At 29.2% G+C, this 49,667-nt stretch carries 48 protein-coding genes; 15 read left to right on the top strand and 33 right to left on the bottom strand.

Annotation, left to right across the window (positions count from 1 at the left end; translation table 11 throughout):
* Positions 1–326 precede the first annotated feature (326 nt).
* Together HMPREF1552_RS05895 and HMPREF1552_RS05900 are read right to left on the bottom strand one after the other, a co-directional pair.
* Complete coding sequence (locus tag HMPREF1552_RS05895) at positions 327–1,541, bottom strand: M20 family metallopeptidase (protein ID WP_021744201.1); 1,215 nt, start codon at positions 1,539–1,541, stop codon at positions 327–329.
* A 174-nt stretch (positions 1,542–1,715) separates the two neighbouring features.
* The gene (locus HMPREF1552_RS05900) at positions 1,716–2,471 is read right to left on the bottom strand and encodes a hypothetical protein (RefSeq protein ID WP_039901293.1); all 756 of its coding nucleotides are present in this window, start codon (positions 2,469–2,471) and stop codon (positions 1,716–1,718) included.
* Between the two features lie 269 nt (positions 2,472–2,740).
* Between HMPREF1552_RS05900 and HMPREF1552_RS05905 the strand changes: the two genes are divergently transcribed.
* The 12 genes from HMPREF1552_RS05905 (at position 2,741) to HMPREF1552_RS05950 (ending at position 15,646) form a co-directional block, all read left to right on the top strand.
* Positions 2,741–3,436 (top strand): alpha/beta hydrolase-fold protein, encoded by a 696-nt coding sequence (locus HMPREF1552_RS05905; RefSeq protein ID WP_021744203.1) that lies wholly within the window; start codon positions 2,741–2,743, stop codon positions 3,434–3,436.
* A gap of 385 nt (positions 3,437–3,821) precedes the next feature.
* Positions 3,822–4,583, top strand: coding sequence for a tannase/feruloyl esterase family alpha/beta hydrolase (locus HMPREF1552_RS12895; RefSeq protein WP_255349263.1), 762 nt, complete (start codon positions 3,822–3,824; stop codon positions 4,581–4,583).
* Positions 4,584–4,656: 73 nt separating this feature from the next.
* A complete protein-coding gene (locus HMPREF1552_RS12900) occupies positions 4,657–5,472 on the top strand; it encodes a tannase/feruloyl esterase family alpha/beta hydrolase (RefSeq protein ID WP_021744205.1) in 816 nt (271 codons plus the stop codon).
* Positions 5,473–5,863: 391 nt separating this feature from the next.
* The gene (locus HMPREF1552_RS12555) at positions 5,864–6,004 is read left to right on the top strand and encodes a hypothetical protein (protein WP_021744206.1); all 141 of its coding nucleotides are present in this window, start codon (positions 5,864–5,866) and stop codon (positions 6,002–6,004) included.
* 409 nt (positions 6,005–6,413) lie between these two features.
* On the top strand, positions 6,414–7,067 hold the full coding sequence (locus HMPREF1552_RS05915) for an L-fuculose-phosphate aldolase (protein WP_021744207.1): 654 nt from the start codon (positions 6,414–6,416) through the stop codon (positions 7,065–7,067).
* 9 nt (positions 7,068–7,076) lie between these two features.
* Positions 7,077–8,534: a rhamnulokinase family protein gene (locus HMPREF1552_RS05920; protein WP_039901294.1), complete on the top strand. Its 1,458-nt coding sequence runs from the start codon at positions 7,077–7,079 to the stop codon at positions 8,532–8,534.
* Positions 8,535–10,043 carry a sugar ABC transporter ATP-binding protein gene (locus HMPREF1552_RS05925; protein ID WP_021744209.1) on the top strand — a complete coding sequence of 503 codons (1,509 nt, stop codon included), beginning with the start codon at positions 8,535–8,537 and terminating at the stop codon, positions 10,041–10,043.
* Positions 10,030–10,959 (top strand): ABC transporter permease, encoded by a 930-nt coding sequence (locus HMPREF1552_RS05930; RefSeq protein ID WP_021744210.1) that lies wholly within the window; start codon positions 10,030–10,032, stop codon positions 10,957–10,959. The genes HMPREF1552_RS05925 and HMPREF1552_RS05930 overlap by 14 nt, the downstream gene beginning before the upstream one ends.
* Positions 10,960–10,979: 20 nt before the next feature.
* Positions 10,980–11,966 carry an ABC transporter substrate-binding protein gene (locus HMPREF1552_RS05935; protein ID WP_021744211.1) on the top strand — a complete coding sequence of 329 codons (987 nt, stop codon included), beginning with the start codon at positions 10,980–10,982 and terminating at the stop codon, positions 11,964–11,966.
* A 28-nt stretch (positions 11,967–11,994) separates the two neighbouring features.
* The gene (locus tag HMPREF1552_RS05940; RefSeq protein WP_021744212.1) at positions 11,995–13,779 is read left to right on the top strand and encodes an L-fucose isomerase; all 1,785 of its coding nucleotides are present in this window, start codon (positions 11,995–11,997) and stop codon (positions 13,777–13,779) included.
* A 27-nt stretch (positions 13,780–13,806) separates the two neighbouring features.
* Complete coding sequence (locus tag HMPREF1552_RS05945) at positions 13,807–14,232, top strand: RbsD/FucU family protein (protein WP_021744213.1); 426 nt, start codon at positions 13,807–13,809, stop codon at positions 14,230–14,232.
* Between the two features lie 400 nt (positions 14,233–14,632).
* Positions 14,633–15,646, top strand: a complete 1,014-nt coding sequence (locus HMPREF1552_RS05950) for a LacI family DNA-binding transcriptional regulator (RefSeq protein WP_021744214.1) — start codon at positions 14,633–14,635, stop codon at positions 15,644–15,646.
* Positions 15,647–16,015: 369 nt separating this feature from the next.
* Here HMPREF1552_RS05950 and HMPREF1552_RS05955 read toward each other — a convergent pair whose 3' ends face one another.
* From HMPREF1552_RS05955 to HMPREF1552_RS06050, 20 genes are all read right to left on the bottom strand, one after another.
* Positions 16,016–17,848: a DKNYY domain-containing protein gene (locus HMPREF1552_RS05955; protein WP_021744215.1), complete on the bottom strand. Its 1,833-nt coding sequence runs from the start codon at positions 17,846–17,848 to the stop codon at positions 16,016–16,018.
* Between the two features lie 61 nt (positions 17,849–17,909).
* Positions 17,910–21,500, bottom strand: a complete 3,591-nt coding sequence (locus HMPREF1552_RS05960; RefSeq protein ID WP_021744216.1) for a DKNYY domain-containing protein — start codon at positions 21,498–21,500, stop codon at positions 17,910–17,912.
* A gap of 60 nt (positions 21,501–21,560) precedes the next feature.
* Positions 21,561–22,634, bottom strand: coding sequence for a DKNYY domain-containing protein (locus HMPREF1552_RS05965; RefSeq protein WP_039901295.1), 1,074 nt, complete (start codon positions 22,632–22,634; stop codon positions 21,561–21,563).
* Positions 22,635–22,646: 12 nt separating this feature from the next.
* Entirely contained in the window at positions 22,647–23,315 is a 669-nt protein-coding gene (locus HMPREF1552_RS05970) for a hypothetical protein (protein WP_021744218.1), read from the bottom strand.
* Between the two features lie 547 nt (positions 23,316–23,862).
* A complete protein-coding gene (locus HMPREF1552_RS05975) occupies positions 23,863–24,261 on the bottom strand; it encodes a very short patch repair endonuclease (protein WP_021744220.1) in 399 nt (132 codons plus the stop codon).
* Positions 24,262–24,267: 6 nt separating this feature from the next.
* Complete coding sequence (gene purB / locus HMPREF1552_RS05980) at positions 24,268–25,710, bottom strand: adenylosuccinate lyase (protein WP_021744221.1); 1,443 nt, start codon at positions 25,708–25,710, stop codon at positions 24,268–24,270.
* Between the two features lie 28 nt (positions 25,711–25,738).
* Positions 25,739–25,933 carry a hypothetical protein gene (locus HMPREF1552_RS05985; RefSeq protein ID WP_021744222.1) on the bottom strand — a complete coding sequence of 65 codons (195 nt, stop codon included), beginning with the start codon at positions 25,931–25,933 and terminating at the stop codon, positions 25,739–25,741.
* 49 nt (positions 25,934–25,982) lie between these two features.
* Positions 25,983–26,459, bottom strand: coding sequence for a hypothetical protein (locus tag HMPREF1552_RS05990; protein ID WP_021744223.1), 477 nt, complete (start codon positions 26,457–26,459; stop codon positions 25,983–25,985).
* Positions 26,460–26,535: 76 nt separating this feature from the next.
* Positions 26,536–26,973, bottom strand: coding sequence for a rhodanese-like domain-containing protein (locus HMPREF1552_RS05995; protein WP_039901297.1), 438 nt, complete (start codon positions 26,971–26,973; stop codon positions 26,536–26,538).
* Between the two features lie 175 nt (positions 26,974–27,148).
* A complete protein-coding gene (locus HMPREF1552_RS06000) occupies positions 27,149–28,447 on the bottom strand; it encodes an adenylosuccinate synthase (protein ID WP_021744225.1) in 1,299 nt (432 codons plus the stop codon).
* A 235-nt stretch (positions 28,448–28,682) separates the two neighbouring features.
* Complete coding sequence (locus tag HMPREF1552_RS06005; protein WP_039901298.1) at positions 28,683–29,354, bottom strand: HAD family phosphatase; 672 nt, start codon at positions 29,352–29,354, stop codon at positions 28,683–28,685.
* Between the two features lie 19 nt (positions 29,355–29,373).
* Positions 29,374–29,808, bottom strand: a complete 435-nt coding sequence (locus tag HMPREF1552_RS06010; RefSeq protein WP_021744227.1) for a HutP family protein — start codon at positions 29,806–29,808, stop codon at positions 29,374–29,376.
* A gap of 36 nt (positions 29,809–29,844) precedes the next feature.
* Positions 29,845–30,282, bottom strand: a complete 438-nt coding sequence (aroQ, locus tag HMPREF1552_RS06015; protein WP_039901309.1) for a type II 3-dehydroquinate dehydratase — start codon at positions 30,280–30,282, stop codon at positions 29,845–29,847.
* Positions 30,283–30,304: 22 nt separating this feature from the next.
* Entirely contained in the window at positions 30,305–30,802 is a 498-nt protein-coding gene (locus tag HMPREF1552_RS06020; protein WP_021744229.1) for a shikimate kinase, read from the bottom strand.
* 48 nt (positions 30,803–30,850) lie between these two features.
* Entirely contained in the window at positions 30,851–31,039 is a 189-nt protein-coding gene (locus HMPREF1552_RS06025) for a DUF4250 domain-containing protein (protein ID WP_021744230.1), read from the bottom strand.
* A 15-nt stretch (positions 31,040–31,054) separates the two neighbouring features.
* On the bottom strand, positions 31,055–31,852 hold the full coding sequence (locus tag HMPREF1552_RS06030) for a hypothetical protein (RefSeq protein WP_039901299.1): 798 nt from the start codon (positions 31,850–31,852) through the stop codon (positions 31,055–31,057).
* Positions 31,853–31,992: 140 nt separating this feature from the next.
* Positions 31,993–32,811, bottom strand: a complete 819-nt coding sequence (locus HMPREF1552_RS06035; RefSeq protein WP_021744232.1) for a hypothetical protein — start codon at positions 32,809–32,811, stop codon at positions 31,993–31,995.
* 29 nt (positions 32,812–32,840) lie between these two features.
* The gene (locus tag HMPREF1552_RS06040; RefSeq protein WP_039901300.1) at positions 32,841–33,656 is read right to left on the bottom strand and encodes a shikimate dehydrogenase; all 816 of its coding nucleotides are present in this window, start codon (positions 33,654–33,656) and stop codon (positions 32,841–32,843) included.
* Positions 33,657–33,681: 25 nt separating this feature from the next.
* A complete protein-coding gene (locus HMPREF1552_RS06045; RefSeq protein WP_021744234.1) occupies positions 33,682–34,398 on the bottom strand; it encodes a pseudouridine synthase in 717 nt (238 codons plus the stop codon).
* 58 nt (positions 34,399–34,456) lie between these two features.
* Complete coding sequence (locus HMPREF1552_RS06050; RefSeq protein WP_021744235.1) at positions 34,457–35,632, bottom strand: chorismate mutase; 1,176 nt, start codon at positions 35,630–35,632, stop codon at positions 34,457–34,459.
* Between the two features lie 388 nt (positions 35,633–36,020).
* Between HMPREF1552_RS06050 and HMPREF1552_RS06055 the strand changes: the two genes are divergently transcribed.
* From HMPREF1552_RS06055 to HMPREF1552_RS06065, 3 genes are all read left to right on the top strand, one after another.
* Positions 36,021–37,067: a phosphomevalonate kinase gene (locus tag HMPREF1552_RS06055; protein WP_039901301.1), complete on the top strand. Its 1,047-nt coding sequence runs from the start codon at positions 36,021–36,023 to the stop codon at positions 37,065–37,067.
* Positions 37,068–37,396: 329 nt separating this feature from the next.
* The gene (gene fni / locus HMPREF1552_RS06060) at positions 37,397–38,404 is read left to right on the top strand and encodes a type 2 isopentenyl-diphosphate Delta-isomerase (RefSeq protein ID WP_039901302.1); all 1,008 of its coding nucleotides are present in this window, start codon (positions 37,397–37,399) and stop codon (positions 38,402–38,404) included.
* Between the two features lie 75 nt (positions 38,405–38,479).
* The gene (locus tag HMPREF1552_RS06065; protein ID WP_021744238.1) at positions 38,480–39,142 is read left to right on the top strand and encodes an HAD family phosphatase; all 663 of its coding nucleotides are present in this window, start codon (positions 38,480–38,482) and stop codon (positions 39,140–39,142) included.
* A 131-nt stretch (positions 39,143–39,273) separates the two neighbouring features.
* Here HMPREF1552_RS06065 and frr read toward each other — a convergent pair whose 3' ends face one another.
* From frr to pepT, 11 genes are all read right to left on the bottom strand, one after another.
* Entirely contained in the window at positions 39,274–39,831 is a 558-nt protein-coding gene (gene frr, locus HMPREF1552_RS06070) for a ribosome recycling factor (RefSeq protein ID WP_021744239.1), read from the bottom strand.
* Between the two features lie 67 nt (positions 39,832–39,898).
* A complete protein-coding gene (gene pyrH, locus HMPREF1552_RS06075; RefSeq protein WP_021744240.1) occupies positions 39,899–40,624 on the bottom strand; it encodes a UMP kinase in 726 nt (241 codons plus the stop codon).
* A gap of 72 nt (positions 40,625–40,696) precedes the next feature.
* On the bottom strand, positions 40,697–41,581 hold the full coding sequence (gene tsf, locus HMPREF1552_RS06080) for a translation elongation factor Ts (RefSeq protein WP_021744241.1): 885 nt from the start codon (positions 41,579–41,581) through the stop codon (positions 40,697–40,699).
* Between the two features lie 68 nt (positions 41,582–41,649).
* On the bottom strand, positions 41,650–42,345 hold the full coding sequence (locus HMPREF1552_RS06085) for a lipopolysaccharide assembly protein LapB (RefSeq protein WP_021744242.1): 696 nt from the start codon (positions 42,343–42,345) through the stop codon (positions 41,650–41,652).
* A gap of 146 nt (positions 42,346–42,491) precedes the next feature.
* Positions 42,492–43,277, bottom strand: coding sequence for a 30S ribosomal protein S2 (gene rpsB, locus HMPREF1552_RS06090; RefSeq protein WP_021744243.1), 786 nt, complete (start codon positions 43,275–43,277; stop codon positions 42,492–42,494).
* A gap of 214 nt (positions 43,278–43,491) precedes the next feature.
* Positions 43,492–44,079 carry a hypothetical protein gene (locus HMPREF1552_RS06095; protein WP_039901303.1) on the bottom strand — a complete coding sequence of 196 codons (588 nt, stop codon included), beginning with the start codon at positions 44,077–44,079 and terminating at the stop codon, positions 43,492–43,494.
* A 52-nt stretch (positions 44,080–44,131) separates the two neighbouring features.
* Positions 44,132–45,607 carry an IMP dehydrogenase gene (guaB, locus tag HMPREF1552_RS06100; protein WP_021744246.1) on the bottom strand — a complete coding sequence of 492 codons (1,476 nt, stop codon included), beginning with the start codon at positions 45,605–45,607 and terminating at the stop codon, positions 44,132–44,134.
* A 179-nt stretch (positions 45,608–45,786) separates the two neighbouring features.
* Entirely contained in the window at positions 45,787–46,545 is a 759-nt protein-coding gene (locus HMPREF1552_RS06105; RefSeq protein WP_021744247.1) for an SDR family NAD(P)-dependent oxidoreductase, read from the bottom strand.
* Positions 46,546–46,653: 108 nt separating this feature from the next.
* Positions 46,654–46,785 (bottom strand): hypothetical protein, encoded by a 132-nt coding sequence (locus HMPREF1552_RS12905; protein WP_021744248.1) that lies wholly within the window; start codon positions 46,783–46,785, stop codon positions 46,654–46,656.
* A 14-nt stretch (positions 46,786–46,799) separates the two neighbouring features.
* Positions 46,800–47,522, bottom strand: a complete 723-nt coding sequence (locus HMPREF1552_RS06110; protein ID WP_021744249.1) for a tetratricopeptide repeat protein — start codon at positions 47,520–47,522, stop codon at positions 46,800–46,802.
* Positions 47,523–47,525: 3 nt separating this feature from the next.
* Positions 47,526–48,767 (bottom strand): peptidase T, encoded by a 1,242-nt coding sequence (gene pepT, locus HMPREF1552_RS06115; protein WP_021744250.1) that lies wholly within the window; start codon positions 48,765–48,767, stop codon positions 47,526–47,528.
* Positions 48,768–49,667 lie beyond the last annotated feature (900 nt).

Raw genomic sequence — 49,667 nt, forward strand, 5'->3', positions numbered from 1 at the left:
AAACAGTTTTGCCAGTACAGAAAAATGCTCCGACGGATTAATTTATAATAAACGTTATTTAAAAAAATAAGAATTATATCTTAAATTACTTGAAAACATCAGGTTTATATAATTTATTAGAAAAGTTTGTAATAAATTCGTTATTTAAATGGGGATTAGTGCATAGCACTTTCGCCAATATCTAAAATTATAATTTGAAGAAATTAAAATAACTATCATTGCGAAAAAGAGCATGACGTTTGATACCCTTACGTTAAAAAGTTTAAAAATATAAAATATAAATAGGGAAAATAAACATTAATAAGTAAATCTTTAATAAAAACTTTTTATTTCAAATATTCTAAAATATTTTTTAATTGTAATCCTATTCCTATTTTTAAACTTTCCTCATCAATATTAAATTTTGGATGGTGCAAATCGTAAATTAAGCCTTTTTCTTCCACTCTTGTTCCTAGTCTAAAAAAACATCCAGGGATTTCATTTAAGAAATAACTAACATCTTCAACATCCATTCTAGGCTGTTTTATTAATTTCAGAGCATTTTTGCCGTATAAGTCGACAATATTATTTTCTACTCTTTTTGTCATTTCTTCGTTGTTAATTACAGGAGCATAGCCACGCTTAATATCCACATTTACTGTTCCGCCTAGTGATTCTACAAATTTAGGCAGGTCTTTTTCAAGTGTTTCGATTATAAATGTTCTTGTTTCTTCGGACATTGTTCTTGCAGTTCCTTTCATTTCCACTTTATCGCATACCACGTTATCAGCAAAGCCCCCATTGAATGCTCCGATTGTAATTACGGATTCTTCTCTTGGATCAATTCTTCTGCTAACTATTGACTGCAAGAATTCCATAACTTTTGCTCCGATTAAGATTGCATCAACTCCTTTGTGAGGCAATGCAGCGTGTGCAGAAAATCCGTTTATTGTAAGATGTATTCTTGCTGATGAAGCATGTGCCTTTCCATACTTTATCCCAATTTTTCCAAGTTCTATTTCTGGAGCCATGTGTAATGCAAAAAAGACATCTATTTTTCGATTTTCATCATTTTCAAATTTTAATGCTCCATTTTTTATCATTCTATCAGCACCGCCAGTTGTTTCTTCTGCTGGCTGAAAGAAAAATCTCACAGTTCCATGCCATTTATCCTTGTTATCTGCCAAAATCTTTGCTACTCCAAGCTGAATAGTTGTATGTGCATCGTGTCCACAAGCATGCATTTTCCCAATATTTTTTGACTTGTATTCAACTTCATTTTCTTCGAAAATTGGCAATGCATCAATGTCTGCACGAGTCGCAACTGTCTTGTTTTTCATATTTTCATTATCATTGTAGATAGTTGCAACCACTCCAGTATTTATAATTTCAAAAAATTCAATCCCATTTTCTGTCAAAAATTTCTTTATTAATTTGCTCGTTTCAATTTCTTCATCCCCAAGTTCAGGATTTTCGTGAATAGTTCGTCTAATCTTTACCATTTCATCATAAATTTTATCAACATTTTTATTTATAAACTCATTAATTTTAAACAATTCCATTTTTCCCTCATCCCTTTCTAAATCTCTGTTTTTTTATAATTTTATTATATCAAAAAATATTGCCTTTGTAAATTTTTGAAAAATAAATGATAATATTTTAAATTGTAATATAATTATATAAATCGCAATACTGATTACGGCATCAAATTTATAGTGTAAATTTTTATTATAGATTTACCATTCATTTACAGAATACAAAAGAGCAAGCCTGATTTGTGTTAAAAGCTCTTCCGAAAGGTTATCATATTCAATTTCAAGCCCTTTTTTATGTGCATAATAAGTAGGGCTGTCATTCCAGGATCCCATTCCACCAAAAACATCAGAAATATCTGAGGCATAAAAAAGGTGTTTGTTAATTTTGGGTAATTCAGAAAAATATAGTCCATAAAAAGTTTTTTGTATATTTTCAACCTTTTCTCCATTTAAAATATCAATAGCTTTTCTAAAGATATTTCCAAAATTTTGAAAATCAATTTTATCAGCTAAAATAGCTATTCTATTCAATACATCTTTAAAATTTTCGGTATTATCATAAAATTTAGGTTTTGATTTTAGAGGAAGTTTCCATTCATGTTCTGTGTAAATAATATACCATTCATTATTGTAATCTTCCCATTTTGGAGTAAAATAAGTAACTAATTTATTGTCAAAAAAGCAAACTATACTAGCTTGACTTATATTAGTAAAATTAAGAGAATCACTATCTTTTATAGGTAGAGGAATTAAGAACTTAATATTTTGTAATCCTCTATCAATACAATAATCAAACCATTCTTCAATACTTTTAGCCTTATATTTTTTATTATTAAAAAATATGAAAGTAGCTTTTTTTTCGTAATATACAGGTTTATATTTAATTCTGCTTCTTTTTTTTAAAGCACTTTTAGTAGCCAGCACAATATTACATATTTGCGCTATTTCACCATTCATAAAATTAACCTCCATCTTATATTATCTGTTATTTTATTTTTTATTGTATAACAAATCTAAAGTCATAAAATAAACAAAATTTTTACTGTATAATTTATTTTACTACAATTTCAAAAAAAATTAAATATATGTACTTAAAGAAAAAAACTATAATAATATCATAGAGAAATTTAAATAAAATTTCTTAAATATATGCTATAATTAAGTATATTAATCAAAATTTATTTGAAATAGATTTAATATTCAAAAAATATTAAAAAGGAGCTGTTATGAAAAAATTAAATTTAAGAATAGAAGAAAAAGAGTGTATTTTGTATATAAAAGAAAATAAAAACCCAGACTACATTTTGATACAGCCTGTAGACGAAAATGATATCAAAGTTCTAGAAAATGAGGTTAAATATATTTCTGAAAATACAAATAAAAATTTTAGTCTTATTGCCTTTAAAATAAACGACTGGAACAGCGAACTGACTCCGTGGGAAATGCCACTTCTTCGTGGAAAAGGTAACTTTGGTAATGAAGCAGATAAAACATTAGAGTTTGTAAAGGATAAACTGATTCCGAGTTTGGCAGAATTTATAAATATTCAAGATAAGAATGTGAAATATATTTTAGGTGGATATTCTCTTGCTGGGTTATTTTCACTGTGGAGTGGTTATGAAACTAATACTTTTTATGGAGTAGCAGGTGTTTCTCCTTCTGTGTGGTATGAGGGCTGGATAGATTTTGTAAGAAATGCTGAACTAAAGGCAAATAATGTATATTTGAGTCTTGGAAAACTGGAAGAAACTTCTAAACATAAAATATTAGCTAAAATTGGTGATAATATAAGGGAATATTCTGAAATATTGAAAAATTCTGGAATTGAAAAAAGTATTTTGGAATGGAATGAGGGAAATCATTTTAATAATTCAGATATACGAACTGGAAAAGGATTTGTTTGGATTTTAGAAAATTGTTAATTTTATTAATTTAAATCCCCTAAGGGTAGAGGCAGAGGTGAAATTCGAGATTCTTTGACTATCTAGTTAATCTGTAAACAATGTACAAAAGAACTAGAAGTCTAATAAGTTCATCGCTATTTACTGCTCTAAACCTCCTTATAATAGAATATGAGTTTACTGAACTCTTTGTTATTATAACAAAAAAAGCTAGAAAATTCTAGCTTAATTTGTCAGTAATTTTATTCTATTATAAGTTCCCCTTAGGGTTTTTAACAACTTAATTATATCATATTTTAAAAAAAAGTCAATTAGTCAAAAAAACATTTTTTTATATTTATAACTCTATATTTTTATGGTATACTGGTAATGGTAAAGTAATAGTTTATTTTTAGGAGGAAATGTAATGAAAAAGTTGAAATTAATAATGATTTTATCGCTTTTAATGGTAGCAGGAATTACAGCTTTTGCAGAAAAAGCGACTAATAAAAAAGTTGAAAAAAAATCGGTTGTATTTATTGGAGCAACAAAGGAAAAATGTATGAGTTTAAAAAACAGTAAAATTTATCAGACTGAGATTACAAGTACAGAGTGGAAAGAGGAAGGGCCTTTGGAAGAAGATGCTAATGCTAGATTTAGTGGTTCCAGTACAGCTAAGGCTTCGGCTCCCGCACATTGTGTAGTTAGAGGGGAAATTGAAAAGAGAAAAGGGGCAGATGGGAAAGATTACTCGATTGGTTTTGAATTAAGACTGCCTTCGAAATGGAATAATAAATTTCTGTTTCAAGGCGGAGGCGGATTGAATGGAACTGTTTCACCAGCAGTTGGAAAAGCTCGTCCATCAGGGTCAACAGCAACACCTGCTCTAACTCGTGGATATGTAGTTGTAAGTACTGATAGCGGACATTCAGGCTCAAGAGATACAAGCTTTGCAAAAGATCAGCAGGCAGTTTTAAATTATGCATTTCAATCTACTGGGAAAGTTACAAATGTTGCAAAGCAATTAATAGAAATAATGTATAGTAGTCAACCAAAACATAGTTATTTTATGGGATGTTCAAATGGTGGTCGTGAAGCAATGCAGGCTGCAATGTACTATCCAAATGAATTTGATGGTATTATAGCTGGGAACCCTGGATTTCAGATTATCAAAAGCAGCGATTGGTGAAGTATGGGATAATAATCAATTTTTAAAATATGCACCTATTGATACAAATGGTAATAAAATAGTTGCAGAGGCTTTGACAGAGGAAGATTTGAAGGCTGTTGCAGAAGGTGTAGTTGAAAGATGTGATGCTAAAGATGGATTGAAGGATGGAATTATAAACAGCTGGGAAAAATGTGACTTTAAACCTGAAATGGTTGAGAAAAAAATTGGTAAGAAAAAAGTTGATTTGCTGAATGCAATATTTAAAGGTGCAAAAAACAGTAAAGGAGAAAATGTCTATGCTTCCTGGCCTTATGATGCGGGAATAAGTACAAGAGGTTGGCGTATGTGGAAACATGGTACTTCAAAAACAGGAACACCAAATTCAATGAATTTCATGATGGGTGTGTCAAGTTTGAGTGATTACTATATGAAACCTGCAAAACCTGGAATGAAATCAACAGACTTTGATTTTGACAAAGATGTTGCCAAGACAAATGAAATTGGTGGATTAAATGATGCTGATAAAACGGATTTGTCAACATTTAAAGCTCGTGGTGGGAAAATGATTATTTATGAAGGTGTATCAGACCCAGTATTTTCAGCCCATGACATTAGAGATTGGTACAAAAAATTAGTGGGAAATATGGGAAATGTTGATAATTTTGCAAGATTATTCATGGTTCCTGGAATGAATCACTGTGGTGGAGGTCCTGCAATGGAAAACTTTGACGCGTTAACAGCCCTTGAAAAATGGACAGAAAATGGTGTTGCTCCAGATTACATCGTCGGAAAAGCTGGGAAAGAATATCCAGATCCAAATAAAGAACAGCCACTTTGTCCATATCCAAAGGTAGCAACTTATGTTGGTGGGGACAAGAATAAGGCAAGTAGTTTTAAATGTGAATAAACAATAAAAGTGTAACAAAAAAATGATGTTTTGAATTAATTTTCTCTACATCATTTTTATTTAATATTTCTGATATACTACTCATATGAAAGGTTTCTCCTTAATGTGGTTTTGGTAGGCTTACATTATATCAGAAACCTTTCTTTTTTTGTATATTCTTGTCACATATGTATTATCTCACAACACAAAAAATATTTTCTTAAAAGTATTCAAAACTTCAAAATATAGATTTTTTGTTATATTAGTATATAGTAAATTCATCAAAAATATGCGAAATTTAGATAGTTTCAAGCGTTTATTCATGATTTCTAGAATAAATTGTTGCGATAGATATCCTATGATGGAAAATTTTGATGTGCTAACAACTATTGAAAAATGAACTGAAGAAAATATGGCACCAGATTGTCTAGTTGGAAAAGCTGGAAAAAAATATCCAGATTCAAATAAGGAACAGCTATTTTGTCCATATCCAAAAGTAGCAACTTATGTTGGTGGAGACAAGAACAAGGCAGAAAATTTCAAGTATAAATAATAAATATAAAAATGATGTTGAAAAAATTAAATCAAAACATCATTTTTTATTAAAAAAAAGTGAGAAAGGGTATTGACTTTTTTAAAAAATAGGTTATATTAGTAGTAAGATATATATAGGAACGTTCTCATATAATTAATTAATTAGATTATATTGATAATAAGCTACGAAAGACACTATTTAATGAGAACACTCCTATTAAATAGAAGGAGGAAATTATGATTTTAAAAAAGAAAGATAACAGCTAATCAGGAACGCTTCTATAAATAGATGACAAAATTTTGATTCTTGAAAAAGAAGTAAAATAGGTAACTAAGAACGCTCCTATGAATAAAAAGAGAAATTGTAATTTGTGGAAAAAATCAAAAAATTAAACTGGGAGCGATTCCACAAATAAAAGGAGGAAATTATGATTCTTGAAAAAGAAAGAAAACAAGTAATTGAATATTCTCTTAAATTGTTGTCAGAAGGACTTACAAACGGGACAGCTGGTAATGTAAGTATTTTTAACAGAGAGAAAGGGTTGGTTGCAATAAGCCCAACTGGAGTAAACTACTCAGAATTAACTCCAGAAATGATTTCAATAGTTGATTTGGACAAAAAACTTATTGAAGGATTAAAACCCTCAAGTGAATTAGAAATGCACATGATTTTATACAGAAATCGTGAAGATGTAAATGCTGTTATACATACCCACCCAGTGTACACTACAGTATTAGCATGCTTGAGACAAGATTTACCAGCAATTGATTATATGATTGCTGTAACAGGAGCAACAAAAGTAAAATGTGCTGAATATGCTTCGTATGGAACAAAGGAACTAGCTGAAAATGCCTATAAGGCAATGGGAAACAGTCTTGCAGTAATACTCGCAAACCATGGATTGACAACAGCTGGAAAGGATATAGCAAATGCTTTCAATATAACAGTTCAGGTAGAGTATATCTCTAATTTGTATATAAAGGCGAGAAATATAGGAGAACCTATTATATTACCTGATAACGAAATGAACAGCATGCTTGAGAGATTTAAAACATACGGACAAATAAAATCTATAAAGTAGGTGATTGCATTGGGAAAAAAAGCAGTTCTGGCATTTGATTACGGAGCTTCGTCAGGAAGATTGGTTTTGGGTATTTTAAATGAGGATACTAAGAAAATAGAATTGAAGGAAATGCACAGATTTAAAAATTGCTCTGTTAAATTAAATCAATATGAATATTGGGATTTCCCTTATTTATACAATGAATTAAAAGAAGGATTAAAAAAAGTATTTTCGAAGGAAAGTATTGTTACTAGTGAAAATATTGAGGTTCTAGGATTAGGTGTAGATACTTGGGGAGTAGATTACGGATGGATTGATGAAAGAGGAGAATTATTATCGCTTCCTATATGCTATAGAGACACAAGGACAGAACAGGTTTTTGAAGAAGTTCATAATAAAGTTTCTCTTGAAGAAATATTTAATGAAACAGGAGTTCAGTTTTATTCTTTTAATTCAGTTTATCAAATATTTTATGATATACATAAAAGAAAAGTTCTTGAAAAAGGAGCAAAACAGCTTCAATTTATGCCAAATTTATTTGCATATTTTCTTACAGGAAAAAAATCGTGGGAATATACAATCAGTTCCACTAGCGGAATGGTAAATATTGATAATAAGAAATGGAGCAAAAAAATATTTGAAAAGTTAGATATTCCTGAAAGCATTGTTGGAGATATAGAACATGGAGGTCAAGTTCTTGCACCATTGAAGGAAACTATTCAGAAAGAACTAGGAATAAAACCTTTGAATGTAATCTTGACTGCATCTCATGATTCAGCAGCCGCAATAGCAGGAGCACCATTAGTAGAAAATTCTTTATATGTAATAAACGGAACATGGTCAATAATTGGTTTTGAATCAGATGTTCCCGTTGTAAATGAAGAAGCTTTTAAAAATAATATTGTAAATGAAGGCGGAATAGAAAAAAAAGCAAGAGTGCTGAAAATGATACCAGGTTTGTGGATACTGCAACAGCTGAAAAAAATATTTAATGAAAAAAATCTTGATATAGATTATTCAGATTTTGGAAATATGGCTAAGAAATCAAACTTGATTTCATTTGTTGATTTAGAAAATGAAAGATTTTTACACGCTGAAAAGATGGACGTTGAAATAAAAGCATATTGCAAAGAAACTGGGCAAGAAGTTCCAGAAACAAATGAAGATTTACTAAGAGTGGCATACAACAGTTTAAAGAAACAGTACAATAAGGGTATAGAGGAATTAGAAAAACTGGTTGGAAACAAATTTACTTCAATTATAGCAATTGGAGGAGGAATACAGGATAAATTCCTATGTCAGGAAATTTCAGATGAAACAGGTAGAGTAATTAAAGCAGGGCCAATAGAAGCATCAGCGTTTGGAAATATAATAACACAGTTTATTGCTCTTGGACTTGTTAAAAATTTAGAAGAAGGAAGAGAAATTGTAAAAAATTCTGTAGAAATAATAGAATATAAATCTAAAAGAAAGGAGGAAAAATAAATGGCTGAAAAAATACTGGAAATGAAAAATATAGTTAAAACTTTTCCAGGAGTAAAAGCTCTGGATCATGCTTACATTGATTTGTATGCTGGAGAAGTAAATGCTTTTCTAGGAGAAAACGGTGCTGGGAAGTCAACATTAATGAAGGTTCTTACTGGAGTATATCAAAAGGATGAAGGTGAGATAATTTACAATGGAAAAAGTGTAAATTTTAAAAATCCTAAAGAAGCGCAGGAAAATGGAATAAGTATAATTTATCAGGAATTTAACCTGCTTCCTCATCTTTCAGTTGCAGACAATATATTTATTACAAGAGAATTCCAAGGGATGAAAGGGATTGTAAATGAGACTAAACAAAATGAAGAAGCTCAAAAAATTCTGAATCAGCTAGGATTAAAAATATCACCTGAGGAAAAGGTAATGAATTTAAGTGTAGCAGAACAGCAAATGGTGGAAATAGCAAAAGCACTTTCAACACATGCAAAAATATTGATTATGGATGAACCAACTGCAGCTCTTACAGACAGGGAAATTGAAAAACTTTTTGAAGTCATTGAAAATCTTAAAAAGGATGGTGTAGGTATAATTTATATTTCACATAGGATGGAAGAACTTAAAATAATTGCAGATAGAGCAACAGTAATGAGGGATGGTAAATATATAGACACTGTGAATTATAAGGATACAACGAATGATGATTTAATAAAACTGATGGTAGGTAGAGATATAACTGAACAATATCCTGCAAGAAATGTTGAAATTGGTGAAGCTTTGCTAGAAGTTGAAGATTTGTCATATAAAAAACATGTAAAGGCAATAAATTTCTCAGTTAAAAAAGGAGAAATTTTAGGTGTTGCAGGATTAATGGGATCTGGAAGAACAGAAATGGCAAAAGTTATTTTTGGAGCCTATGAAAAATCAGGTGGAAAAGTCTTCATGGAGGGGAAAGAGGTACATATAAAAAATCCTAAGGAAGCAATAAAGTTAGGTATCGCATATTTGACAGAGGACAGAAAAAAAGATGGACTTTTTCTTAATTTATCAATAGAAGACAATATTATGATTGCAAATTTAAATTTAGTATCAGATAAATCAGTCTTAAACAAAGATAAATCTGAAAATATAACAAAGAAATACATAGAAAAAATGAAAATAAAAACTCCATCAAAAGAACAATTCACAAAAAATCTGAGTGGAGGAAATCAGCAAAAGGTTATATTGGCAAGATGGCTTTGTCAAAATAAGAAAATAGTGATATTTGATGAGCCTACTAGAGGAATAGATGTAGGAGCGAAAAGAGAAGTTTATAATCTTATGAATGAACTAGTTGAAACAGGAGCAGGGATTATAATGATTTCATCTGAATTACCTGAAATACTTGGAATGAGTGATAGAGTAATGATTATGCATGAAGGGAAAATAGGTAATATAATAGATATAAAAGATGCAACAGAAGAAAGAATACTATATTTTGCGACAGGAGGAATAAATAAATATGAAAAAGAATAAAATAATGCAACAATTGGTTACATTTGCCAGTTTAATAATAATGATAATATTTTTCTCAATAACATCCAGTCAGTTTTTTTCAATAACAAATTTCATGACAATCGCTTTACAGACTGCTATCATTGGAATTATAGCTATAGGAATGACATTTGTAATAATAACAGGAGGTATTGATTTATCAGTAGGTTCCATTGTAGCTTTTTCAGGAGTTATAATGGGAATGGCAATGAAAGCTGGAATTCCTACAATTCTAGCAATAATTTTAGGACTAGTAAGTGGTATAGCATGTGGAATAATAAATGGACTATTAGTATCTAAAGCTAATCTGCCTCCATTTATAACTACTTTAGGTTTAATGATGATTACTAGAGGACTTGTCTTAGCAATAACAAACGGAATCCCAGTTTCAGGATTAAACGATGGTTTTGATAAATTATCAGGTGGAACAGTATTAGGTATTCCAAATCCAGTAATTTATCTAATTATAATAACAGCAGTATTCTCATTTGTACTGAAAAAAACAGTCATTGGAAAATATACTTATGCAGTTGGAAGTAACGAAGCTGCTTCAAAACTTTCAGGAGTAAATGTAGATAAAATAAAATTATTTGTATATGGATTAAGTGGTTTTCTATGTGCTATTTCAGGAATTCTTCTTGCATCAAGATTGATTTCAGCACAACCTACTGAAGGAACAGGGTACGAAATGGATGCCGTTGCCGCAGTAGTAATCGGTGGTGCGAGTCTTATGGGAGGTTCAGGATCAATTTTAGGAACAATACTAGGAGCCTTTATAATGAGTACATTGAAAAATGGGCTTAATATGCTTAATGTATCAGGATTCTGGCAACAATTTGCCATAGGAGTAGTAGTACTTGTGGCAGTATATATAGATAGTTTAAAAAATAAAAAATAAATTTAAAGGAGAGATTTCTTATGAAAAGGTTATTATTATTTTTAGTAGTATTTGCAGCGATTCTTAGCTGTGGAAAAAGTGAAGACAAAAAAGATGCTGGAGCAGGACAAGCAGCAAATTCTGGAGGCAAAATTAAAATTGAATTGGTAAGTAAAGGTTATCAGCATGAATTTTGGAGATCAGTAGAAGCAGGAGCTAAAAAAGCTGGAGAAGAATTAGGAGTAGAAGTAAACTTTATTGGACCTGAAAAAGAAACTGAAATTGGTAAACAAGTAGGTATGGTTGAAAACGCAATTAACAAAAAAGTATCTGCGTTAGGAATCGCGGCTCTTGACCCAGATGCATTGGCAGTAGTAGCAAAAAAAGCTATGGATGCAAAAATACCAGTTGTAACATTTGATTCAAATGTAAAAGGTGATATTACATCAAGTTTTATTGCGACAGATAATAAAGTTGCAGGAGCAATGGCTGGAGAACAACTAGCAAAACTTATAAATGGAAAAGGTAAAGTAGCAGTAGTATCTCATAATCCTGGAACAACAACAGCTATAGAAAGAGAAGCTGGATTTAGGGAAGCATTGGCAAAATATCCAGATATTAAAATATTAAATACACAATTTAGTGATGGAGATAAATCAAAAGCATTGGCAATAACTCTTGATATTATCAATGCAAATCCAGATATTGCAGGAATTTATGGAACAAACGAACCTTCTATTTTTGGTGTTGCTAAAGGAGTAGAAGAAAAAGGGTTAACTGGTAAAGTAGCTCTAGTAGGAATAGACTCATCTGAAGATTTAGCTAAATTCCTTGAAAAAGGAGTTATCTCAGGACTAGTTATACAAGATCCTTACAATATGGGATATCAAACAGTACAACAATTGTATAAACTTTCAAAAGGTGAAAAAGTTGAAAAAAGAATAGACACAGGAGCAATTCTTGTAACTAAAGAAAACATAAACAATCCAGATATTACTAAAAAGATGTTTCCTTTTGGAAGAAAATAAATAAACAAAAATTTAAGGAGTGAGACTAATGAACAGATTAAGAGGAGAACTTCCTAAAGTAGGAATTCGACCTGTTATTGATGGAAGAAGAAATGGGGTTAGAGAATCTTTAGAAGAAAAAACAATGGGGATGGCAAAAAAACTTGCAGAGCTAATTTCTTCCACATTAAGACATCCTAGTGGAGAACCTGTAGAATGCGTAATTTCTGATACAACAATTGGAGGATTTTCTGAAGCAGCAAAATGTAATCAGAAATTTAAAGATCAGAATGTCGGATTATCAATAACTGTGACACCTTGTTGGTGCTATGGAAGTGAAACAATTGATATGACACCTGATATTCCAAAAGCAATTTGGGGATTTAATGGAACAGAAAGACCAGGAGCAGTTTATCTTGCAGCAGCATTGGCAGGACATGCACAACTAGGATTTCCTGCATTCGGAATTTATGGACACGATGTACAGGATTTATCTGATGATTCCATTCCTGACGATGTAAAAGAAAAATTGCTGAAATTCACAAAAGCTGGATTGGCTGTTGCAACAATGAAGGACAAATCTTACTTATCTGTAGGTGGAGTTTCCATGGGTATAGCAGGATCTATGGTGAATAGCGAATTCCTTCTAGATTATTTGGGAATTCGTCCTGAATTCAAAGATATGAGTGAAATTACTAGAAGAATACAAAATGAGATTTACGATAAGGAAGAATATGAAAAAGCTTTGAAATGGGTCAAAGAACATTGTAAAGAAGGACTAGATATAAACAAAGTTTCTAGAACAGAGGAAGTTAAAAATAAAGAATGGGAGACAGTTGTGAAAATGACTCTTATAATAAGAGACATGATGATTGGAAATCCTAAATTGGCTGAAATGGGATTTGTTGAAGAATCTGAAGGAAATAATGCAATAGTATCAGGTTTCCAAGGACAAAGACAATGGACAGATTTTATGCCTAATGGTGATTTTTCTGAAGCTATATTAAATTCATCTTTTGACTGGAATGGAATAAGACAAGCTTTTACAGTTGCAACTGAAAATGATGCTTTAAATGGAATATCTATGCTGTTTGGACACCTTTTAACTGGAACTGCGCAAATATTTGCAGATGTTAGAACTTATTGGAGTCCAGAAGCTGTAGAAAGAGTTACAGGTAAAAAATTGACAGGAAAAGCTGAAAATGGAATAATTCACTTAATTAACTCAGGGTCAGCTACGTTAGATGCAACTGGAGATCAAATAAGAGATGGTAAACGAGTTATGAAACCATACTGGGAAGTTACAGAAGAAGAAGTTAACAATGCCTTAAAATCTACAAGCTGGCCTGCAGCAGATTATGATTATTTCAGAGGTGGAGGATTCTCTTCTTGCTTCCTTACAAAAGGAGAAATGCCTGTTACAATGTGCAGAATAAATCTTGTTAAAGGGCAAGGGCCTGTACTTCAAATTGCTGAAGGATATGCAATTGACATAGACAAAGATATTCATGAATCACTTGATAGCAGAACAAATCCAACTTGGCCAACAACTTGGTTTGCACCTATACTTACTGGTAAAGGAGCATTTAAAGATGTTTATTCTGTAATGAATAACTGGGGAGCAAATCATGGAGCAATATCTTATGGACATATAGGTGATGAACTGATAACACTAGCATCTATGCTTAGAATTCCAGTATGTATGCACAATGTAAATCCTGACAGAATATTCCGTCCTAAAGTTTGGGCAAGTTTTGGAGACATGAATGAAGAAGGTGCTGATTACAGAGCATGTGAAAATTTTGGACCAATTTATAAAAAAATAGGTAAATAAAAAATATGTAAATGAAGGAGTAAAAAAATGCTTAAAAACATACCTAAAAATTTAAGTCCAGAATTACTGAAAATATTATGTGAAATGGGACACGGAGATGAAATTGTGATAGGAGATGGAAACTTTCCTGCAGCAAGTCATGCACAAAAACTTATTAGATCAGATGCAAGCGGTGTAGCAGAACTTCTAGAATCAATACTAGAAATATTCCCCCTTGATACGTATGTAGAAAGTGCAGTTTCATTAATGAAAACAGGAAGTGAGTATGTAGGAGAACCTGAAGTATGGAGTGTTTATAGAAAAACTTTAGAAAAACATGAAGAATTTAAAGACTTTGAATTTGTAGAAAGATTTGAATTTTATGAAAGAGCAAAAAAGGCATACGCCATAATTGCCACATCTGAAGAAGCTATTTATGCAAATGTTATTTTAAAGAAAGGAATTATAAAATAACGTATAAATAACAAATATCAAAATAAGGGAACACGATTTTATAGATTTTTTAAGCTTTAAATTTTAATCTTTAAATTGTGTTCTTTTTATCAATTATAAATATTAAAATATTATTTGATAAAAAAACTGTATAGTTATATAAATAAAGAAAAAGATAGCATAAATAATAAATTCATGGTATTATATTTTTGAACAGGAACACTAAGAAAGGATCTACATATCATAAATTAATCTATTGCATCAAATTTAGAAAATAATTTTATCATTTTCAAAAAATAAAAGATATAAAAATAGAAAGTTCTAAACTAATATTGAATATTTACTATGGTTAAATATAATGTAATATTTGCTAATGAATTGATATAAAAAAATAATATTTATGATTTAAGGAAGTAATATAATGAAAATAGAAGAAATAGCTAAATTATCAGGATTTTCAAAATCAACAGTATCTCGTGTAATTTCAAATAATGGTTATGTTAGTAAAGAAACAAAAGAAAAAATATTGAAAATTATTGAAGAGGTAAATTATATACCAAATGGAATCGCTCGTTCCTTGTCTAGCAATAAGTCAAATACAGTAGCTGTAATTATACCAGATATTCAAAATTCATATTTTGGAGATATAATAAAAGGAATTTCTAACATAATGGATAAAAATAATTTACATATGCTTGTTTACAGTACTGATGAGAATATAAAAAAAGAAAAAAAAGTATTTCAAAATGTAATTGAGCAAAGACCAAGTGGTATTATCCTTTCGGTATCTCTTCAGCATCATAAAAAAAAGGATATAAAAGTATTACTTGATTCTGGTATTCCTTTTGTTTTATTTGACAGACAAATTTTTGATGAAACATTTACAGGAGTATTTTTTGATGATATAAAAGGTGGTTATTTAGCAACAGAAGCACTAATTAATTCAGGACATGAAAATATTGCGATAATTACAGGTCCTTTTTCTACAACAAATGGATTAAACAGATTGGAAGGATACAAAAAAGCAATGTTGGAAAAAAACCAAAAAGTATCTGAAGAAAATATATATGAAGGGAATTTTCACTTTGATAGCGGATATGAAAACACAAAAAAAATTCTTGAAAAAAATAAGAAAATAACTGCAATCTTTATATGTAATAATGAAATGACTTTAGGAGCATTACAAGCAATAAGAGAAAAAAATCTAAAAATACCGGATGACATAGCAATAGTATCCTATGACAATCATAAATATTTTGAAATATTAGGAATAAATATAAGTGCAATAAATAGAGATATAGAGGAAACAGGAGTAGAAATAGCAAAACTTTTACTTGAAGAAATGAAAAATAATAACAGAAGTAAGAAAATAGTTATTGTATCTCCTACCTTAATTCTCAGAAATTCGGAAAAAGTAGTAAAAATTAAAGATTAAGAATAATAGCGATAATATGAATATTCTTACTACAAAATTAAAATAAAACTAATATAATGGCTGTACTATATTTCAGAATAAAAATAGGAGAAGTTAAGAGAAAATTATTTTCAATAAAAATAACAATAAATATAAAAAACATAATGAGAATAAGAAAAGGTTAAAATTTACTTCGCAATATTATCATTTATCGGAATATTAGTAACAAAACTGTCAACTACAATGAAAAACAGAAATTCAGGAAAATTCAGGACTGGATGTATAAATAACACAACCTATAAACTGTAAATACATCCAGAACTTTTTTAGCAAATTTTTTTAATATTTTATATTTGAATTATTACATTTTTATAAACATAGCTATTTTATTTAGTCTAATTCTTTTATTTTATACACTTTCTTCTTATCCTTTATTTTATATCCGTTATCATTTTCATTATAATGTTTATCAAGAGTTTTTACATCTGCTTCCTTAAAAATTTTACCTTTGTAATAGGTATTATTCTTATCTTTTGCATAATCATCATCAAGAATTTGAAAAGTATCAATATCAACATTTTTACTTTCTAATGGAACAAATTTTGTATTATTATTTTCATCTTCAGTAAAATAGTACAAATCTTCATTTTGTTTTACTAAAGAATAGTCTATTACTTCAAAGTTTTTAGGTTTGAATATTTCTACCTTTTTATTTTTATAATAAATATTATTTTTATCCTTAAAGAAATCATTTTTTAAATATTCAAAGCTATTTACATCCACTCCATTTACTTTACGAGTTTCATAATATACTCCCATTTTATCTTTTCCAATAGAATACCCTTCAGGTTCAAAAGTTTTTATATCAGCACCTTCTATTTTTTTGAAATGATAATAAACGTTATTTTTATCTTTTGAATATTCAGAATAATTTTCGATAGGTTGTAAAGTTTTTAAATCAATTTCTGGAGAAATTTCAACTTTTTCAACAACAACTTCATTTTCTTTTTGATAAAAGGAATATACTCCATTTTTATCTTTTACATGTGTATAATTTGCGAATGGCTCAAAAGATTTTGAATCAATTCCTTTCATTAGCATTCCTTCGTAGTAAACTCCATTCTTATCTTTGTAAAAATCTCCGTTTAAATCTTCAAATGTCACAGGGTCTAAGCCCTTTATCATCTTCCCTTTGTCATAAACAGCATTTTTATCTCTTCCTAATGCATAGCCTTCTATTGCTTCAAAAGTTTTTGCATCTGCCCCTTTAACTTTTTTTACATCGCCATCATAATTATCATAATAATAAACATTATTTTTATCTCGATAATATTCTTTCGATACTTCTTCAAAGCTATTTATATCGGCATTCTGAATTTTTTTCACTTCTTCTCTTCCAAGATAATAAACCCCTTTGTCATCTTTGATAATAAGTTTATTTGAGCCAACAACTTTAAAAGTTTTAGGATTTACACCTGTTATTTTTTTATTTAAAAAGTATAAGTTATTTTTATCTTTCCCGTATATAGAATCTATTTTAAAACTGCCGCTATCTGCACTCTCTAATTTTTTTATTTCAATATCGATATTATAGTTATCATTTCCCGCATCCTCTGCATTTTCGACATCAATATCTGAAATTTTCTGTTCACTTTCTTTATAATTAATAAAATAAACGTTATTTTTATCTTTTAAGTAGAAAAGCATCGTCATGTTTTCTCCGTCCACGACTTCTAGAGTATTCATATCTATTCTAGCAGGTTTTATTGATTTTATCGTAATTTCTCCATTTTCATATTTATCAAAAGTATAAATACCATTTTTATTAATTAGTATAGTTGGTACGTAAAACTGAACAATAACTTTACTTTTTTCTGGACTAAATCCTTTAATTTTTATAATTTCATTATTTGTAATATAAAAAACATTATCTTTATCTTTTACAATAAAAGGATTTTCAATCTGAAAAGAATTCACATCTACATTTTCCAGCTTTTTATTCTTATAGTAAACATTATCCTTGTCTTTCGCAAAATTATCATTCTCTTCAAAAATTTTAAAAGTCCTAAAATCAATATTTTTCACAACTTCTTTTTTCTCAGAATCTTCCACTGTGTCAATAAAATAAATTTTATTTTTCTCTTTAAAATACCCTGCATTTACAACACTCCCCACCAAAATAAACAAAAGCAGAATTTTTAACAAATGTCCTTTAATGTTCACAACAACTCTCCTTTTTTATTCTCAAGTTTTTGATTTATTAACAATTCAAATAAAATAATTTTTATTGTTTAATCTCCATTTCCTCCTCAAAGTCAACTGGATTTTTCCCTTCCATTTTCTTCCCTTCGAAATAAACGTTATTCTTATCTTTTCCGTATTTTCCAGTCATTGTTACCCTAAAACTGTCTTTATCTGCTCCATTTATTTTTACAAATTTATTTCCATCCATAAAATAAACGCCATTCTTATCTTTGAAATAATAGGAACTGTCCATTGGCGAATAAATTCTTTCAAGAGTTTCTAAATCAATGCCTTTACTATCCAATCGAGTTACTTCTATTGTTTTTTTGTTATCTTCAGTTTCAGTAAATTTATAAACACCATTTTTATCAGATAGTATTATTTCATACCATAATCCGCCATCAAAATAACTAAAATTATCAGAGCTGATTCCTTTTAATTTTTTTCCTTTATAGTAAACGTTATCTTTGTATTTTATCCACGTTCCCTCCAGTTCTATAATTGACCATTCCTCATCTCTATTTTCAATATCTTTAAAATCCATTCCAACTATCTTTTTACCGTTAAAATAGACATAATTTTTATCTTTGTAAAAACCAGCATATTCTACTTTTTCAAATGAACTAGCCTCTGCCCCTTCTATTTTTTCAAATTTATCCACGTCAAAATAATAAACATTTTTGCTATCTTTAAAATATCCCAAATCTAAGTTTTTTAGATTTTTGAAATCAATTTTTATATTGATTGGAACTATTTTAAATTTGTATTTTCCCTCGTCTTCTTCAATTTTATAAATACCATTTTTATCCCTTATAAGATTAGCCCGCATTTTTTCAAAAGTTTTTGCATCTATTTCTTCTAATTTCTTATTATTTAGATAAATATAATCTTTATCTTTTGAGAAATTACCATAACCAGTATAACTTGAATCTAAAATTTCAAAAGTTTTTAAATCAGTATTTTCTATTTTATAAAGATTATTATCTGATTCATAATAAACATTATTTTTATCTTTATAATAATAGTCATCAATATGTTCAAAAGTTTTTAAATCTAATCCTTTTATATTTATTTTTCGAGTCTTTATTTCTATATTTTCATTTTCTTTTTCAATATCTTCTAAGAAATACAGTCCATTTTTATCTTTTACAATATTGGAACTAATTTTTTCGAAAGTTTTTGCATCGATTCCATTCAATTTTTTATTTTTATAATAAATATTATTTTTATCTTTTGCAAAATTATAATCCAAGTCTTTGAATGTTTTCAAGTCAACATTTTCTATTTTATGTAAATTTCCAGAATCCTCGTAGTAAATACTATTTTTATCTTTAAAATAATAATCGCTATCATCAATTTTTTTAAAACTTCTTAAATCCAATCCTTTTAAGTTCAACTTTCTAGTTTTTATTTCTGAATTTTCATTTTCTTCTGAAATATTTTCCAAAAAATATACTCCATTTTTATCTTTTATCATTTCATAGTTCAATGCTTCAAATGTCTTTGGATCAATTCCATCCACTTTGTACCCAAAGATATAAAGATTTTTATCATCTCTTGCAAAATTACCATTAATAATTTCAAATGTCTTTGGATCTGCATAATTCAATTTTTCAAGTTTCATTTTGTCATCTCTATCGTTCAAAAAATATATGTTATTCTTATCTTTGTAATATTTGTTGTAAAAATCCCCCAAAAATTCAAAACTCGGAATATCAACTCCTTTTGTATCTAAAACTTCCACTTTATAAGTAATTCCATCACTTTCTCTATCCAAATAGTAAACATTCTTATAATCTTTCACAAAATTAAACTCATTATCTAATATTTCAAACCCTTTGGAACTCACACCTTCCAATTTTTGATTTTCAATAAAAACACTATTTTTATCTATTGAAATAATTCCAAGCTCGAATGTAGATGGATCTGCTCCTTTCAATATTTTTAAAGTTTTCTTCTCACTATTTTCATCTGTGTCCACATAATAAATAGCATTTTTATCTCTATAATAAAATCCTTCATAAATATTTTCAAAAGTCACAACATCAATATTAAGATTTTTAATCGGCTTTATTTTAACTTTATCGTTATTATTTATAGAAATTTCATAAACATTCTTCTTATCTTTCAAATAAATATCATTAAAGATTTTAAGCCCATCTAGTCCTACAAAATCCAATTTTTCTCCCAAGTAATAAACATTTTTACTATCCACTCCATAATTTCCGTTTACAGCTTTAAATGTGTTTTTATCAACATTTTTCACAATCTTTACTTTTCCATCTTCATCATTCACAAAGTAAACATTTTTTCCATCTCTCAAATAATTACTAAAAGTAGAATTTCCATCATCCAAGTATTCCAAATTATTTACATCGATTTTCAAATTAATTTTCTCAAGTTTTCCATCAGAAAAATGATAAATATTATTTTTGTCCTTTATAAAATCACGCAATTTAATCATTTTTTCAGCATTTTTAACATCAATATCGCTTTTAATTTTTTTCAAGTCATTATCTGAATGATAATAAAAACTATTTTTATCTTTATACAAATCAGACATCTCAAAATATTTAAATGTATCAAAATCAATATCCAAGGTATCTATTTTCTTTATTTCAAATCTTTCATTATTATCTGAATCCTTTTCATTTACAGTCATCAAATAATGGTCATTGCCACTTTGAAGAATATAGTCGTTATCTCCTAATTCTTCAACAATTTTAGCATTATTTGAAGGAATCCCATCTATTTTTTCCCCAAAATAATAAACTCCATTTTTATCCTTCCCAATTTCATTATTCAAAATATCAAAACTATTCCTATCAATATTTTTCAACACTTCCAAGCCAGAATTATAATTAGAGTCAGAATAATCATTTTTTAAAGCAAAAACATTATTTTTATCCCTAAAATAGTAGCTCTCTCCCATTCTCTCAAAAGTTTTTGCATCTGCATTTTCAATGTCTTTATGCCTATCAATATAAAAAACTCTATTCTTATCTTTCGCTATCCCATAGTCAAAATATTTAAAACTTGCAATATCTACATTTTCCAGCTTTTCTCCTTCGTTGTAAACATTATTTTTATCTCTAGCAATAGAATATCCTAAAATTTCAAAAGAATTCCTATCCGCTCCTGTTATTTTTTTCAGATTATCTTTATCCATATAAACATTGCTTTTATCTACATAATAATCTGTGTAGGAATCTTTATCGTTCTCTAAAACTTTAAAACTTTTCACATCAAGTCCGTCAATCGAAACTTTTCTCGTTTTTATTTCACTACTTGAAAAATAAGGAAACGAATCAGTTTCAAATTTATACAAATTTTTGTCATCTTTCACATATTTTGTATCCAAAATCTCAAATTCTTTAGGCGAAACATCTTTTATCTTTTTTCCAAGAAAATAAGCATTCTTGCTATCTTTCCCAAAAAATCCAATTGTTTCCATTTTATCTTCTCCTACATTCTCAAAAGTCTTCGCATCCGCACCTTTCACTTTCAACTTAATTTCAAGATATGGCATTTCATAATAAACTTCCCCATTTTCCTTTAAATATTCCGCATTTGCAATGCTTCCTGCTAGGATAAATAAAATTAATATTTTTAATAAATTTTTTCTTTTCATGCACTTACTCCTTATTTTATAAGTTTTAATTTTTATTAAATAAAATACTTTTTCAACTTTTTATTCTCTTTCTATTTTTATAAGATTCATATTGTCATCAATTTTATAAAACTCATTATTATATTTTATTTCATTGTCTACAATTTTAAAGTAATTTGGATTAACATTATTTAACTTTTTCCCTTGATAATAAACATTGTTTTTATCCTTTGCATATAAGTATTCGATAATTTGAAACGTTTTGTAATCAGCATTTTCTATCTTTTTTATCTCTACATTTTCTTCATCCACATAATAGACATTCTTTTCATCTTTTATATATTCATCACTTTTTTCACCATTTTTTTCCTTCAAAAATTTAAGTGTTTTTATATCAGCCTCATTTTTAAATTTAATAAGCGTTTTTCCTTTTTTTATATCATCAGTTTCATCATAATAATAAAAATTATTTTTATCTTTATAAACTCTCATGGAAAAACTTTCAAAAGTATCCTTGTCAATTGGAAAATCCATTTTTTTCGCATATATTTTTTCATTCAAATCATTTTCATAAACAAGATAAAAATCATTCCCGCTTTTAATTATGTTATCAGGAACACTGCTTAACAAAGTCAAAAAATTAAAATTATTCGGACTTACACCTTTCACTTTTTGTCCATAAAAATACAGATTATTCTTATCTTTTGCATAAAAATAGTCCAAATAAACAAACGTCTCCAAATCAACTTTTTCATCAATTTTTTTCATATCAAAATAAGCATTGTTCTTATCTTTAAAATAATAATCTCCAACTGATTTAAGTGTTTTTGTATCTACATCTTTCAATTCCTTTTTTTCATCAGCATCAAAAACAATTTTCTCATCCTTCACAAAATGGCTTCCAAATATTTTAGCATTTTTAGGATCTATTTTTTCAATCTTTTCCCCTTGATAATAAATATTATTCTTATCTTTTGCAAAATCATTTTCCAATATTTCAAATGATTTTTTATCTATATTTTTTAATATTCTTGTCTTTTCTTCACTCCAGTCCCGATAATAAATTTCACCATTTCTTTTTATATATTCTGCATTCACAATATTTCCTGTCAAAATTAACAACCCAAATATTTTTAACAATTTTTTTAAATTCAAAATTATCACTCCCTAAATTTCTTTCGTTTTTAAATAAAATGGCATCAGTAATTTAAAGCCTTTTAAAAATTCCTTTGTCAAATCTTCAAGATTTTCAAATTTTTCAATTTCTTCCACATCAAATTTAACAAGCACTTTTCTGATATTTTTCTCTTTCATATCTTCAAGTAATTTTTCCCTATTTTTTTCACTTCCTTCAATTCTATCCAGCATACAGTTTTCCTTACTTTTTGAAAACTGCACAAAATAATAAAGTGGCTTCTTAATTGGCAAGTCTAAAACCTTATTCTGTCTTTCAAGAGTATTTTCCCCAATTTTACGTTCAACAAAACTCACTTCCATCGAAATTCCCACTTTTTTAGTTTTCTCATTTTTAAAGACTCTAAGTGCAATTCCAGATTCATTTTCAGTATCTCCATCCTGCTTCAAAAACACCCAAAGATAAGGTCTTGCAACCTGTCCTTGATTCATCCAGCTGCTAACTTTCTGCAAATGAAATCCCTCCACATTTTCCTCCACAGATTTGGCTATTTCAGTAAAAATCTTTCGTGCATTCTGTCCATTTTTTCTAAAAAGCTCCATATCTTCCTTTAAATCTCCTGCTTTTTCAGGTTTAATATATTTTCTCCCAGCATAATCTGTATATTCAACTAATGGCTTGTAATTAAATTTTTTAGTCATAATTTATCATCTCTTTTCATTTAATTTTTATAAAATTATAGCATATTTTATTAAAATAAAAAACTATACACTTTCTCCATTGTAAATAGAAAAAATATATAGCTTCAATTTCACTTTGTAATTTTACTTGTAAAGTATTCAATTTTTTAATTCCTTTTTCTCTTTAATTCCCATTAAACCTTCTTCCTTTCTAATTCTGAATACTTATCTTTCCCAATGATCTTTTCATGTTTCTAATACTTTAAAATTTATTTTTTATTCAAATATTTTCACACAACTTTTTATAGTCATTATTTATCCAGTTTCTATAATTTATCCAAATTGCATTATAAAGCGGTTCTCCTGTTAATTTTTGAATATATAATTTTCCTTCTGGAAAATAATTTTTCGTAAAAAGATGAATATTAAGGCTCACTGACATTTTTTATCAGTAGTTTCACCTCCAACAAATAAAGGTAATAAGTAATATCCAGTTTCAATCTCATAAATATACTAATATTCTCCTATTTCCTTCAATACCATTTTTATTCCTTTTTCTGTCAAAAATTCAGAAAATACTTCTGCAATCCTCATTTTTTCTCATCCTGTTAACTTCACATTCCCAAATTGTAATAACACTAACATCCATCTCAAAAAGCTTCTCACGAACCTCAATATCCCTCTCTACATTTCTCCTAAACTTCTTTTCCCAATATTCAGCATGCGTCTTAGGAAAAGTTGCAATTTTACAATTTTCATGCCTATGCCAAAAACATCCATTTACAAATATTGCAGTATTATATTTCAAAATATAAATATCAGGCGTTCCTGGAAGCTCCGAATAATTAACCCTGTATCTATATCCCATTTTATAAAGCAATTTACGGATATATATTTCAGGTTTAGTATTTTTAGATTTTATTCTTGCCATGTTCTGGCTTCTTGTGAGAGGTTTTTTCTTTTTCATTTTTTATTAAACCCTCAATTCCTCCCTATCCTCAAGAATCTCATCCTTGTATCTATCCAAAATCGGATTAATCTCATTCTTCACAAAATCCTCAGTCTGCTGTCCAGCAAATCCAGTATAATTAGCTGAAACCAAGATTCCTTCCATATCTTCTGCTTTAAGTCCTAATCTACCGTCTTTTATAATTCTGTCAATTAGTCTGTTAGGATTTCCGTTCAATTTAATTTCCTTTGTTTCTTCCATCGAAAGTTCTCTAATAATTTCGTGAACTTCTTGTCTATCCATTCCTTTTTTTACTGATTCCATAATGATGTTTTCGGTTGCCATAAATGGTAATTCCTTTTGAATATTTGCTTCAATCACTTTTGGATAAACGACAACTCCGTCCATAATGTTAAGCCAAATAATCAAAATTGCGTCCACCGCTAAAAATGCTTGTGGAATCGAAAGTCTTTTACTTGCCGAATCGTCCAATGTTCTTTCAAACCATTGTGTTGCAAAAACTAATGCTCCTGTTTGTGAACTTGAAATCACGTATTTGGCAAGTGATGAAATTCTTTCACTTCTCATCGGATTTCTCTTGTAAGCCATCGCACTTGAACCAATCTGATTTTTTTCAAATGGCTCTTCTAGTTCCTTCAAATGCTGCAGTAATCTAAAATCGTTCGTAAATTTATGAGAAGATTGAGCAATATTCGACAATAAATTTAAAATTTGTGCATCTACTTTTCTATCGTAAGTTTGCCCCGAAACACCTTGTTTTTTACCAAATCCAGCTTTCTCAGTAACCAGTTCATCCAACTGTTTTACTTTTTCAAAATCTCCTTCAAACAACTCTTTAAAACTAGCCTGTGTACCAGTAGTCCCTTTAACTCCTCTAAATCTCAAGTTTTCAAGTCTGAATTCCAGCTCTTCAAAATCAAGAAGCAAAGAATGAAGCCACAATGTCGCTCTTTTACCAACCGTTGTAAGCTGTGCCGCCTGAAAATGCGTAAATCCTAGAGTAGGCAAGTCTTTATATTCCAATGCAAAATCTCTCATTTTTTCAATCAAAGTAAGCATTCTTCTTTTAATAACTAAAAGTCCTTCCTTAATTTGAATCAAATCAGTATTATCCCCAACATACGCACTTGTCGCTCCCAAGTGAATGATTTTTCTTGCATTTTTCGCCTGTTCTCCATAAGTATGAACGTGAGCCATCACATCGTGTCTCAATTTTTTCTCAAATTCTGCCGCAACTTCAAAATCCACATCATCCTTAAATTTTTTAAGTTCTTCAATCTGCTCATCCGTAATAAAATCAAGCCCAAGTTCCTTCTCAGCCTCAGCCAAATTTATCCACAACTTTCTCCAGGTTCTAAATTTAAACTCAGGTGAAAAAATATGCAACATTTCCTTACTTGAATATCTCTCCGCCAACGGATTTGAATATATACTCATATTTTCCATTTTCCCATTTCCTCCTACTTGATTTGATTTATTTTTCCTGTAATTTATACTCTGAATCTAAATTCCAGTTAAATCCAGTACCTAATATATCCCAATCATAATTTTTATTTTTTATTTTTGAGTTTTTACGATAACAATTTTCACAACATGTTATTATTTGAGCTTCGGAAGAATATGATAAAATACTCAAAATCCCAAATAATATAATTACTATTTTATTCATAATTCTCCTTCATATACACAAAATCTTAATTTACAAAACTTTCTAGTAACTAATTATCCCAAATGTAAATTGCCCCATCCTTAAAATAAATCTTTTTTACTTCATCTTTATTTACATTAAAACTAAAATCAAAGGGCTTAAATTTGATTCCTTCATTATTTTCTAAAAATCCTATTATAGAAATTTCTTCATCACTATTAATAAAATTTTCCATCATTGCAGTGGAAATTGTTTTATTTATAATAATTTTTGGATTTTTTCCATTTACTTGAAAGTCTTTTTCTGTATAAACTTTTTTATTATTTCCAGTTGCCTTAAAATTTTCATATTCCAATTCTATTTTATTTTTATCAGTTTTTGAAACTCTAGTTCCAACTAATTTCAATGTAATCGTATTAAAAGATAAATTTTGAGCAGTACTTTCATTCACAGTTTTATCAATTTTAGACTTTTTACCATTTTGTGCTGGAGCTGAAAATGAAATTGCTCCTACAGCCAACATCAACACTACTAATATTTTTTTCATTACTCATTCCTTTCTTTTTTCAAATAATCTTTTTATATTTTATCGTTCATCAATAACGCTCTCTTTCCTGCTTGCATTATTTCACAACTTCCCCATTCCAATCTTTTATTCCACCAAAATCAATCACGTTTGTATAACCTTTTTCAATCAATTTTAATGCTGCTTCCCTGCTTCGTCTTCCACTTCTGCAATAAACTAGAATTAAAGCATCTTTATTTTTCAATTTTGTTTCTGCTTCATTTTCAATAGTTTCCAATGGAACAGAAATCGCATTTGGAATATGCCCTTCGTTATATTCTTCCAAAGTTCTAACATCTACAACTATAACTTTTTGAGTTTCCATCATCTTTTTAGCTTCATCTGAAGTTATCTTTTTATATTCTGCTTTTTTCCCAGCTTTCGCTTCTTTTGACATTGTTAAATCCTTTTTTTCGTTTCCTGTTTTACTACAAGAAAATCCAAACACAGAAAATGCTCCTATCATTGTCATCAACATTATTTTTCTTATTTTCATTTTATCTCTCCATTTCATTATTCAAATTTTTTATTTTGTAATTTTTCTCAAATTCAATATCTTGCTTTTCTTTTATAAAATTCTTATTTCTATCCAAAAGTCTTTTTCTAAATTCTAAAATCTTATCTTTTTAATTTACTTCATTTCTTAAATAATTTCCTCCAACTTTCAAAAATTACTTCACAAACTCTCCCAAATCATATCTATAAATATTCTGACTTCTTTCAGGCCCTACTGAAATCATGGAGATTTTACATTTCAATTTTTTCTCAATGTATTCAATATATTTTTTACAATTTTCTGGCAAGTCTTCATAATTTTTTATTTGCGTAATATCTTCTTTCCAGCCATCTAATTCATCGTAAATTATTTTCAAGTCTTTGGATTTTCTCAAGTTTCCAGGATAAGAATGATATACTTTTCCGTCAATTTCATAACCTACAGCCACTTTTATTTTTTCAAATCCTGTCAATACATCTAGTTTTGTCAACACAATATCTGTCAATCCGTCAATCAGAACTGCATATTTTGCTATTACCAAGTCGAGCCATCCACATCTTCTTGGACGTCCTGTTGTTGCTCCAAATTCGTGTCCCACTTTTCGTAAAGTTTCCCCGTCTTCATTTTCTAACTCTGTTGGGAAAGGCCCTTCTCCCACTCTTGTTGTGTAGGCTTTCATAACTCCTAGCACTCTTGAGATTTTTGTTGGAGCGACTCCTGTTCCGACTGTTACTCCGCCAGATGTTGGCGATGATGAAGTTACATAAGGGTAAGTTCCGTAGTCAATGTCAAGCATTAACGCTTGAGCTCCTTCAAAAAGTACTGTTTTTCCATCTTCAATGCCTTCATTGATTTCTACAACCGCATCAATTATTCTAAATTTTATTTTTTCAGCAAGTTTCATAAATTTTTCGTAAAGTTCTTCCAAATCAAAAGTTCCTTTACCGTATCTAGTCAGCATATCGTTTTTTTCATTCACGTTCCAAGTAAGTTTATCCCTAAATCTTTCAGGATCTAGTAAATCACCAATTCTAATTCCATTTCTTGCGATTTTATCAATGTAGCAAGGACCTATTCCTCTTTGAGTCGTACCAATTTTATTTTCACCCATAGCTTCTTCCTTAGCCTTATCAATTTCGATATGGTAAGGCATTATTATGTGTGCTCTTTCATCGATAAATAAATTATCCAGCTTTTTTCCTCTTTTTTCAAGTTCATCAATTTCCGTCAATAATACTTCAATATCAACAACAACTCCAGCTCCAATTATACATTTTCCAGCCGAGTTAATAATTCCAGACGGCAATAAATGCAAAATAAATTTTTCATCATTTACAACGACAGTATGTCCAGCATTGTTACCACCTTGAAACCTAACTACATAATCCGCTTTTGGAGAGAGTACGTCAATAATTTTACCTTTTCCTTCATCTCCCCACTGCGTTCCCACAATTACAAAAGTATTATTTTCCATATTTCATTCCTCCTAAATTTTTAGAATTTTCTTACTTTTTTAAAAACTGAACCATAAAAACTAAAAAATTTACCTTACTAAAATTTTATCTTTTTACTATTCATTTTACTATATTTACTATTTTTTTTCAATTGATTTAAATCTTTTAATAAAATAATTTTCACAAAAAAATAGGAGTTATCTTATTTGTCACAAATAACTCCTATTAATCAATTTCTATTTTATTTTTAGTAATTTACTTCCCCTCAAAGTAATCAAGCACTTCCATTAAGCTATCAAACTTTTTATAAACCAATTTTTCAATTTCCTCTGTTGGTTTCAACTTATCTGGCACCATAATTGGAAATGTCCCAGCTGCATGAGCCGCTCTTATTCCATTGAACGAATCTTCAAATACAACTGTTTTTTCAGGAGATACCCCAGCTTTTTTTGCACTTATTAGAAATACTTCCGGATCAGGTTTCCCGTGAACAACATCTTCTGCTGTCACTAAATGGGAAAAATATTTTTTTATACCTTTTCCTTCTGTTAATGCCTCTGCCAGATGTAAATCCGATGAAGTAGCTAAAATCATCTGTTTATTATTTTTCTTTAAAAATTCAAGCAATTCTAATGCTCCTAATTTTAGGGGAACTTCGCCTTTTAGTCCTTTTTCCAGTATGTAATTTTTAACTTTTCCCATCATTTCATCATACGGAAATTCCTCACCCAATGCTTCCTTAAACAATATTCTTGCTTTGTCATTTGTAACACCTGTAGTTTTTTCCACAATGTCATTTGTTATTATGTATCCTTTTTCTTTAGCAACTTCACGTCCATATTCCACATAAATAGTTTCTGTATCAAACAATAATCCATCCATATCAAATAAAAATAGTTCTATTTCATCAAAAAATTTCTTTCCCATAATAAGCCTTTCCTTAATTTTATTTTTCGTTTTCAAGTATTGAAACTGAACGATGTGCAACAGAAGTTATCACTTCATTAAATTGTAATATTCCAACACTTAAAAATATTGCTACAGCCAGATGTTCCCCTTCTCTTGCCAGTCCAATTTTTCCACCGACACTAAGACCGTTTATAATTGCTTCAATTTGGCTCATTGCTTCCCGCATTGCACCGATTACCGCACCATCGTGAGCATGCACGTCTTGAATTAGATTATTTCTTTTGGCTGCCATTAAGGCGCTTTCTATAAATTTAAAACGTGATTGCGGCATTGCACCACCAACATTTACTGCGGCCGTCTTTATACCAGCTTTTTTGTAATCCTGCATCAATTTTTTTTCCTCATCACGTGAAGAAATTGACATTTTCAATGCTGTTCTGCATATTTCGACACTTTTATTATTTTCTTCCATTTTTGGAATCTCCTTAAAGATATAATTTTTATTTACTTAATTTTCGTACTTTATCAGTAATTCCACAGCTTCTACATATCCTTCCTTACCTTTACCATAAATCTGGGCAATGCAGGCAGGAGCTGTAACAGAAATTTTTCTAAATTCCTCTCTTTCGTGAATATTGCTCAAATGAACCTCCACAGCAGGAATAGATACAGATTTTATCGCATCCATAATTGCATAGCTGTAATGAGTATACGCTCCAGGATTTATTACAATCCCATCAACTTTATTAAAATATGCTGACTGCAAAAAATCTATAATTTTTCCTTCAGAATTTGACTGCAATATCTCGATTTTTACATCTTCATTTTCAAATTTTTCTTTTATGTATTTACAAATGCTGTTATAATCATCATTCCCATAAATACCTTTTTCCCTGATTCCGAGAAAATTTAGATTAGGCCCGTTTATAATTAATATTTTTTTCATTATTATTTTCCCATCCATCTTTTTATAAAATTTTCCCCTTTAATACAGTAATTATCCTGTCGACAATTACATCTATATTATCATCATTTTTAATAATAATATCAGCATACCGCCTATACAGCTTTATTCTTTCATCATACAGTTTCTGAATATTATCAGTATTCTGTAAAAGAGGTCTATTCCTATGGTTTTCTCTCGAAATGTCGTCAATTGTTCTATTAAGAAATACAACAATTCCGTTTTCTTTCAAAATATCAATGTTTTCTTTCTTTTTAACAGCCCCACCGCCTGTCGAAATAATAATTCCCTCTTTTTCCGATAATTCCTTCAAATATTTTGTTTCAAGCTCTCTAAAATACTCTTCCCCTTCATTTGAAAAAATGTCTGAAATAATCCTATTTTCCTTTTCTTCTAAATATCTATCCACATCCAGAAGCGGATAATCAATTTTTTTTGACAGCCAGTACCCGATTGTACTTTTTCCACAGGCAGGCATCCCAATCAATACTATATTTTTCATATATTATCTACCTTTTTTCATAGAATTTTTAATTTTTACTTTCTAAAATTATATTTTTTTAAATTGATTTTCCCCTTCCACATATTCATATCCAGCATCTGAAAATCTATCTAAAAGTTCCTTTTTATCAACACCATAATAATTTACAAGATCATCTAAATCTAAAAATTCATCACGCAACTTCATATTTACAAGACTATAAAGCAGCATTGTATCTTTAGTTTCAAAATTTATCATTCTTTGCTCCCTTTTTTACAAAATTATTTTCACTTTTGACTCATCATTTTCATCAATATTTTCAATTATGACATTTTTACTTGCGTCAGCAAATAAAGTATAATACTCATTTCCTCGTTTTTCTAGAAAATCTCCAATTCTAACATTTTCAGCCCCAAGATTTCCTACCACTTCATAAATTTCGTTATAGATTGTTTCTAAAAATCCAATATCAAAAATAGTAAATAATTCAGGCTCGTTGTCAATTCTTGAAAATGTCTTTTGCGGAACAATGAAATACAATGTTGATTCATATCCCATATTTATTCCAAAAATAGAGTATCCACGGTGTTCAAGATCATAATTTATAATTGAATATAAAATATCCACAAGCGATTCATCATACTCAAGCTCTTTAGAACGGATATTTTCCCAATTTACATTAAGACTGTCAGGATCTATACCTTTTTTTTGAAGCAATTCCCTAAATCCGTCAGTGTAACCTTTTGCCATAAATTCATAAAGATAGCAATCTGAATATTTTATCATATATTGATAATAAAAATCTGAAAAAGTTTCTATTCTTTCGTGTCCTTCTTTCTCATTCAAAAACTCTTCACCCAAATATTTTTTTATAGTCTCTTCAGCTTTAAATAAATATTCTCTTCTTGCTCCTATATATTTTATAAATTTATCTCCATCCATTACTTCCGAAGCAAAATCATCAAGTTCATTATAAATTGTAAGATCAAGATGTTTTATACTGTTGGTAGTATTTTTTTCTTCTTTTTTATTTTCTAGTTCTTCATTACTTTTTATATTTTTTTCACTCATTTTGACTCCTCTCATCTTTTAAATTTTAATTTTTAGCTTTATAATAACTTAAATGTCTTATTAATATAATACAACTAAACATACTTAGATTTTAAATAAAATATTTGTAATTTTTAAGTTATTTTTTGAAATCTGTTTTACTATTTATTTTCAGATTTTTTACTAATCGATTGAATTATAAATTTAATATTTGAAATATTTTCAAATTTTGCTAATTTTTTTAATTTTTCTTTATTCTCATAAGATAATGCAGACATATCTATATAATCATCAAACCATTTGTCGTAGTTTCCATAAGATTTTCTAAGCTTTTTCAAACTCGACTTTGCTGCTGCTGCAGCTTTTTTCTTTTCCTTTCCTTCATTCCCTCTTACGTCCAGCAATCTTTCCAGCTTGTCATACTCCTCATTTACAAGCGTTTTCATTTGAGCCGACGACATTTTCTTGTAATCCTCTTTTGAAATTTTATCGCCCACACTATATAAATAGTCATAGATGGCATTAATATTTGCATCTACAGTTTTAGCATCTTTTTCAGCTTCAAGATAAGTATTCATATTTAAGTTAAATGTTTCCAACACAAGGTAAGTATTAGTATAAGAATATGATTGGAACTCTCCTGCTTCTGCAAGAAAACTCCCAAATGCATTTTTTAGAAATTTTGGATATTCCACTACATAATCACTATAATATGCATACATTGTTCTAAAATTAGATTTTCTATTTCCAGAAAGCCTTGCAAATTCCCTATCAAAATATGAACGATTTTCACTATACAAGCTTGACATTGTTTCTGAATAGGCGGCATTGGCAATAGTTCCAGATCCTGCTGATGAATTAAAGTGTTTGTCAAAGATTGTTTTTTGCTTTTCATTGCCTGCATCAATAATCTCCTTATTTGTTCGTGCAAAACCAATACTTGAAAAAATGAGTATTCCTATAATTATTTTTTTTAACATTAAATTTTCCTTTCTTCTCAACTTTGTTTTTATTTGTATAATTTTTTTTCTAATCTTTTATGAATTTCTTTTATAATTTCTTTGTTATATTCTTCATTATGCCAAATTTCTTCAGATTTTATTGCCTGTGAAATAAGCATTACTAGTCCATTTGCCACTTTTACTCCCTTTAACTTATATTTTATCATAAGAACTGTTTCTTTCGGGTTGTAAACAATATCCACCACTGCATTTGTATTAATTAAGTTTTTTTCTTCAAGCGGGCAGTTATCAACTGCAGGGTACATTCCAACTGGAGTACAGTTTACAATAAGCTCAATATCCCTAAGCCCTGCAATCGCTGAATAATGAATTAACCTGTCTTGCGCCCTCACATTAAAGGGGTCATTTTCAATAATTGTAGCAAGAAAAACATTTTCGGCACCACTGTCAATCAGCCCATTGTAAATAGCCTTTGAAGCTCCTCCAGTTCCAAGCACAAGCACTTTTTTACCCTTTACGTCAATATCATTTAATTCCAAAGTTTTCAAAAATCCAAAATAATCAGAGTTGTCTCCAATCAGCTTGCCATCTCGACATGTTATCGTATTCACTGCCCCAATCTTCTTAGCAGTTTCTGATACTTCATCCAAATATTTAATAACTTCCAACTTATAAGGAATTGTAACATTAATACCATTAAATTCGCCATTTTTTATGCTTTCCATCAATTCCCCAATTTCACCAATCTCCTTTTCAATCATCTTATAGCTTGCTTTTTTCCCAGTCAGCTCAAAAAAAATTTCATGAATTTCCTTTGAATAGCTATGTCCCAATTTTTCTCCTAATAATCCAAATTTTTCCATTTTATTGTTTCCTTCTTTCTGCAAATTAAACTTTCAAATTATTCAATTCTTCCTCTGTCAATTCCCGATATTCTCCAAGTTTCAATTTTTCATCCAGCAAAAGACTTCCCATTTTTACTCGCTTCAAATAAAGAACTTCATTATTGACAGCTTTAAACATTCTCTTCACTTGATGAAACTTTCCTTCAGAAATTGTTATATATGCCAAATTTTCATTTTTTTCAGAATTATTACAAATTATTTCAACTTTTGCCTTTTTTGTTACAAAATTTTCTTCCAATTTTATTCCATTTTCCAACATTTTTATATCATCATCGCTAAGAGAATTTGCTATTTTTACATAATATTTCTTATCTACATGTTTTTTAGGAGAAAGTAAATTATGTGACAAAACTCCATCATTTGTAAGCAATAGCAAGCCTTCCGTATCAATATCCAGCCGTCCAACTGGAAAAATGTCATAAGTTCTGTATTCATTATTCAACAAATCAATAACTGTTTTATGATGATTATCTTCCGTTGCCGAAATTACTCCAGCGGGCTTATTCATCATAATATAGACAAATGGCTTATAATAAATAATTTTATCTTCATATTTTACAATATCTTTTTCTTCATCAATCTGAATTTTTCCATCTTTTACAAAAATATCATTAACACTAATTTTCTTATTTTTTAAAATATCCTTGACTTCTTTTCGTGTTCCAATTCCCGAATTTGCCAAAAATTTATCCAGTCTCATTATTCTCAAACTCCTTTAAAACTAGGCTAAAATCAAAAATTTTAAAATGTAAATTTATTTATATTTCTAAATTATACAGCTTATAATTTCCAAGAATTTGTAAATAATTAGATTTTTCTCTCATTTCCTCAAGTGCCATTTTTACTTTCTCACTAGACATATTTCCTTCAAAATCAATATAAAAATAATATTCCCAAGGTTTACTTACTCTTGGCCGTGACTTCAGATTTACCATATTTAGACCATATTTATAAAAAATCTGCAATAATCCAATTAATGCTCCTGACTCATTATTTGCACTCGTTACTATACTTATTTTATCGCTTCCATCAATTACAATATCCTCATTTGAAATGATAAAAAATCTTGTATAGTTTTCTTCTTCATTATTAATATTTTCCTTCAGCAATTCCAAGTCGTATACTTCTTTTGTTTTCATATTTGCAATACAGGCATTTTCCTTTTTACCTTTTGATGCGATGTATTTTCCGCTAATTGCAGTATTTGTCATTCGATTAAGATGCCACTCATGCTTTGATAGAAATTCTGAACATTGCATAAAAGCCTGTTCATGAGAATAAATGTTTTTTATATCTTCCATTTTACTTCCTTTTATACCAAGCAAGTTGTGTGAAATCTTATGTCTGACTTCTCCAATTATGTGGATATTTTTTGTATTTATCAAGTCAATGCTATCCCGCACTTCTCCAACGATGGAATTTTCTATCGGCAATATTGCAATATCAATTTGATTAGTATGTACAGCCTCTACCAAATCTTTATGTGAATTAAAATGAAAAATATTTTTATTCTCTTCGATATTATAAATATTTGAATTTTTATTATTCTTAAGCAAGTTCATTAGTACTTCGTACGCATAGGAACCAGGTACCCCCGTATATCCCAGCTTTTTATTTTCCAATTTCAAATCATTTACATATCTAGTTGAAATACCAATTTTAAACTTCTGATATTCTTTACTGGAATCCATAATGTCCTTTAAAATCAACTCAATATAGTGATTCAGTTCCTTATTTTTAACTCTTTCTAAGTTTTTCTGAATAACTTCCTTTTCTCGTTTTTCATCGAAAATCTTCTTTCCAGTTAATTTTTTAAACTGTGCCACTCCCTGCACAATATGTAGCCTTTCTTCCAGTAGTTTCACCAGATGGCTATCCAATCTATCAATTTTTTCCCGAATTTCTTCCAAATCCAAATTTTTATTTATATCCATTCATCTTCCCTTTTTCTTCTACAAGAAATAATTTGTTTTTATTATAACATAACTTTTTTAATTTTTCTTTAGAGTATATTAGAAATTAGATTATTTTATATTTCTGATCTTTCAAATCTAACTTCCAACTTTATTCCCAAAATGTAATCTATTTCTTAGGATTTCCCATTTAACAAAATTTCAAAGTCATATATTTAACTCCTTAAAATTATACTAAAATCAGAAAAAAAAAGCAAGAAATCTTCCGTGAAAAATTTATAAATATAATTTAAAATTTACTGTGTGTTAAATGGTTTTACTATACTGATTTTTTATGATATAATCTCTTTATAAAAGCTAGAAAATAAACTCAATTACTTAAACCTGTAAAAATATGAAAGAGAAAAAAATGTCAAAAAATAAAATAATAACTAACCAAACCTGCGGAAAACTCTATATTGCTGGAGAATATTCCATTCTAACAGCTGGGCAAAGTGCAATCATAAAAAACATAAACCTTTTTATGACTTCAAAAATAAATTTTGCTGATAAATATACAATTTTTTCAGATATGTTTGATTATCCTATAACTCTTGAAAAAACGGCTTTCGATAAAAAAGCTTCACAAAATTTTGACAAAAATTATTCACTCATCTGTGAAACAATATCCGTTATGACTGAGTATCTAAAGTTAAATAACTTGGAAATCAAGCCTTTTAATCTGGAAATTAATGGAAAAATGGAAATAGATAACAAAAAACTAGGAATCGGCTCAAGTGGAAGTGTTGTTGTTTTAACAATAAAATCCATTTTAAGCCTATACAATCTAAAAGTTTCAAAGGAAACACTTTTCAAGCTGTCTTCCTATGTGCTGCTAAAACGTGGAGATAACGGATCTATGGGCGATATAGCCTGTATTTCCTACGAAAGCTTAATTTTTTATAAATCCTTTGATAGAAAAAAAATTAGTGAATTAATCAAAAACGAAACTCTGGAAAGTGTTCTAAAAACTAACTGGAATTACGAAATTTCTGAACTTCACTTTAACAAAAATAATTTAAATTGTAATTTTTTAGTTGGATGGACAAAAGAACCTGCTATTTCTAGTAATTTAATAAACATTGTAAAAAGTTCCATTGATGAAAACTTTTTAAAAAATGTAGAAAATATCGTACAAGATTTGAGAATTGCCATGAAAAATGGAGATAAGCCAATGATAAAAAAATGCATTAATAAAAATGGGAAATTACTTCAAAACTTAAATGAAAATATCTATAGCCAAAAATTATTAAAATTAGTAAATTCTGCCCAAAAACTGGATATTTGTGCCAAAAGTAGCGGTGCTGGCGGTGGAGATTGCGGAATTGCCCTTTCCTTTAATAAAAATGATACAAAAACTATTATTGATAGATGGGAAAAATTTGGGATTGAATTGCTGTATGTTGAAAAATTATAAAAAATGTTAATTTTATAAATTTATCTTTATATCATTAAAATAAATATCTTTCCTTTATTTATTTTAGCAGGATTGCTCATTGCCGCAAATCCTGCACCTATGGCTAGACTCCGACTTTTATTTGCCCAACTTCGAAACTCCTCCTTTCAGTCGTCAAACAGTCGCAGCTAAACAAATAAAAGCTCCGTCAATTTATTAAAATTATATTTTTATTATTTAGAAATATCAGGTTTTTTAATAATTTCATTATTTAAATGGAATTCAATTCACTAATTCCTTTATGTATCAAAATATATGATATATTAATTAAAAATAAAAATAGGAGAAATATGAAAAATAGAAAAGATGATCATATCAAGTATGCATTGGAACATGAAAGTGAATATAACAGCTTTGACGATGTTGAACTTATTCATAGTTCCATTCCAAAATATAATCTGGATGAAATTGATTTATCAACTCATTTTGCAAGCCATGATTTTGAATTTCCATTTTTTATTAACGCAATTACAGGCGGAAGCGAAAATGCGAAAAAGATTAATCAAAAACTGGCAAAAGTTGCAAATGAATGCAATTTGCTGTTCGTAACAGGCTCGTATAGTGCCGCTCTAAAAAATTCTGATGATGATTCATTTAATATTGTAAAAAAGGAAAATCCAGATTTACAGCTTGCCACAAATATTGGAATTGATAAAAATTATACAGCTGGAATTGCCGCTATAAAGGATTTAAATCCATTATTTTTACAAGTTCATGTAAATCTAATGCAGGAATTGATTATGCCAGAAGGCATCCGAAATTTTAACGAATGGGAAAACAATTTAAAAGAATTTGTCCAAAATATAGAAATTCCAATTATTTTAAAAGAAGTTGGATTTGGAATGATTGAAGATACTATAAAACAAGGAATTGGGCTGGGAATAAAGACTTTTGACATAAGCGGGCGTGGTGGCACAAGTTTTGCCTTTATTGAAAATATGCGACGTGAAAATAGCCTTGATTATCTAAATAACTGGGGACAAACTACTGTTTCCTGCCTTTTAAATCTAAAAGATTATACTGACAAAGTGGAAATTATCGCAAGTGGGGGTGTAAGAAATCCCCTGGATATGATAAAATGCTTAGTTTTAGGAGCAAAGGCTGTCGGTCTTTCCAGAACGATTTTAGAATTAGCTGTAAAATATGATGTTGAAAACATAATCAAAATTGTGGAAAACTGGAAAACTGAATGCAAAATGATAATGTGTGCCTTAAATGCAAAAAATATTAAAGAATTACAAAATACAAAATATGTTTTGTACGGAAAAACATTGGAATTTTCTATGCAAAAATTTTAATAAATCTGCTGATAACTTAACTGTATATCAAAAATTGATTTTAAATGAATATAATTAAAGAAAGAGAGTTAATTAATGAAAAAAAAAATTATAGTTTATGATTTTGACAAGACAATCTACGACGGAGAAACTGGTGTTAATTTTTCCACATTTTATTTAAAAAAATATCCACTAAAATCTATTTTATTTTTGATAAAATATTCAAAGGATTTACTTTTTTATCTAATAAAAATAATAAATCTAACTACTTTGAAAGAAAGATATTTTGAATTTTTAGAAAGCCATTCAAGAGAAGAAATTGAAAAATTAGTCGCAGATTTCTGGGAAACTAAAAAACATAAAATTTATCCGTGGATAAAAAGCGAACTGGAAAAAAACAAAAAAGAATGCGAAATGGTTATCGTGTCTTCTGCTAGCCCATTATTTCTAATAGAAAAATTTTTATTATCACTTGGCTATGACAAAGTCTTTGGTACAAATTTTGTAAACGATAACAAGGAAACTTTCATTGCCAAAATTGATGGAGAAAATAATAAAGGTGATGAAAAAGTAAAGAAATTGAACGAATGGGCAAAGCAAAATAATTTTGAGTATGAAATCATAAAATTTTATTCTGACAGTCTAGCAGACAAGCCACTTTATGATATTTCCAAAAAAACATACTGGATTAAGAATGGAATTAAACTTGATGGAATGCCACCTCGAAAAACATTATTTGATAAATTATTTTGGAAATAATATTTTTAAATAAAGATAAATCTCAAGTATTAATTAAAGTATAAAAACTATAAAAAGGGAACTATTCTAATTCTATCAAAACTAGACATAATTCCCTATTTTTATTTCATTCCTAAATTTTATCCAAAAAATTAAACTGTTAACAATTCTTTTTCTTTTTTACTCAAAGCATCGTCAACTTGTGCGATATATTTATCTGTTGATTTTTGTACTTTTTCTTCGCTTGATTTTAGTTCATCTTCTGTAATTTCGCTGTCTTTTTCAAGTTTTCTAAGTTTATTATTTACGTCTTTTCTTACGTTTCTGATTGCAACTTTTCCTTCTTCAGCTTCTTTTTTTACCATTTTTACATATTCTTTTCTACGATCTTCTGTAAGTTCTGGCACAACAAGTCTAATAACTTTACCATCATTTGATGGATTAAATCCTAGGTTTGCCTGTAAAATAGTTTTTTCAATTACTGGGATTAATGTTTTATCCCAAGGATCTATTACTAATAATCTAGCTTCTGGAGCTGAAACTGTTCCAACTTGATTAAGAGGAGTTTGAGCACCATAAGCTTCTACTGTGACTCCATCAAGCATGGAAACACTCGCACGTCCTGCTCTTACGTGAGAAAATTTATCTTTTGTGTTTTCTAAAGATTTTTGCATTTTTTCTTCAGCTTCTTTTAAAATTGCATCTAACATTCTTACCACCTTTTTATTTTTTATTAAAATATTTTGTTTTTTATTTTCTTATTTTGTTTTATATCAATTATTTTTTTACAGTTGTTCCTATATTATCGCCTTGTGCCATTTTCAAGATATTTCCTTCTTCCAAAGCGTTAAATACTACAATTGGCATTTGATTTTCTCTACATAATGAAAGTGCTGCCGTATCCATTACTCCAAGATTTTTTGAAATAGCCTCGTCAAATGTTACTGTATCATATCTTACAGCATCATCAAACTTCATCGGATCTTTGTCATAAATTCCATCAACTTTTGTACCTTTTGCAAGTACATCTGCCTGAATTTCCACAGCTCTCAATGCTCCCGAAGAATCTGTAGTAAAATAAGGATTGCTTGTTCCACCTGCAAAAATAACGACTCTTCCTTTTTCTAGATGTCTTATTGCTTTACGTCTAATATAAAGCTCAGCTACTTGCGGCATTTGAAGCGCTGTCATAACTCTTGTTGGTACTCCTATGCTTTCAATTGAATTTTGCAGTGCAAGTCCATTCATGATTGTTGCAAGCATTCCCATTGTATCTCCAGTCACTCTGTCAAAGCCTTTTTCCATTCCGCTTATTCCACGAAAAATATTTCCACCACCAATAACGATAGCAATTTGCACACCTTTTTCATGCACATCCTTTATCTGTTTTGCAAAACTTTCAAGCACTTCATTTGAAAAACCAAATTCTTTGTTCCCTGCAAGTGCTTCTCCACTTAGTTTTAATAATATTCTTTTATATTTAAGCATTATAGGAGCCTCCATGAATTTTATATAGGTTATAATAACCTCCGTTTAAAAATTTACGAAAAAATAAGGGGATAATTCCCCTTATAATTAATTTCCAGAAATTTGTGCAGCTACTTCAGCAGCGAAATCTACTTCTTCTTTTTCGATTCCTTCTCCAACTTTAAATCTGTCAAATGAATTTATTGTACTTGGGGCAATAAATTGTTCGATAGTAACACTGTCATCTCTAACATATTTTTGTTGTACTAAGCAGTTTTCTTCGTAGAATTTTCTCATTTTTCCATCCAATATTTTTTCAATGATATTAGCTGGTTTTCCTTCTGATTCTAACTGATGTCTTGCAATTTCTTTTTCTCTTTCCAAATCATCAGCTGTAACTTGTGATTTATCTAAATATTTTGGATCCATTGCTGCAATGTGCATTGCAACACCTTTTGCTTTTTCAATATTTTCAGGAGTAGCTTCTCCATTAACATTTAATAATACACCAATTTTTCCACCTAAGTGAATATAAGTTTCGATAAATCCGTCAGTTGAAACAACTTTTAATCTTCTAATATTCATATTTTCACCAATTTTAGCGATTAATTCTGTCAAATGAGTTTCAACAGTTTTTCCTTCAAGTTCAAATGCTTTTAATTCATCTTCGCTTGTCAAGTCATGGCTTAAAGTCAATCCTACCAATTTTTCTCCAAAAGATTTAAATTCATCATTTTTAGCAACGAAGTCAGTTTCAGAGTTGAATTCCAAGATAGCACCTTTTTTTCTATCTTCAGAAATCGCTGCAAATACCAATCCTTCTGCTGCAACTCTTCCAGATTTTTTAGCTGCCTTAGCAATCCCTTTTTCTCTTAACCAGTCAATTGCTTTTTCAATATCTCCGTCATTTTCTTGTAAAGCTTTTTTACAGTCAAGCATTCCTGCTCCTGTTCTTTCTCTTAATTCTTTAATAAGTGCTGTTGTAATTGCCACTTTATTTCCCTCCTATATTTTTAATTTTTTATTTATTTTACTTAATGATTAATTTATCATTCAAAAAATTATTTTGAAACATTTTTTAGCATATTTAAAATTTCTGGATTTTCGTTATCAAATTCTAAAAAGTCCTTCGCATATTTTTCTGCCATCTTATAATTTTTAGTACCATAATAACGGATTGCTAATCGGTATATTGAATAAGCATTACCAACTAATGCCATTTGTTTGTGCTCTCTAAGTTCTTTAAGTTTCTCGTGCGTAAAACCAGCATCTGTTAGTTGCTTTTCATATTTGTCTACTATGTTCTTTTTTTCGTTTTTCTCTTTAGCGGTCAAATTTAATGATTTTAAAGAATCTTCGTCACTGTATAATAAAAACAGTGAGTACACGCCTGTGTCGTTATCTCCTAATTCAATTGCCTTTAAATAATACTTCTCTGCCTCTTTTTGATTACCTAATATATCATAATCAGTTCCTATTTCCTCATAAGCGTAAGCATCATTTGGATATTTTTTAACATATTCTTTTAGTAATGCAATTAGATTTTTCTTATCATTCTTTTCAGATAAAGCAATATATTTATTTTTAAATTCAGTTTTTTCTTTTGAATACATATTCATAAGGCTTCCATCTACTGCAAAATATTGGTTATTTACATTTGTCTTATAATTTGAAGTGCTCGCAGTTTTTTTCTGGCTCTTTGCACCCAAAATGCTTAAACTTGCTACCAAAAATAATCCGATTAAAATTTTTTTCATAATTTCTCACCATTTCTTTTTATTTTAGTTCAGCTAATAGAAGTATGAGTCTATTTTCTTATTTTTTTAATTGCTATTTTACAAGAACAGGGGAATGGTTTTATTCCCCTATTTTTTTTATTTGATTTTTTAGATTGTATTTCAAATTATGCTTCTGTAGTTTCTTCGGTAACTTCTTCTACCACTTCTTCAATAATTTCCTCATTTGTAGGAACTTCTACTTCTGCTCCTTCAACAACATTTTCAATTCCACCATTTCCTTCAATTGCAGCATTTGCAATAACTTGTGCAAATAATTTTACTGATCTTATTGCATCATCATTTGCTGGGATTTTGTAAGTTACTAAATCAGGATCTACATTTGTATCGATTAATGCGATTACAGGGATTCCTAATTTTTTAGCTTCTTCTAATGCTAAGAATTCTTTTTTGATATCAACTACGAACAATGCTGCTGGTAAAGTGTTCATATCTTTAATTCCACCAATATTTTTAGAAAGTTTTGCCATTTCTTTTCTTAGTAATCCAGCTTCTTTTTTAGTGTATGCTTCGTCTAAAGTTCCGTCTGCATCCATTTCTTCAAGTTCTTTTAATCTTTTCACTCTTTTTTTGATTGTTTCCAAGTTAGTTAAAAGTCCACCTAGCCATCTATGGTTTACATAGAATCCTCCAGCTCTTTCAGCTTCTTCCTTAACTGCTTCCTGAGCTTGTTTTTTAGTTCCTACGAATAATACTTTTCCACCTTCTTCAGAGATTTGTCTTACAAATTCGTAAGCTGCTTCAGTTGCTCCTAAAGTTTGGTGTAAATCCAAAATGTGGATTCCGTTTCTTTCTGTAAAAATGTAAGGTTTCATTTTAGGGTTCCATCTTTTTGCCTGATGTCCAAAATGTGCTCCTACTTCTAATAATTGTTTCATTGTAATTACTGCCATTACGTTTTTCCTCCTAATTTTTTTGGTTTTTCTCCCACTTTTCTTTAAAAGACAGATTGTAATTTCTATTTTTTATTTTAATCAATTTCTTAATTTTTGCAAATAAAAAACTTTTAAAAAATAAACTATAAAATTGCAACACCCTATCTCTAAACAGTACAAAGTGTGATTAATCGTTGTATTTTAACATTTTTTTATAACTTTTGTCAATACTTTAAAAATTTTCTATCATTTTTACTTGATCATCCAGCAAGACTGTTCTCATTTTTTCGTTTCTTTCCTGTTTTAATTCACGATATTTTGAAATAAATGTATCTTTTGCCAGTCTTTGCTCTTTTAATTTTTCAACTTCACGTTTAAAATCTCTTTCATATTTCAATATACGTGATTTCTGCTCATTTGATAAATTCATACTGTCAATAAAGTTTTTAACTTTATCATTTTTTTCGATAAATGATGACTTTTGCGAATTTATATAAGAATTATAGGCTTCAAACTGTTCATTTGTCAGAACTTTTGCAATAGCTCTATATCTTTCCTGCTCGATTTTACCAAGCTTTTCCTTTTTCCCATCAAATTGTACAAGAGTTTTTTCTATACTTTCAGCTTTTTTCTGATATTCATCAAATATTTTTGATAATTTTTTCTGCTGGCTATTTGTTGCATTCGTTACCCTAAATATATCATCTTTAGAAATTTTTATAGTATAAACTTTTTGATAATAGTCCTCATAGGAATACGAAAAGACGCTTATTCCCATTACCAATGCAAATAAAAGTGCTACTTTTTTTACTTTATTCATTCTCATCCTTTCATTAATTCATAATTCAATTTTTAAATTTTTTAGATATCTTCTAGTTATTTGAATTATTGTAGTTTGGCGCTTCCTTTGTAATAATAACATCGTGTGGATGGCTTTCCTTCAGTCCTGCTCCTGTTATTTTTACAAATTTTCCATTTTCTTTTAATTCCTTAATTGTACCAGTTCCACAATATCCCATTCCAGAACGAAGTCCACCACAAATTTGGTAAACTGTATCCTTTAACGCACCTTTATATGGAACCATTGATTCAATTCCTTCTGGAACTAATTTCTCTGTTGCTGCTTCAAGCTGAAAATATCTGTCGCTGCTTCCTCTCTTCATAGCCGCAAGTGAACCCATCCCTGCATAAGTCTTAAATTTTCTTCCATTATACAAAATTTCTTCTCCTGGCGCTTCATCAGTTCCTGCAAGCATTCCTCCTAGCATAACACAGTCCGCTCCAGCCGCAATAGCTTTTACAACATCTCCAGATAATTTTATTCCACCATCGGCAATAAGTCCGATTCCTTTATCCTTACAAACTTCCGCAATATTCATTACAGCCGAAATTTGTGGTACTCCAACTCCTGAAACAACTCTAGTTGTACAGATTGAACCTGGTCCAACTCCTACTTTCACTGCATTTACTCCTGCTTCTATCAAGTCAAGCGCTGCCTCTGGAGTTACGATATTTCCTCCAATTATGTCTAAATCAGGGAAAGCCTCTCTAATTTCCTTTATTTTATTAATAACTCCTTTTGAATGTCCGTGTGCCGAATCAACAGCAATAATATCAACTCCAGCTTCTACTAGAGCTGCAACTCTTCTTACTGTATCAGTTCCAACTCCAACTCCTGCTCCCACTCTAAGTCTACCATGTTCATCTTTTGCAGCATTAGGATAATTTATAACATTGTCAATATCTTTAATTGTAATTAAACCTTTTAATTTAGTACCTTCAACTATTGGTAATTTTTCTATTCTATTTTCCAGAAGAATAGATTTTGCACCTTCAAGAGTTGTTCCAACAGGTGCAGTTACCAAGTTATCTTTTGTCATAATATCTACAACTTTTAATGATAAATCTTCTCTATATTTCAAGTCACGATTAGTAATAATTCCCTTTAAATTACCGTCGTTATCAACTACAGGAAGTCCTGAAACTTTATAATTTTTCATTAAGTCATTTGCATCTTTTAAAATAGCGTCTTCCTTTAATGTAATCGGATTTGTAATCATACCGCTTTCGTATCTTTTTACTTTTGATACCTCTTCAGCCTGTCTTTCAATTGTCATATTTTTATGAATAAATCCAATTCCACCTTCTCTTGCAAGTGCAATTGCAAGTTTTGATTCTGTAACAGTGTCCATTGCGGCACTTAGTATTGGTATATTTAGTACCAATTTTTTAGTTAAATTCGTTTTTAATGATACTTCATGCGGTACCACATCCGATGCTTGTGGAATTAATAGTACATCATCAAAAGTTAATCCTTCAGAAATTACAATTTTGTCTTTTTGACTCATTTTAAATATCCTCCTTATTCTATTTTTTTATTTTTTATCCTGCAAATTTAGTAAATTAAGAGAAATTTTATAAAAACTCTTTTTATATAATATTTCTTTTTTAAATTATATTATTTTAGCACGAAATAAACCGTAATTTCAATACTTTTTTCAAAAGTTTTTTTATGTCATACTAAATTCTAAACATTTATAGGAGTTTCTAAAAGCACTTGTCCACCATCCACAACTATTGTCTGTCCTGTAATAAATCCAGCTTCACGGCTTGCTAAGAAAACCGCTGTATACCCTATATCTTCCGGTTTTCCCAAAGTATACAACGGTATTATTTCTCTTATATATTTTGTATAATTTTTAGAATTTTCCATGTTTAAAAGTCCATCACTTAATATATTTCCTGGCTGAATTGCGTTTACTGTAATTCCATATTTTGCATATTCTAATGCTGCACTACGCATAAATCCAAGTTGAGCGGATTTGCTCGCTCCGTAATGTGCCCATCCTGAAAGTCCTGTAATAGGTCCTGTAATTGAAGAAGTCAGTATTACTCGTCCATAACTTTGTTTTTTCATATATTTTAATGTTGCTTGTGTTACAAAAAAACTCCCTTTCATATTTACATTCTGTACCTTATCCCATTCTTCTTCCGTTATATTTTCAATATTTGTTCTAGGAAAAATACCTGCATTTGAACAAAGTATACTAAGTTTTCCATATTCTTCGTAAATACTTTGAATTGTATAATCTACCAAATCTTTATTTGTAACATCAAAATGACGAAATTCAACTTCTATCTCATTTGCAACTTCTTTCCCTCTTTTTTTGTCAATATCTCCTATAATCACTTTTGCTCTTGCCTGTTTCAAAGCCTTTGCAATTCCTTTTCCAATACCTTTTGCTCCACCTGTAACAAGAGCAACTTCCCCAGCTAAATCAAACATTTAAATCACGCCTTTCATTTTATATTTTAAATCTCGTTAGTTGCTCTACAAGTTGTAAATTGTCCCTTTTTCTTTAGCTATCTCTTCAATTTTTTATATCATTTTCACTTACAGCATCTTTAATATAGTCATTTTACCAATATTTTTAGTTACCGAAGTATTATTTTTCGATGTATTTACCTTTGTCGAAAATCCATAAATACTGCTTAAAATAAAACTAATCAATAAAAACTTTTTCATTTTTTTACTCCTTCTCAACTCAGTTCCAAAATTTTCTCCTGTGCAATTTTCCCCATATAAAGTTTATTACCTTTTTCAGCCACTTCTTTATATAACTCTTTTGCTTTTTCAAAATTTCCAATTTCTTCATATGTTTTAGCTAAATTGAACTTTATCTCTATTTGGTATAATTTTCTTTTCCCTTTCAATAGCTTTTCCAATTCAATAATTTTCTGTTGCGGATTATTTTCATAATCCAACATAATCCCTATCACAAGTTTTTCTCCACTTTTCCTAAAATTTTCATCAAATATTTTTCTTGCTTCCTCTTTTTCTCCCATAAAATATTTATATTCCATTAAATTTCTATAGTAACAATATTTTATTATTGGCAACGTTAATCTAGTTATTTTTATTTCATTTAAATACTTTAACGCTTTTTCTTTCTCGTTTAGCAACCAATAACAAACTGATAAATTAATTCTGTTAAAATCTTTCATAATATTAATTTTAAAAATTTTATACGTTTTTTCTACTATTAAAATATATTTTTCAGGATCTAATTTAACAAATAAATAATGAATTCCTATCAAAAATATTATTGAATACGGAAACAAATATATCATTATTATTACTGACAATATCCATAATAAAAAATATACAAAATAAGACATTCTCAAAAATATGTCCATGCTTAATTTATAAATTAATATAAAAATTATTTCATACAGATAAGTTTTTAATGCCGCCTTTCGCATTTCTTACTCTCCTTCAGCATTCAATCTTACAATCTCTACAATTACATCAGTTGCTAGAATCATACTCTCAAGTGCCACAAATTCATATTTCCCATGGAAATTTTCTCCGCCTGCAAAAATATTTGGTGTTGGAAGTCCCATGAATGAGATTTTTGAGCCGTCTGTTCCTCCACGGATTGGCTTGATTATTGGTTTTATTTCAAGGTTTTCCATTGCTTTTTTGGCTATTTCTACGATTTCCATGTGATCTTTTATAATTTCTCCCATATTGTAGTATTGGTCTTTTATTTCAACTGTTACTAATTCCTTTTTATATTTTTCATTAATTTTTTTGGCAACATTTTCAGTAAATTTCTTTTTTTCTTCAAACTTCTGTCTGTCGTGGTCTCTTAAAATATATGATAATTCAGCATCCTCACAATTCGCACAGATTTTTTCAAGAAAATAAAACCCTTCGTATCCTTCTGTTTTTTCAGGCACTTCATCTGCTGGGAAACTGTTTATAATTTCTGCAGCTATTAAACTTGCATTTATCATTTTTCCTTTGGCTGTTCCCGGATGAACACTTTTACCTTTTATTTTAAATACAGCCCCAGCTGCATTAAAACTTTCGTATTCAAGTTCTCCCACTGGTCCGCCATCCATTGTATAAGCAAAATCCGCTCCAAATTCATCTACATTAAAGTTGTCTGCTCCACGCCCAATTTCCTCATCAGGCCCAAACGCTATTTTTACTGTCCCATGCTTAATTTCTGGATGGTTAATCAAATATTTCATAGCCTCAATAATTTCCACAACTCCAGCCTTGTCGTCAGCCCCTAAAAGAGTTGTTCCATCAGTAGTAATTACAGTTTTTCCCACATATTCCTTTAAATTTGGAAATTCATCGGCAGATAGAACAATATTTTGTTCCTTATTCAAAATAATATCTTTCCCATCATAGTTTTCCGCAATCTGTGGATTTACATTAACTGCATTAAAATCAGCAGTATCCATATGTGCAATAAATCCAATAGTTTTTACATCTTTATCAACATTACTTTTCAAAGTTGCATTAACAAAACAATTTTCATTCACATACACATCTTCCATCCCAATTTCTTCCAGCTCTTTTACAAGCATTTTAGCAAATTCAAGCTGTGCTGGTGTTGATGGAATACTCTCACTTTTCTCATCCGATCTAGTTTCAATCTTTACATATTTCAAAAATCTATCCTTTAATGTTTCATATTTGTTCAAATCCATTTATTTTCCCTACTTTCTCCATATTTTATAATTATAACCTATTTTACAATTTTTTACAGTTTTTTTCAATGCTAATCAAATAATTTATAAATAATTTTATAAAAAATATAAACTATATAGATATAGAACAATATTTTTATTAATACTATTTCCTATTTAAAGATTAAAAATCAAAAAAAGTTATGAAATCAAAGTCATTTTTTCTATTATACAACCTATGTAACTATAAAATATCCTTTAGTTAAATTTAATCATTAAGTATCTATCTTAAAGATTTTTGTAATTTTATTTATAAATATTATGATTAATAAATGTTTTTTCTTATTTCATTTATATGTTTTTTTAACGTAAGGGCATCAGACGCCATGCCCTCTTTCGCAATAACAGTTATTTTAACATCTTTAACTGACTGCTACTTAGAGATACTGGCGAAACGTTCTACGAACTACCCCGCTTACGCAAAACTTTCTTATAAAGAAAAAATAGAACTCGCTTCGTAAAACTACGCTCACTTTCACAAACAAGAGTTATTTTAACATAAATAAGTTTTATCATTATAAAAATTATGGCGAAAGAAATACCTTCGTATTTAGTTATTTTTACTTTAACGAAATTTTGCTTATTTAATATTTTCTAAATACAAAAGCCTAGAATTTAAATATAATAATCTATATAATTTAGTATAGAATGTCGTGATTTTTTTGGAACGAAAACGACTAAACACATTTATGTATTTCTTTCGCCAGAACCTTCATAGTAAATATATTTTATAGAGCTGCTCTAATCTTTATTTGCGAAAGTGAGTGTTAGCGAGTTTCGTTTTCGTAGTAATTTAGGTTTATCCAAATAATAAATGTTTAGGCTAATTTCCCAAATAAAATTTGGGAATATTTCAAAAAA

Source organism: Leptotrichia sp. oral taxon 879 str. F0557, from assembly GCF_000469385.1.
GTDB classification, from domain to species: Bacteria; Fusobacteriota; Fusobacteriia; order Fusobacteriales; family Leptotrichiaceae; genus Leptotrichia; species Leptotrichia mesophila.

Excerpts from the sequence above, each read along its gene's own strand:
- HMPREF1552_RS05895 (WP_021744201.1), bottom strand. The coding sequence starts at position 1,541 with ATGGAATTGTTTAAAATTAATGAGTTTATAAATAAAAATGTTGATAAA.
- HMPREF1552_RS05900 (WP_039901293.1), bottom strand. The coding sequence starts at position 2,471 with ATGAATGGTGAAATAGCGCAAATATGTAATATTGTGCTGGCTACTAAA.
- HMPREF1552_RS05905 (WP_021744203.1), top strand. The coding sequence starts at position 2,741 with ATGAAAAAATTAAATTTAAGAATAGAAGAAAAAGAGTGTATTTTGTAT.
- HMPREF1552_RS12895 (WP_255349263.1), top strand. The coding sequence starts at position 3,822 with ATGAAAAAGTTGAAATTAATAATGATTTTATCGCTTTTAATGGTAGCA.
- HMPREF1552_RS12555 (WP_021744206.1), top strand. The coding sequence starts at position 5,864 with ATGGCACCAGATTGTCTAGTTGGAAAAGCTGGAAAAAAATATCCAGAT.
- HMPREF1552_RS05915 (WP_021744207.1), top strand. The coding sequence starts at position 6,414 with ATGATTCTTGAAAAAGAAAGAAAACAAGTAATTGAATATTCTCTTAAA.
- HMPREF1552_RS05925 (WP_021744209.1), top strand. The coding sequence starts at position 8,535 with ATGGCTGAAAAAATACTGGAAATGAAAAATATAGTTAAAACTTTTCCA.
- HMPREF1552_RS05930 (WP_021744210.1), top strand. The coding sequence starts at position 10,030 with ATGAAAAAGAATAAAATAATGCAACAATTGGTTACATTTGCCAGTTTA.
- HMPREF1552_RS05935 (WP_021744211.1), top strand. The coding sequence starts at position 10,980 with ATGAAAAGGTTATTATTATTTTTAGTAGTATTTGCAGCGATTCTTAGC.
- HMPREF1552_RS05940 (WP_021744212.1), top strand. The coding sequence starts at position 11,995 with ATGAACAGATTAAGAGGAGAACTTCCTAAAGTAGGAATTCGACCTGTT.
- HMPREF1552_RS05945 (WP_021744213.1), top strand. The coding sequence starts at position 13,807 with ATGCTTAAAAACATACCTAAAAATTTAAGTCCAGAATTACTGAAAATA.
- HMPREF1552_RS05950 (WP_021744214.1), top strand. The coding sequence starts at position 14,633 with ATGAAAATAGAAGAAATAGCTAAATTATCAGGATTTTCAAAATCAACA.
- HMPREF1552_RS05960 (WP_021744216.1), bottom strand. The coding sequence starts at position 21,500 with ATGAAAAGAAAAAATTTATTAAAAATATTAATTTTATTTATCCTAGCA.
- HMPREF1552_RS05970 (WP_021744218.1), bottom strand. The coding sequence starts at position 23,315 with ATGACTAAAAAATTTAATTACAAGCCATTAGTTGAATATACAGATTAT.
- HMPREF1552_RS05975 (WP_021744220.1), bottom strand. The coding sequence starts at position 24,261 with ATGAAAAAGAAAAAACCTCTCACAAGAAGCCAGAACATGGCAAGAATA.
- purB (WP_021744221.1), bottom strand. The coding sequence starts at position 25,710 with ATGGAAAATATGAGTATATATTCAAATCCGTTGGCGGAGAGATATTCA.
- HMPREF1552_RS05985 (WP_021744222.1), bottom strand. The coding sequence starts at position 25,933 with ATGAATAAAATAGTAATTATATTATTTGGGATTTTGAGTATTTTATCA.
- HMPREF1552_RS05990 (WP_021744223.1), bottom strand. The coding sequence starts at position 26,459 with ATGAAAAAAATATTAGTAGTGTTGATGTTGGCTGTAGGAGCAATTTCA.
- HMPREF1552_RS05995 (WP_039901297.1), bottom strand. The coding sequence starts at position 26,973 with ATGAAAATAAGAAAAATAATGTTGATGACAATGATAGGAGCATTTTCT.
- HMPREF1552_RS06000 (WP_021744225.1), bottom strand. The coding sequence starts at position 28,447 with ATGGAAAATAATACTTTTGTAATTGTGGGAACGCAGTGGGGAGATGAA.
- HMPREF1552_RS06005 (WP_039901298.1), bottom strand. The coding sequence starts at position 29,354 with ATGGGAAAGAAATTTTTTGATGAAATAGAACTATTTTTATTTGATATG.
- HMPREF1552_RS06010 (WP_021744227.1), bottom strand. The coding sequence starts at position 29,808 with ATGGAAGAAAATAATAAAAGTGTCGAAATATGCAGAACAGCATTGAAA.
- aroQ (WP_039901309.1), bottom strand. The coding sequence starts at position 30,282 with ATGAAAAAAATATTAATTATAAACGGGCCTAATCTAAATTTTCTCGGA.
- HMPREF1552_RS06020 (WP_021744229.1), bottom strand. The coding sequence starts at position 30,802 with ATGAAAAATATAGTATTGATTGGGATGCCTGCCTGTGGAAAAAGTACA.
- HMPREF1552_RS06025 (WP_021744230.1), bottom strand. The coding sequence starts at position 31,039 with ATGATAAATTTTGAAACTAAAGATACAATGCTGCTTTATAGTCTTGTA.
- HMPREF1552_RS06030 (WP_039901299.1), bottom strand. The coding sequence starts at position 31,852 with ATGAGTGAAAAAAATATAAAAAGTAATGAAGAACTAGAAAATAAAAAA.
- HMPREF1552_RS06035 (WP_021744232.1), bottom strand. The coding sequence starts at position 32,811 with ATGTTAAAAAAAATAATTATAGGAATACTCATTTTTTCAAGTATTGGT.
- HMPREF1552_RS06040 (WP_039901300.1), bottom strand. The coding sequence starts at position 33,656 with ATGGAAAAATTTGGATTATTAGGAGAAAAATTGGGACATAGCTATTCA.
- HMPREF1552_RS06045 (WP_021744234.1), bottom strand. The coding sequence starts at position 34,398 with ATGAGACTGGATAAATTTTTGGCAAATTCGGGAATTGGAACACGAAAA.
- HMPREF1552_RS06050 (WP_021744235.1), bottom strand. The coding sequence starts at position 35,632 with ATGGATATAAATAAAAATTTGGATTTGGAAGAAATTCGGGAAAAAATT.
- HMPREF1552_RS06055 (WP_039901301.1), top strand. The coding sequence starts at position 36,021 with ATGTCAAAAAATAAAATAATAACTAACCAAACCTGCGGAAAACTCTAT.
- fni (WP_039901302.1), top strand. The coding sequence starts at position 37,397 with ATGAAAAATAGAAAAGATGATCATATCAAGTATGCATTGGAACATGAA.
- HMPREF1552_RS06065 (WP_021744238.1), top strand. The coding sequence starts at position 38,480 with ATGAAAAAAAAAATTATAGTTTATGATTTTGACAAGACAATCTACGAC.
- frr (WP_021744239.1), bottom strand. The coding sequence starts at position 39,831 with ATGTTAGATGCAATTTTAAAAGAAGCTGAAGAAAAAATGCAAAAATCT.
- pyrH (WP_021744240.1), bottom strand. The coding sequence starts at position 40,624 with ATGGAGGCTCCTATAATGCTTAAATATAAAAGAATATTATTAAAACTA.
- HMPREF1552_RS06085 (WP_021744242.1), bottom strand. The coding sequence starts at position 42,345 with ATGAAAAAAATTTTAATCGGATTATTTTTGGTAGCAAGTTTAAGCATT.
- rpsB (WP_021744243.1), bottom strand. The coding sequence starts at position 43,277 with ATGGCAGTAATTACAATGAAACAATTATTAGAAGTAGGAGCACATTTT.
- HMPREF1552_RS06095 (WP_039901303.1), bottom strand. The coding sequence starts at position 44,079 with ATGAATAAAGTAAAAAAAGTAGCACTTTTATTTGCATTGGTAATGGGA.
- guaB (WP_021744246.1), bottom strand. The coding sequence starts at position 45,607 with ATGAGTCAAAAAGACAAAATTGTAATTTCTGAAGGATTAACTTTTGAT.
- HMPREF1552_RS06105 (WP_021744247.1), bottom strand. The coding sequence starts at position 46,545 with ATGTTTGATTTAGCTGGGGAAGTTGCTCTTGTTACAGGTGGAGCAAAA.
- HMPREF1552_RS12905 (WP_021744248.1), bottom strand. The coding sequence starts at position 46,785 with ATGAAAAAGTTTTTATTGATTAGTTTTATTTTAAGCAGTATTTATGGA.
- HMPREF1552_RS06110 (WP_021744249.1), bottom strand. The coding sequence starts at position 47,522 with ATGCGAAAGGCGGCATTAAAAACTTATCTGTATGAAATAATTTTTATA.
- pepT (WP_021744250.1), bottom strand. The coding sequence starts at position 48,767 with ATGGATTTGAACAAATATGAAACATTAAAGGATAGATTTTTGAAATAT.